This is a genomic window from Amycolatopsis xylanica, assembly GCF_900107045.1.
In the GTDB taxonomy this organism is placed as follows: Bacteria; Actinomycetota; Actinomycetes; order Mycobacteriales; family Pseudonocardiaceae; genus Amycolatopsis; species Amycolatopsis xylanica.
The window spans coordinates 57331-114384 of the sequence record NZ_FNON01000007.1 but is presented as its reverse complement, the minus strand read 5'-3'; the positions used below and the strand labels follow the sequence as shown (position 1 = coordinate 114384).

The window sequence follows — 57054 nt, the reverse complement described above, 5'->3', positions numbered from 1 at the left end:
TGCCTGACGAGCCCGAACACGACGACGGGCTGACCTTCGGGCCGGGCGCGCTCGACGGCATACTGAGTCATCACCTGGCCCGCAACCGGCTCGACGGCGCGTCCGGGCTGGCGGATCTGCTGGCCGAGGCGGCGCGCGGCGAACTCGTCCCGGCGATCGTGCCGGGCCTCGAACGCTGCCTCGAAGACGTCAATGTCGCGGAAATGTCCGATGAACTGTCCGGTCTGCTCGAACAACGCGCCATTTCCGACACGCGAGTCCGTGAATTGGCCCGATTGCTCGTCGAGGGCGGAACACTGCGTGAATCGGTCAAGATTGGATTGCTCTTGCTCTCGTTGAGCGGAGACGAGCGCGATCGCGAACTGCTGTTGCTGATGGGCGCGCTCGAGGAGCTGACGCTCTTCGCCGTGGGCGCGCTGTGGCGCACGCAGCCCGATCCGCACCGCGCGGTCTTCGACCTCGCGCGCCGCGTCCGCGGCTGGGGCCGGGTCCAGGCGGTCGAGCGGCTCGCGGACTCCCGCGACCCGGAGATCAAGTCGTGGCTGCTGCGTGACGGCTTCCGCAACGACGTGATGGACGAGTACCTCGCGCTGACCGCCGCGGTCACCGGCGGCCTGCGCGACGCGCTGTCCGCGGCCGTGGTCGACGACGACCTGCTCGACGGCGCCGGCGGCATCCTCACGGCGCTGGTCGCCGAGTACGGCCCCGGCGACGGCATCGAGTACTACCTCGACGCGGTGCCGGTGCTCTGGCGCTACGCCGAGCTGGTCGACGCGCGCGAGCCCTGCCTGCGCACCATCCGGCCGCTGGTCGCCATCCTGTCCTTTTTGGACAACCCGATCGACGGCCTGCCCTGGCGCTTCGACGTTCCCGCGCTGCGCGACCGCTACGCCGAGCTGCTCGGCCGCCCCGAGATCACGCAGACGGTGCTCGCGCACCTGGCCGACCCCGCGCGCGCCGACTTCCTGGACGCGCTGTGGCCAGCGAACGTGCTCGGCCTGCGCCCGCGCGACCAGATCGTCGCGTACCTGGAGCAGTCGCCGGTGAGCTTCTTCGCCTGGAGTCACCTCTGCAAGTACGTCGACCCGTGCGACGCGCACTGGCTCGCCGACCTCGCGCAGCGGCTGCTCCCGCCCGAGCAGCCCCCGGACACGGGCGTCCGCCGTCAGCTCAACGCCGACCTGGCCTGGCGCTCGGTCCGCGACCGCCTGCGCGAACTCTCCTCAAGCTCCACCGCGGATCCCGCGACCTCCTGACCGGGATAAAGCGGGCTTTATCCCGGACCGGAGTTAAGCCCGCTTTATCCCGTTGGAGAGCCCGCGAAGAGCCGGATGACGTCCGGCAGCACGTTCACCGGGATGCTCGGGTCGATCGCGCGCTGCACGCCCAGCCCGATGCCCAGGCTGAGCAGCGCGGTCGCCGCGTCGTCGGCCGACATCGGCAGCGTGATCGAGAACTGCTCGGCGTAGCCGGTGAGCAGCGCCGCGATCGAGTCGCGGATCGCCTTGTCCCTGATCGCCAGCTCGTGCCTGACCTCGGGATTGTGCCGGGCGTTGGTGGCGAACTCGACCTCGAGCGCCGTCCACGCCTCGTCGCCGATGCTGCGCTCCGCCCAGGTCTGAAACGCGGTGATCAGCCCGTTCATGTCGTCGGCGCCGACGAGCGCCTCGGTGATCATCGCGACCTGCTCTTCGTGGATGCGGTCGAGCACCGCGAGGCACAGCTCGTCCTTGTTGCGGAAGTTCGAGTAGACCGCGCCCTTCGAGTAGCCGGCCTCGTCGGCCACCTTCTCCAGCGAGGTCGCCGAGTAGCCATCGCGCAGGAAGAGGTCCTTCGCGGTGGCGGTCAGCTGTTCGCGGGTGCGTGCCTGGCTTTCGGCGCGGGTCAGTCGGGCCATAGGCGTCACTCTATGCGTTCGGCGTCCCGGATAGCGGAATACCCGAGCGGGCGCTCGGGAGCACGCCGGGGTCGATCTCGCAGAACGTGATGCCCTCCGCGGTGCCCGCTTCGGCGAGCACCTCGCCCCACGGGTCGACGACGCGGCTGTGCCCGGCCAGCCGCGCGCCGTCGTCCTGCTCGCCGACGCCGTTGCAGGCGATGAGGACGACCTGCTCCTCGACGGCGCGGCAGGTGGTGAACAGCCGCCAGTGCCCGAGCCGCGCGTCCGGCCACGCGGACGTCACGATGATCGACTCCGCGCCCTTGCCTGCCAGCGCCCGGTACAGCTCGGGAAAACGCAGGTCGTAACAGGTCGTGGTGCCCATCCGGCCGAGCGCGGTGTCGACCGTGTCGACGGTCCCTCCCGGCGTCAGTAACTCGGCTTCCCTGGACTGGTAACCGAAAACGTGGACCTTGCGGGAGGTGTGCAGCACCGAGCCGCCCGGCCCGATGAGCACCGAGGTGTTGTGCAGCCTGCCGTCCGCGCCGCGTTCGAGGAAGCTGCCGAGGTGCAGATGCGCGCCGAGCCGCCTGGCCCATTCCCTGGCGGCACAGACGGTTTCGCCGTGGATCGGCTCGGCGTCCTCGGAGTAGGCGTCGAACGCGAACGCGCCGGTGGTCCACAATTCGGGCAGCACCACCAGATCCGCGCCCGCCGCGTCGGCGAGCATGCCCGCGACCCTGTCCCGCCGAGCGGGCACGGTCTCCGTGCGCGGGCTCGCCACCTGAATCAGTGCTGTCCTCACATCTTTCAAAGGTAGCGGGGAAGTGGCTACCCGAAAGTCTCGAATCGGATGCCCGCCGAAATCAGCCGTTCCAGCAACGCGTCGCCCATCGCCACGGTGGTGGTGACCTGACCGGCGACCGGCGGCAGGTCGTCGTGTGCCAGGCACAGCGCGGATTCGGCGAGCATCTTGGCCGTCTCGTCGTAGCCGGGGTCACCGCCGGAAACCTCGGTGCTGACCCGCTGACCACCGCCTTCGCCGACGAAACGCACGGAGAACCAGGACTTCGCGCGCGTCGCCGCGTCCGGCCCGTCACCGGGTTTGCGCAGCTGCCCGAGCACCTTGCGGGCGGGCGGGATCTGCGCGGCGAGGAAGATCGCGGACAGCCCGGCGGCGCCGGCCACGATCGTCGGCAAGCGTTTGATGGCCGCGAAATGCCGATAGGTGAAATCTGGGCCATAGCCTTCGAGTGCGGCAGCGGATCGTCCGACGATCTGCGGATCGATTGTCGGCAATGGCACCGCCCAAAACGTGGAACCCGGCATCCGGTGGGGTTTTCCCTGTTCCACCCGCACCCGGCGCTTCTCGGGCTTAGGTTCGGTGCGCGCGCGCTCCTTCGCGGCCGCGACCATCTGCCGCATCCGCGAAAACGCCGTCAGCGCGGAGTGGAATGTGCCACCCGAAGGCATCCCGCCCGCGCGGACGTAACCGCTGATCGTGATCGGCACACCTTCGGGAAGCTGTTTGACGGTGTAATAAGCACCGAGATCGTGCGGGATCGAGTCGAATCCGCATGCGTGCACCAGCCGCGCGCCGGTTTCGACGGCACGGGCGTGATACTTGACGTACATCAGATCGGCGAACTCGGGTTCCCCGGTCAGGTCCACGTAATCGGTGCCCGCCTCGGCGCACGCCGCGACGAGCGGCTCGCCATATTCGATGTACGGGCCCACGGTGGTGATCACGACCTTCGCCGACTCCGCGACGGCACGCAGCGAGGCGGGATCGGTACTGTCGGCCTTGAGCAGCGGCAGATCGGCGAACTCGGCGTCGATCCGCGCGAGCCGTTCGCGGACCGCCTCCAGCTTCGCCTGGTTACGGCCGGCTAGCGCCCAGCGCGCGCCGACGGGACTGTGGCGCGCCAGGTACTCGGCGGTCAGCTCACCGGTGAAGCCGGTGGCGCCGAACAGGACGATGTCGTAGGTCCGCATGGCCGTGACGTTATCAGCTACCGCCGGTATCCGGATTTACCTGATCGCGATGTCATTCGGCCAAATGGTCAGTGTTGGTACCGAAAAGTCACGGAAATGGCGAAGATGGAAGCGGAGGGTACCGACCTGGAGGGGCCGCTGATGACGACGACCGCGCTGCCTTGGGACGCGCGGGCCCGGGATCTGGCCGATCGGCTCACCAAGGACGGCGTGCTGCGCGATCCGGCGTGGCGCACCGCTTTGGAGGCCACGCCACGGCACGTGTTCGTGCCCTCGTTCTACCGCAGGGAACCCGGATGCTGGGTCGCGGTCGCGGGCACCGAAGACTGGCTCGACACGGTGTATTCCGACTCCGCGGTGGTCACGGCCATCGCCCGGATGCCCAATGGCGAGCAGGTGCCGATCTCCTCGGCCTCCGAGCCCAGCCTGATGGTGCGCATGCTCGAGACTCTCGACATCCGCGACGGCCACCGCGTCCTCGAAGTGGGCACCGGCACCGGCTACAACACCGCCTTGCTCAGCCGCAGACTCGGCGGCGACCACGTCTACTCGATCGACATCGGCGCCGACCTGGTCGAATCCGCCAGGGAACGCCTCGCCACCCTCGGCCACCATCCGACGTTGACGGTCGGCCACGGCGCGCAAGGCGTTGTCGGCCAAGCGTTGTTCGACCGCATCCTGGTCACCTGCGCGGTACCGGCCATCCCCTGGGCCTGGGCCGACCAGCTGAAAATCAACGGCCTCGTGCTCGCCGACCTCGAAGCAGGCTCCGGCGCGGGCAGCCTCGTGCTGCTCAGGCGTTACCCCGACCGCCTCGAAGGCCGTTTTCTCCCCGACTGGGCCTCCTTCGTCCCGATGCGCGACGCCGACACCGCCCCCGAGCCACCCCCGCGCCCCTCCCGCGTCGACGAAGGCGCCATCTGCTGGACCGACATAGACCCCACCCTCCCCGAAGAGCGCGTCCCGTATTTCCTGGCCCACACCCTCATTCCCCCGGTACTGGCCATGGGCGAGCGCGACGAGTGGATCACCTTCACCGCCCGCGACGGCTCCTGGGTCGAAGTCCGCCGCGAACCCGAAGCCGACGGCCAGCGCATGGTCTGCCAAGGCGGCCCCGTCCGCGTCTGGGACCGCTTCCTCCGCACCCACCGCCTCTGGGCCGCCCTCGGCCGCCCCGGCTGGGACCGCTTCGGCCTCACGGTCACCGCCGACGGCTACCACCGCGTCTGGCTCGACGACCCCGACGGCGACTTCCGCTGGACCCTGCCGCCTCACTGACCGTAGGACCCGCTGGCCGGTTTCTCGATACCCTGGTGCCACTGGGGTTAGCGAGAGACACGTGAGTAGGAGCGGGTATGACCGACGATGTGGCCGGCCAAGTGATCAAGGCCGAGCAGGATCGGATCAACTGTCTCCTCGACGTGGATCCCGCCACCTTCGACCGCTTGCACGCCGACGAGTACCGGTTGTGCAACCCGACCGGCGCCGTGTGGACGAAGTCCGAGTACCTGGATCTCCTCACCAGTGGGCGGGTCGCCTACCGGGAACTGCGGCTGACCAGCGACGTGGATGCCATCGTCGGCACCGACGTCGTCGTCCTTCGCTACCAGTGCGTCATCGAACTCACCGTCGACGGCGCGGACATCCCGCGCCACGAGGCCTGGCACACCGACGTCTACACCAATGCCGACGGCACGTGGCGCTGTGTCTGGTCGCAAGCCACCGGCATCATGGACCTTCCGCCCGCCGCACCCTGACCCCGGCAGTCAGGCGGTGTCGGAGCTTACTCCGCGCATGCGTGGCGGCTAACCGCTGCGACGGGCTCCTCGCCCGTACTGTCGTGAGGTTGGTCTGCTTGCAGATTCAGGTTCGTGTGGTGTGGAGGGTGTTGCGGCGGGGTGTGCGTGCGGGGTCGATGAACGCCGGTGGGATGAACTCGGGGTATCCGTCGCTGGCGATGCGTACGTCCCAGTCGCTGTTGTGGATCAGCCGGTGATGCTTGCCGCAGAGCAGCACGAGATTGTCGATGCGGGTTTCCCCGTGATGAGCCCAGAAAACGATGTGGTGCGCTGTGCATTGCTGTGGCGGCGCATCGCAGCCGGGGAACGCGCAGCCGCCATCGCGGATCGCGAGGGCCCGCCGTTGCGCGGGTGTGGCGAGGCGTTGGGCCCGGCCGACATCGAGCGGTTCGCCGTGGGAGCCGAGGGTGACGGGGATGACTTTGCAGTCGCAGGCGAGGATGCGTGCGTCGGTGGCGCTGATGTCTCCGACCAAATCGAGACAGGCGCGTCCGATGCCGGTCTTGAGTTCGTCCAGGCCGACGGTGACGACGACGTGCACGCTGTCCCCGGCCTGACTTGGGATATCAGGGTTGCCCATGCCGATACGAACGAAGTTCGCGAACGCGTCCCCCAGCCGCTCCCACTGCGAGCGCGTGTCGCGGCCCTCTTCTTCGGTGGCGGGGCGGGGTTTGGCGAGTGGGTCGAGGGTGGCTTTGAGTCGGGCGATGGTGTCGGCGTCGGTTTTGATCTTTATGCCGTGGGTGCCGTCGCGGTGGGTCACGAACCCGAGTTCGTGGCGCGGCTCGGCTGGGTCGGGGTCTTTCGGTTCCCGTCCGTCGGGGTCGAGGCGGTCGCGCAGGTTCTTGGCGGCGTGGGTGATCTGGCGTGGTCCGGCGGTGCGGGCCAGGTTGACCAGGATCTGTTCGCCGGTCTCTCGGTCTTCGGCTGAGACTGTGGGTGGTAGTGCGCCGAGGGCGGCGATGATCGGATCCAGCTGCGCCGCGCCGAGATCACCATTCAACGCCGCTGCGGCGGCATGTGGTGCGAGTGCGGGGATCCGGGTGCCGCCGTCTTGGCGTGGGTTGAGTGCGCGGGCGCGGTCGACGCGGGCTTTGGCTTCGGAGTGCTTGATCTGGACCCAGTCGACCAGCATCCCCGGCACGGTGGCGTAGCCGGTCACCTCCTTCACGCCGCGGGATTCGATTTCGGCCAGGATTTGCCCTTGCTCGGCCTCCAGGCGCCGTTTCTCTCGTTCGCGGGCGACGTAGGCGAGCAGCAGCGTGTCTTTGTCGCAGCGCCACCACTCCGGTGGTGCTGCGGTGTCAGGACTTTCGGTGCTGATCATGCATTCCACACTACGCGAATCTAGAGTCATATGCCACTAGACACGCGGGGCTGGCCGACCCAGCGCTCAGGCGGGCAGCGAGTACCGGCCGGGGTTTCCGGTGAGCCACAACGAAAACTGGCCACCGTGCCCTCGGTCCGTATGGATATTTCCGCGGCGACCACAAACACCACCCGACCCCGGAGTGGAAATGTCCATACGGGATGTCTTTAGATCCGCCCCCGACAGACCCAAAACCCAGAGCAAGCCGCCCAGCCCGAGGCGGCTCACTCGAAGCCATTGAGCGAAAGTCCCGCAGCATCGCACGGTCGTGCACAGACGGACGACACGCGTACCCAGACGGACGACACGCGTGCATAGATGGACGACACGATGGCTGCCGCTCTCGCAGCCCCGCCCAGACCCCGAAAGCGAAGGTTTCCACTGCGAGTTACCCGCGAGTAGAGTCGCGCGAGACAGTCCGAGGAGGCATCGGTGACCGAGCGGTTCGGCAGCTACCAGAACGAGATCTACCTGCAGGGCTTCGGCGGCACACTGCCACTCTGCTCGACCGACGCCACCAAGCTCGAGGACTCGGCGAAGGAGTTGCTCGGCCCCGGTCCGTTCTCGTACGTCGCGGGCGCCGCCGGCTCCGGCGCGACCGCGCGCGCCAACCGGGCGGCCTTCGACAGCTGGCGCATCGTCCCGCGGATGCTCACCGGTGCGACCGAACGCGATCTCTCCACGACCGTGCTCGGCACGAAACTCCCAGGCCCGGTGCTCGTCGCGCCCGTCGGCGTCCAGTCGATCGTGCATCCCGAGGCGGAGAAAGCCACCGCGCGGGCTGCCGCGTCGCTCGGCCTGCCCTTCATTCTCTCGACTGCCTCGTCGACGAGCATCGAGGACGCCGCCGAGGCCAACGGTGACGGCCCGCGCTGGTTCCAGCTCTACTGGCCGAGTGATCACGACGTGTGCGCCAGCATCCTCACGCGCGCGAAGGCCGCTGGGTTCACCACGCTCGTGCTGACGCTCGACACCTGGACGCTGGCGTGGCGCCCGTCCGACCTCGATCAGGCGTACCTGCCGTTCCTGCAGGGCGAGGGCTGCGCGGTCGGGTTCAGCGACCCGGTGTTCCGCGGCCTGCTCGAGAAGACGCCGGAGGAGGACCAGCCGAGCGCGATCCTGCGCTGGATCGGCATGGTCACCGGCACCGACCACACCTGGGATCAGCTGTCGTTCCTGCGCGAGCACTGGGACGGCCCGATCGTCCTCAAGGGCATCCAGCACATCGACGACGCGCGCCGCGCCGCCGACGAGGGTGTCGACGGCATCGTCGTGTCCAATCACGGGGGACGTCAGGTCGACGGGGCGATCGCGTCGCTCGACGCGTTGCCGGAGATCGCGGCCGCCGTAGGGGATCAGCTCGATGTGCTGTTCGACTCGGGGATCCGCACCGGCGCCGATGTGCTCAAGGCGATCGCGCTCGGTGCGAAGGCCGTGCTCGTCGGCCGCCCGTGGGTGTACGGACTCGCGCACGGTGGTGAGGCCGGGGTTCGCCACGTGCTGCGCAGCCTGCTCGCCGACACCGACCTGACGCTGGGGCTCTCGGGGCACCGGAGCCTGGCCGAACTCACCCCTGATGACCTGCGCCGAGTGTGACCGCGCGCTGACCTTCGGTGAATTTCCTCAAATCGGATACGGAAACCTCCACCATGGGCTAATGTCCGTGCTTCCCCGCTGGGGGCCGCACGGGGACGGCCTGGGGAACTTTCGTCATTTACTTCAGTGAAGGTGTGTTCGTCATGCTCAGACTCGGTATCTTCCTCGCCGTGATCGGCTTCGGCTCGGTCGGTTTCCACTACTCGGACTACCAGTTCAAGATCCTGATGTGGGCCGAGGACTACCAGCCCGCCATCGGCTCGATCGTCGGCGTCGTCGGCGTGCTGTTCGTTGTCGCGGCCGTCGTCATGAACAACAAGAAGAAGGCCGCCGCCGCGCAGCAGGCTCCGCTGCCGCAGCAGCCCGCACAGCCGTAGTGACCAGGCGACAGCAAGGGATTATGAGTCCCCTGCTGTCGCCTCGGGCATATTCAGAGGCCGTGCCGGTCACGCACCGCTATCCTTGGCCCAAGTATGTCCACTCCATCCCCGCTCGGCGCGTTGCGCGCCCGCCTGCCCGAACTCATGTCGCGCGACCAGCACCGGTTGCGGCGGCGGCTCGACGGTGCCCGCGGCGCGCGTGACAAGGACAAGGTCGCCGCGCAGATCACCGCCGACATCGAGGCGGCCGAGCTGCGGGTGCGGAACCGGCGCGAGAGCGTGCCGACGATCAAATATCCCGAAGAACTGCCGGTCAGCCAGCGCAAGGACGACATCGCGGCGGCCATCAGGGACCACCAGGTCGTGATCGTCGCAGGGGAGACCGGCTCGGGCAAGACCACCCAGCTGCCCAAGATCTGCCTCGAACTCGGCCTCGGCATCCGCGGCCAGATCGGGCACACCCAGCCCCGCCGCCTCGCCGCCCGCACGGTGGCCGAGCGCATCGCGAGTGAGCTGGACACCGAACTCGGCCAGACAGTCGGCTACAAGGTGCGGTTCACGGACGAGTCCGGGCAGAACACGCTGGTCAAGCTGATGACCGACGGCATACTGCTGGCCGAGATCCAGACCGACCGGATGCTGCGCCAGTACGACACGCTGATCATCGACGAGGCGCACGAGCGCAGCCTCAACATCGACTTCATCCTCGGCTACCTCAAGCAGCTCCTGCCGAGGCGCCCCGACCTCAAGGTGATCATCACCTCGGCGACCATCGACCCGGAGCGCTTCTCGAAGCATTTCGGCGACGCGCCGATCGTCGAGGTGTCGGGCCGGACCTACCCGGTCGAGGTTCGCTACCGCCCGATCGTCGACCCGGACGATCCCGACGGCGACCCCGATCGCGACCAGACGCAGGCGATCTGCGACGCCGTCGACGAGCTGATGGTCGAAGGACCCGGCGACATCCTCGTTTTCCTTTCCGGGGAACGGGAAATCCGCGACACGGCCGACGCGCTGTCCAAACAGGACCTGCGCTCCACCGAGATCCTCCCGCTGTACGCGCGGCTCTCGTCCGCCGATCAGCACCGGGTGTTCCAGCGCCACAGCGGACGCCGCGTCGTGCTCGCCACCAACGTCGCCGAGACCTCGCTGACCGTGCCGGGCATCAAGTACGTCATCGACCCGGGCACCGCGCGGATCTCCCGCTACAGCCACCGGACCAAGGTGCAGCGCCTGCCGATCGAGGCCGTCTCACAGGCGTCCGCGAACCAGCGCAAAGGCCGATGTGGACGGACCTCGGACGGTATCTGCATCCGGCTGTACTCCGAGGACGACTTCGACGCGCGTCCCGAGTTCACCGATCCCGAGATCCTGCGCACCAACCTCGCTTCGGTCATCCTGCAGATGACTTCGCTCGGGCTCGGCGACATCGCCGCGTTCCCGTTCGTCGAGCCGCCGGACCGCCGCCAGGTGACCGACGGCATTCAGCTGCTGCAGGAACTCGGCGCGTTCGACCCCGAGGCGACCGACGACCGCAAGCGCCTCACCGAGATCGGCCGCAAGCTCGCGCTGCTCCCGGTCGACCCCCGCATGGCGCGGATGGTGCTGGAGGCCGCCAAGAACGGCTGCGTGCGCGAGGTCATGATCATCGCGGCCGCACTGTCCATTCAGGACCCGCGTGAGCGCCCGGCGGAGAAGCAGCAGGCCGCCGACGAGAAGCATGCCCGGTTCGTCGACAAGACCTCGGACTTCCTGGCCTACCTGAATCTTTGGGAGTACCTCAAAGAGCAGCAGAAAGCCTTGTCCAGCAACCAGTTCCGCCGGTTGTGCCGCAACGAGTACCTGAACTACCTGCGTGTGCGCGAGTGGCAGGACATCTACAGCCAGCTCCGCCAGCTCGCGAAGCCGCTCGGCATCACGCTCAACTCGGAGAACGCCGACCCGCAGCACGTGCACACCTCGCTCATCGCGGGGCTCCTGTCCCACATCGGCCTCAAGGACCCGGCCAAGGGCGACTACCTCGGCGCGCGGGGCGCGCGCTTCTCGGTGTTCCCCGGCTCGGCGTTGTTCAAGAAGCAGCCGCGCTGGGTCATGTCGGCGGAACTCGTCGAGACGTCGAAACTCTGGGGCCGCGTCAACGCCCGCGTCGAGCCGGAGTGGATCGAACCGCTGGCCGGGCACATCGTGAAACGGTCCTATTCGGAGCCGCACTGGGAACGCAGGCAGGGCGCGGTGATGGCCATCGAGAAGGTCACGCTCTACGGCGTCCCGCTGGTCGTCGACCGCCGCGTCAACTACGGCCGGATCGACCCGGAGCTGTCCCGCGAGCTGTTCATCCGCCACGCGCTCGTCGACGGCGATTGGACCACCCGCCACCACTTCTTCGCCGAAAACCGCGCACTGCTCGAAGAAGTAGAAGACCTCGAGAACCGCGCGCGCCGCCGCGACATCCTCGTCGACGACGAGACGCTGTTCGAGTTCTACGACCAGCGCGTGCCGGCCGACGTGGTGTCGGCGCGCCATTTCGACAGCTGGTGGAAGAAGGCCCGGCACGAGCAGCCCGATCAGCTCAGCTTCGAAAAGCACATGCTGATCAACTCGTCCGCGGGCGATGTCAGCGAGAACGACTACCCGGACATGTGGCGCCACGGCGGCCAGACGTTCAAGCTGACCTACCAGTTCGAGCCCGGCGCGGACGCCGACGGCGTCACCGTGCACATCCCGCTCGCGGTGCTGAACCAGGTCACCGCAGACGGTTTCGACTGGCAGGTACCAGGCCTGCGCGAGGAACTCGTCACCTCGCTGATCAAGTCGCTCCCGAAGCAGATCCGCCGCAACTTCGTCCCGGCGCCCGACCACGCGAAGCTCGTGCTCTCCCGCGTCGGCCCGGCCGACGGCCCGCTGCTCGACGTCGTCGCCGACGAGCTCGAAGCACTGCGCGGCGTCGCCATCCCGCACGACGCGTGGCAGCTTTCGGCCGTGCCGGAGCACCTGAAGATCACCTTCCGTGTGCTCGACAAGAACAAGAAGGTCGCCGAAGGCAAGGACATCGAGGCGCTCAAGCGCGACCTGAGCGGTGAGGTCCGCGCATCGATCTCGGCCGCCGCCAGCGACGTCGAACGCTCAGGCCTGACCAAACCGGCCTTCGGCGAGCTGCCCCGCGTCTTCGCTGGCAAGCAACGCGGCCACGACGTCAAGGCGTACCCGGCACTGGTCGACGAAGGCGAGACGGTCGCCGTCCGCCTGCTCGACACCCCGGCCCAGCAGGCGCACGCCATGTGGGCCGGCACCCGCAAGATGTTGCGGCTCAACGTGCCCTCGCCGGTCAAGTACGCCGTGCGCAACCTGAACAACCAGGCCAAGCTCGTCCTCAACCGCAACCCGCACGGCAGCGTCGCGGCGCTGCTGGAGGACTGCGTCGACACCGCGATCGACAAGCTCGTCGCCGACAACGGCGGCCCGGTCTGGGACGAGGCCGGTTTCGCCACGCTGCAAGAGAAAGTCCGCGCCGGGCTCAACGCCGGGACGCTGACGGTGCTCTTCGAGGCCGAGCGCATCCTGCGCGCGGCCAACGACGTCGAGACCCGCCTCGCCGACACCCGCGGCCCCGCGGAGTCGCTCGCCGACATCCGCGCTCAGCTGAAAGGCTTGGTACACCCGGGTTTCCTCGCCGAAACCGGCCAAGACCGGCTGGCGAACGTCACGCGCTACCTCCGAGGCATCGAGCGCCGCCTGGAGAAACTGCCGACCGACCCGACCCGCGACCTCCAGCGCATGGCCGACATCGCATGGCTGCGCGGCGAGTACCAGAAGGCGCTCGACGCCCAGCCGCCCGGCACCTCCTCGGCCGCGCTGCGCGACGTGCGCTGGATGATCGAGGAGCTGCGGGTCAGCTTCTTCGCGCAGACACTCGGCACCGCGTATCCGGTGTCGCTCAAACGCGTGATCCGCGCGCTCGACGACGCCACCCTTTAGGGAAGGATTCGCCGCCCGATCGGCGTGCCCTTCGCCGGTCTCCCGTGGCGTGCGGGCGTCGGATCATCGGTTGGCATGGGGCCGAACAACATCATCTGGGACGTCACGTACGCGTGCCCGTTGCGGTGCACGCATTGCTATTCGGAATCGGGCAGGCGCCCGTCGCGCCAGCTGCGCGGCGACGATCTGCTGCGTGTCGCCGACGCGATCATCGCGCTGCGGCCGGAGAACGTGGTGCTCGCCGGTGGGGAACCCCTGCTGGTCGATGGCATTTTCAAGGTCGCCGGACGGCTGAAGAACGCGGGCATCCACGTCATCGTCTACACCGGTGGCTGGTCGTTGCGGCCGTCGATGGTCGAGGACCTCGTCCGGGTCTGCGACGAGGTCACGGTGAGCGTCGACGGCGCCACCGCCGAGGTGCACGACCGCATCCGCGGCCGGAAGGGCTCCTTCGACCGCGCGCTCGCCGCGCTGCATCTGATCGACGCCGCGAGTCCGGGCGAGGGGTTTACCTTCGGCATCGACAGCGTGGTCGTCCGCAGCAACTTCGATGATCTGGACCTGTTGTGCAGCACCATCCCGCAGCGGTTCGGACGCCTGGGCTATCTGTCGATCGGCGCCGCCATCCCGTCCGGGCTGGCCAGCCGGATCGGCTTCGCCGAGCACGAACTGCCGACGGATGAGCAGGTCGCGGCGCTCGGCGGCGCCGAATTGCCACGGCGGCTGCAGGCACTCGCGCCGCCGTCGGTCCGGGTCAGCTGCCGCGACAACCTAGACCTGCAAATGAATCCTGCCCAGCTCGCCGCCGACCCCGACTACCGGCCGCTCGTGGTGGAACCGGACGGGGAAGTGCGTGGCATGCCGATCTACGAAGGCACGGTCGGGAATCTGCTGACCGAGCCGGGCGAAGTGCTGTGGGAACGCTCGATGGCCCGCTGGTCGGACCCGCTGGTCACCGAGATCCTCTCGGGGATCCGCACGATGCGCGAATGGTCCGAGGCGACCAGAAGGCTCGACTACCACTTCGCTTCCGAGCGTGACCGGCTCCGTATCGACCGGCGCCCGGCGTTTCGCTGAACCCGCTGACCTGTCCTGGTTGCACTGTCATTGAGGGGAGGTGTTCGACCATGGCGTTCTGGCCTCCGGCGAAGGGAACGCACGCGTGACCGCGTGCCACCGCGATGCCCCCGCCCCTCGCGGGGGCATCGCCCGCCAGTCCCGCCGAGCAAAGGATTCGATGCCATGATCAAGCGGTATCTGCTGGCCGCGTTGCTGCCGCTGGCCTGCGCCGTACCCGCCGAGGCACACCCCTCGCTCGCGGACACCCTGGCGAGGGAGGTCAGCGGCGCGCACGCGTGGCACCACCTCCAGGTGCTCTCCGCCGCCACGCTCGCCAACGGCGGCACCCGTGTTTCCGGTTCTCCCGGCTATCAGGCGAGTGCCGACTACGTGACGAAGACGCTCACGCGTGCCGGCTACCGGGTCCACCGCCAGGAATTCAGCTTCCCCGACTACGAGGTGGTCGCCGAGAAGGCGGTGCGGATCGGGCCGGAGATCCGCGAACTGCACCCGCTGATCTCGATCTCGTCAGTGTCCACTCCGGACGGTGGACTGACCGCTCAGCTCGCTGTGCCCACCGGAAAGTCCACCGGGTGCGTCGCCGAGGACTACGCGGGCGCCGACGTCACCGGCAAGATCGTGCTGGTCGACATCGGGGGCTGCCCGACCGGCGAGAAGCAGCTCGCGGCCTCGGGAGCGGGTGCCGTCGCCATGCTGATGAACGTGAACTCGCCGAACCCCGCGCTCAATCTGCGGTATCGGATCCTGCCTCCCGCGGACGCGCGGATTCCCACCGCGACGGTGTCCCGGGCCGAAGCGGAATACCTGCGTTCCGCCGCCTCTCCGGTGACCGTGCTGCTCGAGCTGCGTACTCGCGACAAGATCACCACGACGTTCAACCTGATCGCCGACACCGCCACCGGCGACGCGGAGCGCACGGTCGTCATGGGCGCGCACCTCGACAGTGTCGAAACCGGTCCCGGCGTCAACGACAACGCGGCCGCGTCCGCCATGGTGCTCGAAACCGCCGTCCGGCTGGCGCCGCACGCGAAATCGCTCGAGAACCGGGTGCGATTCGCCTGGTGGGCCGGCGAGGAAAAGGGCTTGCTCGGCTCTCAGTACTACGTCAACCAGCTGAGCCCCGAGCAGCGGCGGCAGACCGCGCTATACCTGAACCTGGAGATGATCGGTTCGCCGAACTTCGCCCGTCAGGTCTACGACGGACAGTCCGGACCGCCGGGCTCGACGCGCATTTCCGAGCTGCTCAAGGGCTACTTCGCCGCGCGGAAACTGCCGACGGTCGAGCTGGCGCTGGACGGGCGGTCCGACCATGCCCCGTTCGCGGCGGCCGGGATCCCGGCCGGTGGCGTCAATGGCGGTGCGGAGAAGCTCAAGCCCGCCGAGTGGGTGGCGTTGTTCGGCGGTACCGAGGGCGAGATGCTGGATCACTGCTATCACCAGCTCTGCGACACGCTGGACAACGTCAACAAGACCATCTTCGATCAGTTCGGCCGCGCCATGGCCTGGACACTCGGCCGGTTCGCGGGGAGCGCCCACGGCTTGTACCCGTGAGTAACATGCGCGTCATGGACCTTCGCGGAAAATCAGTGCTGATCACCGGCGCGACCGGCGGGCTCGGCCAGGCCATCGCACGCAGGCTGCGCGCCGAGGGCGCCGAGCTCATCCTCACCGGCCGCCGGGCCGAGGTGCTCGAGGGCTTGGCAGGCGAGATCGGCGGCCGGGTGATCGCGGCCGACCTCGCCGACGCCGCGGACGTCGAACGGCTCGCGAAGGAGACCGGCGACGTCGACATCGTGGTCGCCAACGCGGCACTGCCCGGCGGCGGCGTGCTCGAGTCGTACACCACCGGCGAGATCGACCGGGCGCTCGACATCAACCTGCGTGCGCCGATCGTGCTCAGCCGGGTCTTCGGCGAGCCGATGCTGGCGCGGGGGAGCGGGCACATCGTGTTCATCTCGTCGTTGTCCGGCAAGGTCGCCGGACCCGCGAGTTCGCTCTACAGCGCCACGAAGTTCGGCCTGCGCGGGTTCGCGCTGGGCCTGCGCGAAGACTGGAACCCGCGCGGTGTCGGCGTGAGCAGCGTGAACCCCGGCTTCATCCGCGACGCGGGCATGTTCGCCGACGGTGGCGCCCAGCTCCCGCCCGGGGTCGGCACCCGCACGCCGGAGGACGTCGCGGCCGCGGTCGTCCGCGCGATCCGGGACAACAAGGCCGAGATCGACGTGGCGCCGCCCGCGCTCAAGGCGTCGACGCTCTTCGCCACGATCGCCCCGCAGACCGCCGCGCGGGTGGCACGGCGCCTCGGCTCCGACCGCCTCGCGCATCAGATGGCCGAGGGACAGCGCCACAACCGTTAACCGAGTCGTGAGTGTTGCGGCCGGTTCTAACCGGCCGCAACACTCACGACCCTTTAGCTGACGAACTCCCAGGTGACCTTGACGCGGCCTTCGGCGCGGTTGGCGATCTTGTCGAAGGCGGCCGGTGAGAGGTCGATGTCGCCGAACTTGCCGGGTGGCTGTGGTGAGATGTCGCCGAACTTGGCCGGTGGCTGCGGTGAGTCGGACCGGTCCGCGACGGTGGCGATCACCGACTCCGAACCGTTGGTGATCCTGGCCTTGCGGCCGCACAGGCTGCTCGTGTTCGGGTTGCCGCCCGGCGCGGGATCGAACATCGACGCGGGCAGCGCGAAGATGAGATCGGTGTTCTTGGTCGGCTTGCCGCAGGCTCCTGTGCCGGTGAAGTCCGTGGCCGTGGCGTCGTCTTCGATCGGCACCTTGCCGAGTGCCACCGAGCCCTCGATCGGGTCGATGAGGAAGGTGTCGGCGTTGACGAAGGCGGTGTCGAGGATGTCGGCTTCGCCGTCGTCACAGGATCCGGTCCGCATCTGCAGTACCAGCGCGGGATCGATCGCCTCGAGTTCGAGGTTGTCGAAAACGCGGACGTACGGGCCGTGTGTGGTGGGCAGGTCGATGCAGTCGGCCAGGCCGAGCGTCACGTCCGCGTCGAGGATCTCGAGGGTGTGGCCGTCCGCGGTTTTCAGGCAGAGTGAACCGGGGACCAGTTTGCACAATGTGTAGGACGGCACCCAGTTCATGACCACGACGCCGGCTCGCGCGACGGTGGCGGTGGCCAGCGTGAGCGACATTGCCGCCAGTACACAAAGGAACTTCCTCATGTGCGCCTCCTTTGGCGAGCATGAGTTTAGGCTTGGCGAAGCGCCAATGGCGAAAAGTCTTCCGATCCGGTGAATGTCGCCAGCGGACGGTCGGAAATCGGTAATCGCGGGTTATTTGGCGTCGGCGTAGCTGTCCACTGTGGTGATGTGCAGCGGGAAGTGGACCGGGCACGACGGGCCGAACATCAGGCGGGCCGCTTCGGTGACGCTTTCTTCTATCTTGTGGGTGACTTCTTCCGCCAATTCCTCGGGTGCGTGGACCAAGACCTCGTCGTGTTGGAAGAACACCAAATGGGCGGGCGAAGGAAGATTTTGCCGCAGGATCGCCAGTACTACGGCCGTCATGTCCGCCGCGCTCGCCTGCACGACGAAGTTGCGGGTGAAACGGCCCCAGCCACGGGACGCGCGGCGGGCCTTGGTCTCGGTCGCGGTGTCCTCTGTGGCGCCGCCGGTGAGCGCGCGCCAGGCGTCCGACGGGGCGGGGGAGGTGCGGCCGAGACGGGAGCGGACGCGCTCACCGCGCTCGCCTGCCTGGGCCGCATGCTCCACATAGGACACCGCGTCCGGGAAACGCTGACGCAGCAAGGCGAGCAGCGGGCCCGCCTCGCCGGAGGTGCCGCCGTACATCGCCGAGAGCATGGCGATCTTCGCGCGAGACCGGTCGTCTGAGTCGTCTCGGGCGGGAGGGACGTAGCGGGCGCCGGAGAACATCGCCTTGGCGAGCGAGTCGTAGAGGTCGGTCGAGCCGGAGACTTCGGCCAGCCGTCTGTCGCCGGACAAGGCGGTGAGCACGCGGGGTTCGAGCTGGGCGGCGTCGGCGACGACCAGCTTCCAGCCCGGGTCGGCGCGGACACAGCCGCGCAGGGTCTTCGGGATCTGGAGCGCGCCGCCGCCCCGGCTCGCCCAGCGGCCGGAGACGACACCGCCGACCACGTACACCGGGCGGAAGCGGCCGTCGGAGACCCACTCGTCGAGCCAGGTCCAGCCGTGCGCGGCGTACAGGCGCGCGAGTTCCTTGTATTCCAGCAGCGGCGCGACGGCCGGGTGGTCGATGCCGCGCAGCAGATACGCCCGTGCCGACGGGACCTCGATGCCCGCGCGGGCGAGCGCGCGCACCACGCTGGGCGGGGAGTCCGGGTTGACCGGGCGGCCGCCGAACGCCTCGCTGATCTTCGCCGCCAGCTCGACGAGCCGCTTCGGCCGCTGTCCCGCGGGGAGCCGGGGACCGAAAGTCTCGGTGAGCAGGGTGGCGTGCACGTCCGCGCGCCAGGGCAGCCCGTCCAGTGACATCTCGGCGGCCGCCAGCGCGCTCGCCGACTCGGCCGCGAACAGCAGCCGCAAACGGTCGGGGTGCAGCGTGGTGCTCGTCCGCCGCTCCTGCTCGTCGAGCACCAGCGCCGCCGCCTCGACCACCCGGACACCCTCGGGCAGCGACGGCCCGCGAGTCTCGAACAGCGTGGGCTGCTTGTCCTCGCCGTGCGCCGGGCCCTCGGCGGGCGGCTCCTCACCACGAAGCCGCGCGAGCGCCGCGATCAGGCTGCGCGACTCCGCCTCCCTGCCCTCGTACATCAGCAGCAGGCCCTCGGTCAGCGCCAGGTCATGGCACCGCCGCACCCGGACCCCGGCCCGCAGCAGCACGGGATACGTCTGTTCCACCGAGGGGAACACCCAGCGCGGCGCCTTCTCGCGCTCGATCTCCGCCGCGACCGCCGCGAACTCCTCCGCCGAAAGATCCCGTCTGTCCAGTCCGGACCCGGCTAACGCGAATCGTCCATCCTCCTCCACTCCCGCGATCACCCGCACCTGAGCATTGTGCGCCCGCCCACCGACAGTTTCCGCGCATGATCACGACCTGACATTCAGCGAACGGCCTAATGCGTTCGTTCAGGCCGTCGGTTACTGTCGGAAGGAACCCCATACCGACGGTACGTCGAAACCGCGGGTATGGGGTGCGCGTTCGGTCCGCAGCAACGGAGGTGCCCGGATGAAGTACCCGCCCAGCGTGTCCGAGATCGCCGGCAAGGTGACGGAGACGCTCCGCAGCATCGAGGTGATGTGGCAGGCAGGGCTGGTCCCGTTTCCCCGGGTGGACGAGGGGTTGCGCTCGGTCGTCGCGATCCGCAAGTACGGCCCGTTCGCGGGCGCGAACCAGATCGCCGCGCGGCGTGACCCGAAGGCCGTCGGCATCGTCGACGAGCTCGGCCCGCTGACCTTCAAGCAGCTCGACCAGCGGTCCAACGCGCTCGCCAGGGCCTGGTCGGAGCGCGGGATCAAGCCGGGCTCAGTCATCGCGGCGCTCTGCCGCGACCACCGCGGGCTGGTCGTCACCATGCTCGCCGCCGGCAAGCTCGGCACCCGCCTGCTGCTGATGAACACCGGTTTCGCCAAGCCACAGCTCGCCGACGTCGCGAAGCGCGAGGGCGTCCAGGCGCTCGTCTACGACCAGGAGTTCACCGGCCTGCTCGACGCGGTGTCCCCGGACGTCGAACGCTATCTCGCGTGGGTCGAGGGCGACCGCCCCGACGAGGACATCCCGGTGCTCGAGGAGCTCATCGCCAGCACCGACGACCGCGCCTGGCCCGCGCCGGCGAAGCCCGGCGGTTTCGTGCTGCTGACCAGCGGAACCACCGGCACGCCGAAGGGCGCCCCGCGCGCGGAGACCTCGGTGCTGCACTCGGCCCAGTTCCTCGACCGCATCCCGCTGCGCTCCGGCGAGGCCATGTTCATGGGCGCGCCGCTGTTCCACGGCACGGGGCTGTCCCAGTTCATCCTGGCGTTCGCGCTGGGCTCGACCGTGGTAATGCGCCGCAAGTTCAATCCGGAAGAGACACTGCGCGGCATCGCCGAGCACCGGTGCACCTCGCTGGTCCTGGTGCCGACCATGCTGCAGCGCATCGTCGACCTGCCCGCCGAGGTGCTCGCGCGCTACGACACGTCGTCGCTGCGGATCGTCTTCGTCGCGGGCTCGGCGCTCTCACCGGATCTCGGCAACCGCACGACCGCCGCGTTCGGCGACGTCATCCACAACCTGTACGGCTCCACCGAGGTCGCGGTGGTCACCGTCGCGACCCCAGAGGACTGGCGCAAGGCGCCCGGCACGGTCGGCCGCGCGCCGGTCGGCTGCAAGGTCGCGCTGTTCGACAAGGACAACAAGCCGGTGACCGAGCCGCACACGGTCGGCCGGGTGTTCGCGGGCAGCGGCCTGTCGTTCGGCGGCTACACCGACGGCCGCACCAAGGAGGTCGTCGACGGCCTCATGTCGACCGGCGACGTCGGCCACTTCGACGAGGACGGCCTGCTCTTCATCGACGGCCGCGACGACGAGATGATCATTTCGGGCGGCGAGAACGTCTATCCGATCGAGGTAGAGCACCTGCTCGTCGAGCGCGAGGACGTACTGGAAGCGGCGGTCATCGGGGTCCCGGACGCGGACTTCGGCCAGCGGCTGAAGGCCTTCGTCGTCCGGACCGAAGACTCCACTTTGGACGTCGACGGCGTGCGCGAGTACGTCAAGTCCAACCTGGCCCGCTACAAGGTGCCGCGCGAGGTCGAGTTCCTGGAGGAACTGCCGCGCAACGCCACCGGCAAGGTCCTGCGCAGCAAGCTTTCTTAGTCCCACTCGATGCCGAAGACGCCGGGGCCGAAGTCGAGCGCGACCGCGTGCACGCCGCCCGCGGTGTCCAGCTGAAGCTCCCGGCGGTCTTCGGCGAGCCCGGTCCGTGAGTACTGCCAGCATTTGCGCGGGGTGTTGGCCTCGTCGAAGCGGATCTCCAGCAGGTACTCGCGCACCGGCCTGCGGAACTCGCGGTAGTGCGTGTTGCGGCATTCCGGATACGGCGGCCCGGTGTTGGCGAGCGAGTACTCGATGAGGTGGGTCTCGCCGCGATTGATCGCGCGCTCGAACAGCAGCTCGGCGACCAGCAGCCCGTGCTCGGACGCCGCCGTGCGCCCGACGCTGCAGTTGCGCAGCGCCTCCAGCGACGGTGGCTCGGCGTCGGGATCGCCCTGCGCGTAGACGAGCAGCCAGCGGTCCTGGCCGTCGGCGTCGGCCTGGAAGACCGCGCGGGCGGTGACGGCGCGCTGGCCGCCGTCGGGCGCGATGTCGCACTGGTCGTGCAAACCGACCAGTTTCAGCTGATGACGCAGGTCGAGCGCATCGGGCGCGCCGACCTGTTCCAGCAGCGCCTGGAGCTCTTCGCGGGGGAACGTCAGCGGCTGATCTGCGGTGCGCAGGTTTCTGCGGGAGGATGAGCCGCGGGGGCGTGGTGGCGGCAGTAGGCCGAGCAGCGCGCCCGCCGGGATCGACAGCAGCTCTTCGAGCACGCGGACGGCGGACAACGAACTCGCTCGTTCGGGTTGCCGCTTCCCTGACTGCCAGTAACTGAGCGCGGTCACGCTGACGGACACGCCGCGTGCCTGCAACCGGGCCTGGATCCGGTCGAGACTGAGTCCACTCGCCTCGATCGCGGACCGCAGAGCGGCGGCGAACGTGGTGATCCCGGAGCTCATGTGCTGGCCGACCGCCCCCCGCTCGATAACAACACGAAGAACATTATCAGTTTGAAGTAACGATCCGCCTACGCTCATCACCTGGACCCGTTACCCCGAAGAGTGGTCATTACCTACTCCGAATGGCCTAGTACTGGTAACTGTGAATCATTGCCCAGCCGCGAGAGTCACGATTGGCTGACTGCCAGCAACGTCATGACATTCCGGCAGAAAGGGACCCAATGGGCAACTCTCACAGGTACCGGCGCGCGGCGATCGGGATCACGGTCGCGGCCGTGGCGGTGGCCACCGCCGCACCGGCACTGGCGGCCCAGCCCGAAGGCCAGATCCGTGCGGCGGGCGGCGCCGACGCGGTGAGTGACAGCTACATCGTCGTCTTGAAGAACGCCGGTTTCGCCGCGCAGGCCCAGAACCTCGCGTCGAAGTTCGGCGCGAACGTCGGCCGGACCTTCGGCGCGGCGCTCAACGGCTTCTCGATCCACGCCAGTGAGACCGAGGCGAAGCGGCTCGCCGCCGACCCGGCCGTCGACTATGTGGTGCAGAACCGCCGCTTCCACATCTCCGACACCCAGCAGAACCCGCCTTCGTGGGGGCTCGACCGGGTCGACCAGCACGACCTGCCGCTGGACAGCAAGTACACCTACGCGACGAAGGCCGACAACGTCACCGCCTACGTCATCGACACCGGTGTCAAGGCGACTCACAAGACGTTCGGGGGCCGGGTCTCCGGCGGCAAGGACTTCATCGACAACGATGACGACCCGACGGACGAGCAGGGTCACGGCACGCACGTCGCCGGCACCATCGGCGGCACCGAGTACGGCCTGGCCAAGGGCGTCAAGATCGTCCCGGTCCGGGTGCTCGACGCCAACGGCAGCGGCACGACCGAGCAGGTCGTCGCGGGCATCGACTGGGTCGCGGCCAACGCCAAGGGCGCTTCGGTGGCCAACATGAGCCTCGGCGGCGGCGCCGACGACGCGCTCGACTCGGCGGTGAAGGGCGCCATCGCCAAGGGCGTCACCTTCGGCGTCGCGGCGGGCAACGAGTCGCAGGACGCCAGCAAGGTCTCGCCTGCCAGGGTCAAGGAGGCCATCACGGTCGCCGCCTCGGACAAGACCGACAAGCAGGCCAGCTTCTCGAACTTCGGCGCGACGGTGGACATCTACGCGCCGGGCGTCGGGATCACCTCCAGCTGGGGGATCGGTGGCGACGACGCCACCAACACCATCAGCGGGACCTCGATGGCCACGCCGCACGTGGTCGGCGCCGCGGCGCTGTACCTCTCGGCGCACCCGGACGCCACCCCCGCGCAGGTCGCGGAGGCGCTGACGGGTAGCGCGACCTCGGGCAAGATCACCAACCCGAGCTCGGGCACCCCGAACAAGCTGCTCTACGTCGGCAGCTAGTACCCAGTAGAAGCCCGAAAGCCACTTTCGTCAGATCGCATCTGACGGAAGTGGCTTTCGGGCTTTCTGTACGGGCGTGCATACCGACTGGTTGGTCAGGTTTGTTACCAGGCGGTAGGGTGCTGAACCATGCGGAAGAACATCGTCATCACGGGCGCGAGTTCCGGGCTGGGCGAGGGGATGGCCAGGCTGTACGCCGCGCAAGGCCGCAACCTGGCACTGTGCGCCCGCCGGACCGATCGGCTCGACGCGCTCGCCGGCGAGCTCAAGCCTGCCACCGTGGTCACCCGCGGGCTCGACGTGAACGACCACGACGACGTCTTCGCCGCGTTCAAGGAGTTCCGCGAGCGCCTCGGCGGGCTGGACCGGGTGATCGTCAACGCCGGGATCGGCAAGGGCCAGCCGGTCGGCACCGGCCGGTTCGACGCCAACAAGCAGACGCTGGAGACCAACTTCGTCTCCGCGCTCGCCCAGTGCGAGGCGGCGCTGGAGATCTTCCGCGAACAGAACCACGGGCACCTCGTCGTGGTGTCGTCGTTCGCCAAGCTCCGCGGCATGGCCGGGAACACCACCGCGTACGCCGCGTCCAAAGCCGGGTTGTCCTCGCTCGCCGACGGTATCCGCCTCGACCTGGCCAAGACACCGATCAAGGTCACCGCGCTGATGCCGGGCTTCATCGAGTCCGGGATGAACGTGCGCGACGGCAAGAACCCGCTCGTCGCCAAGGCGGAAACCGGGGCGAAAGCGCTGGTCAAGGCGATCGAGACCGAGAAGGCGAAGGCCTATGTGCCGACCTTCCCGTGGGCGCCGCTCAGTGTCGTCTTCCGGGTGCTGCCCGACGCGGTGATGCGGAAGCTCGTATGAGCGACAAGACCGTGGCCGTCCGCACCGAGGACGCGTTCGACGTCGAAGCCGTGCACGTCTGGCTCCAGTCCCGGGTCGACGGGGTCGACGGCAGGCCCGAGGTGCGCCAATTCCCAGGCGGCGCTTCGAATCTGACCTATCTGCTGTCCTATCCGGACCGCGACCTGATCCTGCGGCGGCCGCCCGCCGGGCACAAGGCGGCGTCCGCGCACGACATGCGCCGCGAATATCGGGTCCAAAAAGGACTCAAGCCGGTTTTCCCTTATGTCCCAGAGGTCAAGGCCTTCTGCGACGATCCTGAGGTCATCGGCGGCGACTTCTACGTCATGGACCGTCTCGACGGGCTCATCCTCCGGCGGGAGCTGCCGGACGGCTTCCAGCTGGACGAACAAGCGGCGCGGGCGTTGAGCGGCAAGGTCGTCGACCGGCTCGTCGACCTGCACTCCGTCGACATCGAGGCGGCCGGGCTCGCCGACCTCGGCAAGGGCGCCGGGTACGTCGAGCGCCAGATCCGCGGCTGGTCGGAGCGCCTGCGCAGGTCGCACACCGAGAACGTCCCCAAGTTCACCGAGGTGATGGCCTGGCTCGCGGCGAACCAGCCCGGTGAGGTCAAGATCTGCCTCATCCACAACGACTACCGCCTCGACAATCTCATTCTCGACGACGGGCTCGACATCATCGGCGTGCTCGACTGGGAGATGGCCACGCTCGGCGATCCGCTGATGGAACTCGGCAGCACGCTCGCGTACTGGGTGCAGGCCGATGACGACGACGGCATGAAGGCCAGCCGCCGCCAGCCGACCGACCTGCCCGGCATGTACACGCGCCAGGAGTTCGTCGAGCACTACGCGCGGCGTACCGGGCTCGACATCGGGGACTGGCGGTTCTACGAGGTCTACGGCCTGTTCCGGCTGGCCGTGGTCATCCAGCAGATCTACTACCGCTTCCACAACGGGGACACGCACAATCCCCGCTTCAAGGACTACTGGCAGTTCGTCGGCTATCTCGACTGGCGCTGCCGCGAGACCATCAGCAAGGGGCGTGCGTGAATGGGCGCGATCTACCTGGTCCGGCACGGGCAGGCCTCGTTCGGCGCCGCCGACTACGACCAGCTCTCCGAGCGCGGCTTCGAGCAGTCCATTGTGGTCGGAGCCGAACTCAGGCGGCGCGGCGTCGAGTTCGCGCAGGCGCGCTCCGGTTCGCTGGCCCGTCAGCGTGACACGGCCGCGACCGCGCTCAAGGAGCTCGGCAGCGACGTGAAGGTCGTCGAAGATCCGCGCTGGAACGAGTACGACCACGTCGAGATCGCGCGCTACCACGCGGGCGGCGCCGAGCAGGGCGACGATTCCCGCGCCTACCAGAAGGCGCTCGACGTCGCGCTGACCGCGTGGTGTGACGCGGGCGAAACCGGGCCGTGCGGGGAAACCTGGCCCGCGTTCCTGTCCAGGGTCACCGCCGCGGTGCACGAACTCGCCGCCGAGCTCGGCAAGGGCGAGAACGCGGTCGTCTTCACCTCCGGCGGCGTGATCGCGACGGTCTGTGGCGCGCTGATGGGCACGCCTGCCGCCGGGCTGGTGAAGCTGAACCGCGTCACGGTGAACGGGGGGATCACCAAGCTGATTTCCGGTCGTGGCGGTGTCACACTGCTGTCGTTCAACGAGCACCCGCACTTCGAAGCGGAGCAAGCGGCGATGCTCACTTACCGCTAGGAGGACCCGATGCGGTTCGGCGAGGTCAAGGTCATCCCGGTCGGCGGGCACGGGCCGGAGGACGTCGTGGTCGACGCCGAAGGCCAGGTCTACACCGGCCTCGCGGACGGCCGGATACTCCGGCTCAGTCCCGACGGCTCGCGCATCGAGAAGATCGCGCACACCGGTGGCCGACCGCTCGGTCTCGAACTGCACGGCGAGGACGAGCTGCTCGTCTGCGACGCGAACCTCGGCCTGCTGACCGTCGGCATCAACGGCGGCAAGGTCACCACGCTCGCCACCGAGGCGCTCGGGCTCAAGCTGGTCTTCTGCAACAACGCCGCGGTCGCGCAGGACGGCACCATCTACTTCACCGACTCCTCGCGCCGGTTCCCGATCACGCACTGGCGTGACGACCTCATCGAGCAGACCGCGGGCGGGCGGCTACTGCGCCGCGACACCGACGGCACGATCGACCTGGTCGCCGACGGCCTCCAGTTCGCCAACGGGGTCGCGCTGCCGCCGGACGAGTCGTTCGTCGCGGTCGCCGAGACCGGCTCGTTCAAGGTCACCAGGGTGTGGCTGACCGGCGAGAAGGCGGGCACCGTCGACACGCTGCTCGACGACCTGCCCGGCTTCCCCGACAACATCTCGACCGGCAGCGACGGCCTGATCTGGGTCACCCAGGCGAGCCCGAAGGTGCCGGCGCTGGACGTCGTCCGCAAGCTCCCGTCGCCGCTGCGCTCGCTGGTCCGCTCGCTGCCGCCGGGCCTGCAACCCGCGCCGAAACGCGAGGTCGGCGTGCTCGGCGTGGCGGCGGACGGCACCGTCGAACGCGAGCTCAGGGGCGAGATCGACGGCTGGCACATGCTCACCGGTGTCCGCGAGCACGGCGGCAAGCTCTACTTCGGTAGCCTGGACGAGCCCGCGATCGCCATGACCAGCGTGTAAGGGGAGCTACCCCCTAGGGGTATCATCCGTGTGGTGGCGAGTGAACAGATCGAGCTGGCCGTCGGCGGGATGACCTGCGCGTCGTGCGCGGCCAGGGTCGAGCGGAAGCTCAACAAGCTCGAAGGCGTGTCCGCGACGGTCAACTACGCGACCGAGAAGGCCATCGCCTCGGTGCCGCGCGGCACCGACCCGGCGCTGCTGATCGGCGCCGTTGAGAAGGCGGGCTACACCGCCGCCCTCGAGCAGCCCGACGACGAGATCTCCGAGCACGTGCTCGGGACCCGCCTGCTGGTCTCGGCGCAGCTCGCCTGGCCGGTGCTCGTGCTGGCCATGGTGCCCGCGCTGCAGTTCCCGTACTGGCAGTGGGCGTCGCTCCTGCTCGCCACGCCGGTGGTGCTGTGGGGCGCGTGGCCGTTCCACCGTGCCGCTTTCAAGAACGCACTGCACGGGACGTCCACAATGGACACCCTGGTCTCGATGGGCACGCTCGCCGCCTACGGCTGGACGCTCTACGCGCTGTTCTTCGGCGGCGCGGGCAAGATCGGCATGACACACGGCTTCTCGTTGTCCGCGGGCGGCGGCGCCGCGATCTACCTCGAAGTCGCCGCGGGTGTCACCACCTTCCTGCTCGCAGGCCGCTACTTCGAGGCACGTGCCAAGCGCCGCGCCGGATCGGCGCTGCGTGAGCTGCTTTCCTTGGGCGCCAAGGATGTCGCGGTCCTGCGTGACGGCGAAGAGCACCGCGTCCCGATCGCCGAGCTCGCCGTCGGCGCCGAGTTCGTCGTGCGGCCGGGCGAGACGGTCGCCACCGACGGCGTGATCGTGCGCGGCGTGTCCAGCGTCGACACGAGCATGGTCACCGGCGAGTCCGTGCCGGTCGAGGTCGGCGAGGACGACGCGGTCATCGGCGGCACGGTCAACCTCGGCGGCAGGCTCGTGGTGCGCGCGGCCAAGGTGGGCGCGGACACCCAGCTCGCGCGGATGGCCAAGCTCGTCGAGCAGGCGCAGACCGGGAAAGCCCAGGTCCAGCGCCTGGCGGACCGGGTGTCGGCGGTGTTCGTGCCGGTCGTGCTCGCGCTGTCGCTGCTCACGCTCGGCGGCTGGCTGGCGTTCGGCGACGGCATCGAGCCCGCGTTCGTCGCGGCCGTCGCCGTGCTGATCATCGCCTGCCCGTGCGCGCTCGGCCTCGCGACGCCGACCGCGCTGCTGGTCGGCACCGGCCGCGGCGCCCAGCTCGGCATCCTCATCAAGGGCCCGCAGGTGCTCGAATCCACCCGCCGCATCGACACGGTCGTGCTCGACAAGACCGGCACGGTCACCACCGGCAGGATGGCGCTGCGCGACGTCCACACCGCCGACGGCGCCGACCCGGCCGAGGTGCTCCGCCTCGCCGGAACGGTCGAGCACGCCTCGGAACACCCGGTCGCCCAGGCGATCGCGGCTGGCGCGCGCGAGAAGTTCGGCACGCTGGACGAGCCGTCGGACTTCACCTCGCTCGAGGGACTGGGCGCGCGCGGCGTCGTCGACGGCCTCGAGGTCATCGTCGGCCGCCCGCAGTTGTTCGGCGAGATCGCCCCCGACCTGGCGGACCTGCGAGCCCGCGCGGAGCAGGACGGTCACACGGCGGTGCTCGCCGGCTGGAACGGCCGCGCGTACGGCGTGCTCGCGGTCGGCGACACGGTCAAGCCGTCCGCCGCGGGCGCCGTCCGCGAATTCCAGGCGCTCGGCCTGCACCCGGTGCTGCTGACCGGCGACAACGAGACGGTCGCCAGGGCCGTCGCCGCCGAGGTCGGCATCGACGAGGTGATCGCGGGCGTGTTCCCCCAGGGCAAGGTCGACGTGATCAAGCGGCTGCGGGACGGCGGTCACGTCGTCGCGATGGTCGGCGACGGCGTCAACGACGCGCCCGCGCTGGCCACCGCCGACCTCGGCATCGCCATGGGCACCGGCACGGACGTCGCCATCCACGCCGGGGACCTGACGGTCGTCCGCAGCGACCTGGGCGCCGTCGCGGACGCGATCCGCTTGTCCCGCGCCACTTTCCGGACGATCAGGGCCAACCTCGGCTGGGCCTTCGGCTACAACGTCGCCGCGCTGCCACTGGCCGCGCTGGGCCTGCTGAACCCGATGATCGCGGGCGCCGCGATGGCGTTGTCCTCGGTGTTCGTGGTGTCGAACTCGTTGCGCCTGCGGCGGTTTCGCTAAAGCCTGAATCCGGGACCGTCAGGTACGCTCCGTGACCATGTCGACACTCGCGGAGCCCTCGGTTTCGGTCACCCGCGGATGGATCGCCCGGCTCTCACTGGCCAATCTGGGGTTCTGGGTCGCCGTGCTCACGCCGATCCAGGTGCTGCTGCCCACGCAGATCGAGCGGCTCGACCCGGCCGGCAAGGAAACGCGGCTGGCCATCGTCACCGCCTGCGCCGCGATCGTGTCGATCATCGCCGCCCCGGTCGCGGGCGCGCTGTCCGACCGGACGCTCTCGCGGTGGGGACGCCGCAGACCCTGGATCGCGGGCGGCGTCGCGCTGTGCGCCTTGTCGCTGGTCGCGCTGCCGTTCGCGGCGAGTGTCGCGGTGGTGGCGGTGTGCTGGTCGCTCGCGCAGGCCGGGCAGAACGCGCTGTTCGCCGGGATGAGCGCGACCGTGCCCGACCAGGTGCCGGTCCGCCAGCGCGGGGTCGTCTCGGCCTTCGTCGGCCTGCCCGCGCCGTTGGGCCTGGTGTTGGGTGTTTTCCTGGTGACCGCGGTGGTGCCGGACCTGACCGGCGGCTACCTCGTGGTCGCGCTGGCTCTGGTGCTGCTCACCGCGCCCTTTCTGCTGGGCACGGCGGATGACCGGCTCACACCGGCGGAGCGCCCGGTGTTCACGTTCCGCTCGTTCTGGATCAGCCCGCGCCGTCATCCCGACTTCGCGTGGGCGGCGATCTCCCGCCTGGCCATCCAGCTCGCGAACTCGATCGCGACGCTGTACCTGCTCTATTTTCTGCGTGACGTAGTCCATCTCGCCGACCCCGGCGGCGGCGTGTTCGTGCTGACGCTGCTGTACACCGGCGGGATCCTGCTGACCAGTGTGGTGGCGGGCAAGCTGTCGGACCGCAGTGGCAAGCGCAAGATCTTCGTCGTGGTCTCGTCCGTGGTGATCGCGATCGCGATGCTGATCCTCGCCGCCTGGCACACGTTCCCGGCGGCGATGGCCGCGGCTTTCGTGCTGGGTCTCGGTTATGGCGTGTACGTGGCCATCGACAACGCGCTGATCACCCAGGTCCTGCCCGGTGCGCGAGACCGCGCGAAGGACCTGGGTGTCATCAACATCGCCAACACCGCGCCGCAGGCGTTCGCCCCGCTGATCGCGGGCGGGGTGATCGCGTTTTCGGGCAGCTACACGGTGCTGTACCTGATCGCGGGCGCGGTCGCGCTGATCGGGGCGCTGCTCGTCCGCCCGATCCGCGGGGTGCGCTGAGTCAGCGTCCCGTCCACTGTGGACTACGGCCCGCCGACCACGCGGCGTAGAACTCCTTGTGGTCCTTGGCGGTCATCAGCAGGGCCTGGGTGATGGCCTCGAGTTCGATCGAGCTGCCGAGGTCCATGTCCAGCTCGCGCGTGAGCAGGACCTTGGTGGTCGAGTAGGCGAGCGCGGGGCCGTCGGCGAGCCTGCGGGCGAGCGCGGCAGCGGCGGCGGGGAGGTCCTCGTCGTCGACCACCTGGCTGGCGAGGCCGATCGCCTCGGCCCGCTCGGCGGGCAGTTTGTCGCCGAGCATCAGCAGCTCGGTCGCACGGCCGAGGCCGACCAGGCGCGGCAGCAGATAGGCCGAGCCCATGTCCGCGCCTGCCAGTCCGACCTTCGTGAACAGGAACGCGAACTTCGCCGAGCGGGCGAGCAGGCGGAAGTCACTGGCCAGCGCGATGACCGAGCCCGCGCCCGCGGCGACGCCGTTGACGGCCGCGATCACCGGCAGCGGGCACTCACGCAGTGCCTTGACGACCGCGCCGGTCATCCGGGTGAACTCGAGCAGCTCGGCGGTCTCCATCTTCTGCAGCTCGCCGATGATCTCTTCGACGTCGCCGCCGGAGCAGAAGCCGCGGCCCTCGCCGGTCAGCACGAGCACGCGGATGTCGTCGCGATGCGGCAGCTCGGCCAAGAGGTCGCGCAGGTCGGCGTAGACGTCGAAGGTGAGCGCGTTGAGCTTCTCCGGCCGGTTGAGCGTCACGGTGGCGACGCCGTCGGCGACTTCGAAGCCGAAGTGCGCCCAGCTTTCGGTGATCTTCGCGGACGCGCGGAACGGGCTCACTTCTGGATTCCTCCTCCGTCGAGGACAAGGGTCTGTCCGTTGATGGCGGCCGCTTCGGGCGCCGCCAGGAACGTCACCGCGAAGGCGACTTCCTCAGGCTCGAGCAATCGGCCGAGCGGTGACGCGGCGGCCAGCGCGGCCTCCGCGTCGGCCTCGGCGCGACCGGTGGTCTCGGTGATCCGCGAGATCGAGGTCGCGGTCATGTCCGTGCGCACGAACGCCGGGCACACCGCGTTGGCCGTGACCCCGGTGCCCGCGACCTCGGCCGCGACCGCGCGCATCAGCCCGACCGCGGCGTGCTTCGAGGCGGTGTAGCCGGAGGTGTAGCGGTAACCGGCGTGCGAAGCCGTCGACGCGACGGTGACGATCCGGCCCCGGTCGCGTTCCCGCATGCCGGCCAGCACCGCGCGGGTGCAGAGGAACGCGCCGGTGGCGTTGACGTCGAGCTGGGCGTGCCAGTCGGCGAGCTTCGTCTTGGCGAGCGGGGCGCTGGCGGAGATCCCGGCGTTGTTGACCAGCACGTCGACCTGGCCGAGCCCGGCGAAGAACTCGCGGACCGCGGTCTCGTCGGTGACGTCGCAGTCCCGGCGTCCTGGCGCGATGACCTCGTCGCCCGCGGCGCGGAACCGGTCCGCGATCGCCGCGCCGATGCCCCTGGTGCCGCCGGTGACGACGACGAGCCGGGTCATGGCCTGGTCCGGAGCGCGCGGCGGTCCAGCTTGCCGTTGGCGGTGCGGGGGAGTTCGGGCACGAAGCACACCTCTCGCGGGTATTTGTGGGCCGCGAGGTGTTCTCGCGCGTAGTCCTGCAGTTCGGTCTCGGTCACCGTGGCGCCGGCACCGACGACGACGTAAGCGCGGGAGAGCACCAGCCCGTCCTTCTCGTGGCCGACGACCGCGCAGTCGACGACCTCGGCATGCCCGAGCAGGCAGTCTTCGATCTCACCGGGCGCCACGAACACCCCGCCGACCTTGAGCAGGTCGTCGGCGCGGCCGTGGTGCGTGAAGAAGCCCGCTTCGTCCCGGCTGAAGAGGTCGCCGCTGCGCAGGGTGTCACCGTGGAAGGTGCGCCGCGACTTTTCGGCGTCGCCGCGGTATTCGCGGGCGATCGTCGGGCCGGTGACCTCGAGCGTGCCGATCTCACCGTCGGGCAGCTCCTGGTCGAGTTCGTCGATGACCCTGACCTGGTAGCCGGGCACGGCCTGGCCGAGACTGCCACGCCGCGCCTGGCCCGGCCGGTTCGACAGGTAGATGTGGTAGGCCTCCGACGAGCCGATCCCGTCGACGACTTCGACCCCGAAAGTGCTGTCCCACTTGCGATGCAGCTCCGACGGGAGCGCCTCGCCCGCCGAGGTGCACAGCCGGAGCGAGCTGAGGTCCTGCTTCGCCGCGTCCGGGTGCGCGACCATCGCGCTCATCATGGTCGGCACGTTGACCAGCACGGTCGGCCGATGCCGCGCGATCAGCTCGAACATCAGGTCGGCCGTCGACCGCTCCGGGAACGGGATCCCGGCCGCGCCGACCCCGAACGGGAACAACGCGACGAGATCACGGGCGTAGCCGAAGAACAGCTTGGGCACGGCGAGCACCCGGTCGTCCTCACGGAGGCCGAGCACACCCCGCGCGTAAAGCTCGAAGCTCTTGAGCGGGCTGCTGATCGGGTGGGTGCACGCCTTGGGCGAGCCGGTGCTGCCGGTGGTGAACTTCCAGATCACGATGTCGTCGGGCCCGCGCGGCACGGCCTCCAGCTCGGGCGAGGCCTGTGCGACGAGTGTCTCGAAAGGACGTTCGCCCGCCCGTAGTTCTTCTTCGGGGACACCGCGCACGAGCAGGTTCGTCGCGCCCGCCTCGCGGAGCGCGGGCAGCGTGACGGCGTCCGCGACGACGAGTTTCGCCTCGGTGTAGCCCAGGTAGTAGGCGTAATCCTTGGGCTGCAGGAACGGATAGACCTCGGCGGTCACCGCGCCGATCTTCTGCGCGGCGTACCAGGTCGCGACGAACTCGACGCCGTCGCTGAGCGCCAGCAGCACCATCTGTCCACTTCGGACACCCAGCTCGGTGAGCACGGTGCCGATGCGGTTGGTGAGCTCCGCGAGTTCGGCATAGGTGGTCTCGCCGTCGCCGGTGATCAGCGCGGGGTTGGCGCCCCGGCCTTCGGAGACGTTGCGGTCGACGAAGAAGGAAGCAAGGTTCACGCGTACTCCCGGATCGTCTCGACCAGCATGTCGGTGAGGATTTCGAAGGTCGCTTCGCCTTCGTCCGGCGTGGCTTCGGCCGGAGCGCCGCAGTACGCCTGGTGCATGCCCATCGCCTGGAAGTCATCGCGGCCTTCGCGCATCGCTGCCGGCATGTCGACAGGCAGATAGGGGAGCGCGCACATGGACTCGGCGTCGACCAGTTCGGGACGATCGGCCAGCACCAGCGAGGTCTCGTAGCGTCCCGCGTGGCATTCCCCGGCCTGGAACTCCGCGGTGAGCCGCTGCGCGTTCCGCCGCCTGACCAGGTCCAGATAGCCGATTTTCTTGCCGTGTAAGGCTTCTACGGTCTCGACGACCCGCCGCAGCGTCGCGACGTGCGCGGGTTCGAAGTGGTTGTTGACGATGACCACGCGCGGCAAGCCCTGCTCGATCAGCGCCGCGCAGACGTCGACGACCAGCGCGTGCAACGTCTCCGCGCCGATGTGGACACCACCCGCGAACCCCGCGGCGAACTTGGTCACCCCATAGGGAAGGGCGGGCAGCACGAGGACCCGGACGGCCGGATCGTCCGCCAGCCTGGCCGCCGCCCTGGCGCACATGCCCTGCGAGATGAGCGGGTCTGTGCCGAGTGGAGCGTGCGGCCCGTGCGGCTCGATCGCACCGACCGGCAGCAGCAGCACCGGCACGCGCGCGCCTTCGCGGATCGCCGCCACCTGGGGTGAAGTGAGATCCGCGAAGTTCGTCACAAGATTTAACCTACATCGCAGCGGGGTCATGTGTATAGAGTTGCCGTATGGACGACGGGTTCTCACCGCAAGAGCTGGTGATGACGCTGCTCGGCAGCCACGTCCAGCCACGGGAGACCCGCCGCGTCTGGTCGGGCGGCCTCGTCCTCCTGCTCGCCGAGCTGGGCTTTTCCGACGGCGCGGCCCGGATCGCGCTCGCCCGCCTCGCCCACCGTGACCTGCTCGCCAGGCACAAGGAGGGCAGGCACGTGCACTACTCACTGACTCGCCGCACGCTCGCCGTGCTCGAGGACGGTGACCGCCGCATCTTCTCCCTCGGCCGCGCGGAGCGCCCGTCCGGCGACTGGACGGTGCTCTGGCAGAGCATCCCCGAGACCCGCCGCCGCGCCCGCGAACGGCTCGTCCGCCGCCTGCGCTTCCTCGGCTTCGGGTCACTGCAGGACGGCACCTGGCTCGCCCCGCTCGACCGCGAGGCCGAGGTGCTGGCGCTGCTCGCCGAGCTGGACGTCACCGAGCACGCCGGCCTGATGCTCGGCAGGCCCTCGGCCGCGCTGGACCTGCGCGCCTTCGTCACCCGGGCATGGGACCTCGACGAACTCGACCGCCGCTACCGGAAGTTCGTCGCCGAGTTCGGCTCGGCAGGCGAACCCGCCACCGACCGCGACGCGTTCCGCCTGCGGACCCGGCTCGTGCACACCTTCCGCGAATTCCCCGCGCTCGACCCGGAACTACCCGGCGAACTCGTCCCCGTGCCGGGGAAACGAGCGGCCGCGGTGGCCCTGTTCCATGATCTGTACGCGGCGCTCGCACCCGCGGCGCAGCGCCACTTCGATGAGGTGACCCGAGTATGACCAGCACAGATACCCAGGCGGCGCTGAGCTACACGTCCTACCTGGCGCTCGACGACCTGCTAGCCGCACAGCACCCGCGCTCCGACGAGCACGACGAACTGCTGTTCATCGTGATCCACCAGGTCTACGAGCTGTGGTTCAAGCAGATCCTGCACGAGGTGCTGCACCTGCAGGAGTGCCTGGAGGCGGGCCGGACCCCGCACGCCATCCGCACCCTGCGCCGGGTGCTGACGATCCTCAAGGTGGTCGTCACGCAGATCGACGTGCTGGAGACCATGACCCCCAGCCAGTTCAACAGCTTCCGTGCCAGGCTCGACGCGTCCAGCGGCTTCCAGTCCGCGCAGTTCCGCGAGCTCGAGGCCGTGCTCGGGCGCCGGGACGAGCGCGTGTTCGCGCACTACCCCGAGGGCGGTGAGGCCCGCGCCCGTATCGCCGCCGCGATGTCGCGGCCCTCGTTGTACGACTCCTTCATCACCTACCTTTCGACTCAGGGCTACAAGGTCCCGGACGGCCGGGACGTCACATTGCCCGCCGAGCCCTCGCCCGAGATGCAGGAAGTGCTCCTCGACGTCTACCGCGACGACAAGGGCGCCTCGGTGCTCGCCGAGCACCTCGTCGACTTCGACGAGGGCATGCAGGAATGGCGCTACCGGCACGTCAAGATGGTCGAACGCACCATCGGCGACAAGACCGGCACCGGCGGTTCCTCGGGCGCCGCGTACCTGCGCTCGACCTTGTTCAAGCCGATGTTCGCCGACCTCTGGGCCGTCCGGAGCCACCTGTGACCACTGAGCCCACTAGCAACCAGCCCACGACCACCCTCGATTCGCTCCGCGGCGAGCCCAACGCGCTCGCCGCGCACTACACGCGGTTCCGGGTCGCCGATCGCCTCCTCCTTTCCGGTCACTCCCATCAGGCGTGGCCCGACGTCGCCGCCGAGGGCCTCACCGAAGCCTTCGCGGACGCCGCCGAGGGCGTGGACGGCAAGTGGGACGCCGCTTTCGCCAAAGCCGACGAGGTCCGCGCCGGCTTCCGCGAGGTGCTCGGCGACCCGCGCGCCCAGATCGCGCTCGGCGCCAGCACCCATGACCTGGTGGTCCGCCTGCTGTCCTCTTGGGATCTTCGCCGCCGCCCCCGCCTGGTGACGACGGACGGTGAGTTCCACACCCTCCGCCGCCAGCTGGCCAGGCTGGCCGAAGAGGGGGTCGAACTCGTCCGCGTGCCCGCGGCCCCGGTGGCGACCCTCGCCGAGCGGCTCGCCGCCGAGGTCGCGAAGGATCACGAGCGCACCTGCGCCGTGCTCGTCTCGGCCGTGTTGTTCGAGACTTCACGCCTCGTGCCCGGGCTCAGTTTCCTGGCCGAAGCCTGTCGCAACCGGTCCGTCGAGCTCGTCGTCGACGCCTACCACGCGCTCGGCGTGGTGCCGTTCTCCTTGCACGATCTGGGACTCACCAACGCGTGGGTGCTCGGTGGTGGGTACAAATACCTCCAGCTGGGTGAGGGCAACTGTTTCCTCAGGCTCCCCGCGCACGCGCAGGAACTACGGCCGGTCGTGACCGGGTGGTACGCCGAATTCGGGGCGCTCGCGGACGAGCGACGGCCCGGGCTCGTCGCCTACGCCGAGGGCGCCGACCGCTTCGCCGGTGCCACCTACGACCCGACCAGCCACTACCGCGGGGCCAGGGTCTTCCGCTTCTTCGCCGAGCAGGGGCTCACGCCGGAACTCCTGCGCGAGGTCTCCCAGCACCAGGTCGGGCTGCTGGCCGCCGCGTTCGACCGGCTCGACCTGCCGGAGCACGTGGCCACCCGCGACCGCGACACCCCGCTCGGCGCCATCGGCGGCTTTCTTTCCTTGCGCTGCAAGGATGCCTCCGGCCTGCAGGCGGCATTGGCGGAGCGCGGCGTGCGCACCGACAGCCGTGGTGAGTACCTGCGTTTCGGGCCGGCGCCGTATCTTCGCGACGCGCAGCTCGAAGCCGCGATGGCCGTGCTCGGCGAAGTGGCGGCCCGCTAAGGAAAAACCCTAAGGAAAACCCTCCAGCGGACGCCGGAGCTCGGCGATCCTTTCCCGCCATTGCCTGGCGTCCGCTGTGTCCGCCCACAGATCGGCGAGTTCGGAATCCTCGGCGATGACACGATCCAGCGCTTTCATCGCCAGCGCGCGCAGTTCGAGCGGGATCGGCGGGATCCTCAGTTCCGGTCCGTAGGCCGCGCTCACCGGCCTTCCGCCGGGCAGCTGCGCGACCACCACCGCGGCCGCGGCGACCGCCGAGGCGGCGGGATCCGTTTCCAGATAACCGGTTTCGCCCGCCACCTGGCTCAGCGTGCGCTGGATGGCGGTGACCCTGGACTCGGCATCGAGATCGTCGAGATGGTTGCTGAAATCGGCGGCGCTGTCGTTTTCGAACGGCCCGGTTCCCCAGGTGCCCATGTTCGTCCTCCTCGTTCGGGTTCTTCCGACACAGAGAACGCTAGACCCGGGGTACGACAGTTTTCGTCCGTCGTCAGGAAAAATGGCGCTTGAGCAGGGCGAGCACCGCGGCCGGGGCTTCGACGTGCGCGTTGTGGCCGAGGTTGGGCAGCACCGCGAAGTCGACACCGAAGTCACGCAGGTGCGTTTCCGGCGACATCAGGTCGTTTTGCCCCGCCGCCAAGAGAACCCGGGCCTTGCTCACCGAGATGAGGCCGTGCATGTCCGGCGCCCCGACGGCGAACGCGAGCGGGTCCAGCGCGGTGCGCCAGCCGTCCTCTCCGGACACCAGCCCGGCAGAGACGAGCGGGGATTCCTTGTCCCACAAGCCAAAGAGCCCGGCGACCTTGAGCCAGCGCTCGGCGGCCTCCTCGCGGGTGGCGAACACACGAGCCGGTTTCGCCGCCACCGCGGCGGCTTTCGCGAGATCGTCCGGCGTCCACTCCACCTTGATGCCGAGCCCGCACACCGCCCGCACCGGCACGCCGAACCAGCCGCTCGCCAGCGTCAGCCCGAGCACACCGCCCAGTGAATGCCCGAGCACGATCACTTCCGAGTCCGGCAGTTCCGCCGCGATCGCCGCGCCGAGCCCGCCGAAGGTGTAGCGCGACAGCGGCTCGGACCGGCCGTGACCAGGCAGGTCTGGAACGATCCAGCTGCCCTGCCACGACTCGCGCAGGTGCGTTTCGAAGCCGTTCCAGACCTCGCCGGTGGCGCCGAGGCCGTGGAGGAGCAGGAGCGTGGGACCGTCACCGGTGGTCTCGGTTCGCATGTGCACGAGCTGATCCTGGCAGGACTTGGAGCACTGGGCGAGGTCCGTTTGGCGTGTCGCGCACGGGCCATCTAGGTTGCTCATCGGAGCAGCCGGTCAGCGGAACGACCTTCCCGGTACCGGTGGATCCAGCAACCGGAAACCAAGCGCGTGCGCCACAAGCCACGCGCCGGTGTAGACAAAGGAGTCACCACCGTGACCGAAGGTGTGTTCGACCACGCCCACGAGCAGGTTGTTTTCTGCCACGACAGAGCTTCCGGGCTCAAGGCGATCATCGGCCTCTACTCCACCGCGCTGGGCCCAGGGCTCGGCGGCACCCGCTTCTACCCGTACGCCTCCGAGGCCGACGCGCTCGCCGACGTGCTCGCGCTGTCGAAGGGCATGGCCTACAAGAACGCGCTCGCCGGGCTCGACTTCGGCGGCGGCAAGGCCGTCATCATCGGTGATCCCGCCAAGATCAAGTCCGAGGCACTGCTGCGCGCGTTCGGCCGCTTCGTGCAGTCGCTCGGCGGTCGCTACATCACCGCCTGCGACGTCGGCACCTACGTCCAGGACATGGACATCGTCGCGCGCGAGTCGCGGTTCGTGACCGGCCGCTCGCCGGAGGACGGCGGCGCCGGCGACTCGTCCGTGCTCACCGCGTTCGGCGTCTACCAGGGCATGCGGGCCTCGGCCGAGCAGCTGTGGGGCACGCCCGAGCTGGGCGGACGCCGGGTCGGCGTCGCCGGGGTCGGCAAGGTCGGGCACATCCTCGTCGGGCACCTGGTCGAGGCAGGCGCCCGCGTGGTCATCACCGACGTCTCGCCGAAGGCCATCGAGCGCACGCTCGCCGAGTACCCGGGAGTCGAGGTCGTCGCCGACGCCGACGCGCTGATCCGCGAGGACATCGACGTGTTCGCGCCGTGCGCGCTCGGCGGCGCGCTGACCGACGAGACGGTCGCGGTGCTCCAGGCCAAGATCGTCTGCGGCGCGGCGAACAACCAGCTCGCGCACCCCGGCGTCGGCAAGCTCCTCGACGACCGCGGCATCCTGTTCGCGCCGGACTACCTGGTCAACTCCGGTGGCGTGATCCAGGTCAGCGACGAGCTGCACGGTTTCGACTTCGCCCGCGCGAAGCGCAAGACCGCCGAGATCTTCGACACCACGAAGGCCGTGTACGCGCTGGCCTTGGCCGACGGCGTGCCGCCCGCGACGGCCGCCGACCGGCTCGCGGAGCGGCGGATGTCCGAGGTCGGCAGGCTGCGGTCCATCCTTACCGTGTGATCGAATTCTTCGACAAGGCGGGCGTGCGGGGTTTCCTGCACGCCCGCCACCTCGGTTCCGCCGCCGAAGTCTCGCTCGACGCCGACGAGCCGGTCGTGCTCGCGTCCGTGGTCAAAGTGCCGCTGGTGCTGGAGTTCGCGCGCCAGGTCGCGGCCGGGCAGCTCGACCCCGCCGACCGGGTGCGTGCCCGCGCGGCCGACCGGCTCGGCGGCACCGGGATGGCGGGGTGCGCCGACGACGTCGAGATGAGCCTGCGCGACGCGGCGCTGGCCGCGCTGTCCGTCAGCGACAACACCGCGGCCGACCTGCTCTTCGACCGGGTCGGCGTCGGCAACGTCCGCTCGCTCATGACCGAGCTGGGGCTCACCTCGACCCGGATCATCGGCGCGCCGAAGGACGTTCTGCGCACCATCATCGAGGACGATGGGCGCGACGTCCGCGCGCTGGATCCCTTACGCACCACGGCGAGCACGCCACGCGAGATGACCAGGCTGCTCGAGCTGATCTGGCGTGACGAGGCCGGTCCGCCGGAAGCTTGCCGCCAGGTCAGGGACCTGCTCGGCTTCCAGATCAACTGGTACCGCGTCGCCGCCGCGTTCGACGACGAGGTCGCGTACGCGGGCAAGACGGGCACGCTTCCGCAGATCCGCAACGAGATCGGCGTCGCGACCTACCCGGATGGCGAGCAGTACGCGATCGCGGTGTTCACGACCGGCCGGTACACGGGACGGCGGCCGGACATCGACCAGGCGATCGGCGCCGCGGCGCGCTCCGCCGTCGATCAGCTACGTGCGTAGAACGCATCCCAAGGCCTGACACCGGATTCGGGCTCCGGCAGAACGTGGGAGACGCCGTCGCCCTCCAATACGCGAATGGCTATCGAAGCCAGCCGCGAGGCCTGTGGGTGCGCGCTCGAAGCGGGCCAGGCGAACGACATCCGCATGCTCAGCGAACCCTCCGCGAGTGGTCGCCAGACGACCCCGGGTTCCTTGCGTGCCACCGGTTCGAAGGCGATACCCTGCCCGGCGAGCACCAGGCCGAGCACGAACTCCGGGTTGCGCGCGTGGTGGATCCGCGACGGCCGGAAGCCGTGTTCCCAGCAGGTCCGCAGCAGGCTGTCGTAAAGACCCGGCGACGTGGCACGCGGGAAGATCACCAGGCCCTGCCCGGCGAGGTCGACGAGGTCGAGTTCGGCGCGCCTGGCGAGCGGGGAGTCGCGGGGGAGCACGACGCCGAGCGGGGTGTCGACGGCCGCGCCCAGCTCCAGACCGACGACGTCGATCGGATGCTGCAGGAGACCGGCGTCGAGCTGGCGGTCGCCGAGCAGGCGGACCTGCTCGGCGCTGCTGAGTTCCTGCAGGTCCAGGCGGACGCCGGGACACTGCTCGCCGAACGCGGTGAGAATCGCGGCCAGCGTCCGGCCGGGCAGTTCCGGCGGGACCCCGGCGCGCAGCGCGTCCGTCTCACCGCGATGGGCCTTGGCGACGAGCGTGGTCGCGCGGTCCCAGCGGGCGAGCAGATCGCGGGCTTCGGCGAGCAGGATCTGGCCTGCCTCGGTCAGTTCGACGTGCCTGCCGCGGTCGAACAGCCGCGCGTCCAGGTCGGCTTCGAGCCGCCGGATGCGCTGGCTCAGCGGCGGCTGGGCGATGCCGAGCCGGTCCGCGGCCCGGCCGAAATGCAGTTCTTCGGCGACCACGAGGAAGTAGCGCAGCGATCGCAGGGTGTCCACGCTGGGACGATAGCCGATCGGATATCGATATGCCGACTCGGTGATCTTGGACAGCGCCGTTGGCGTTGTGGTTCCTTCGCCGTCATGAACGAGAAAATCAGCAGGCGGGGACTCTTCGGCGTGAGCGCGGGCGCGGCGGCGGTGCTCGCCGGTGCGCAGGCCGCGACGGCCGCCCCGCGCAACACCGGGTTCTCCTTGCGCTGGTGGGGAAACAACAGCTGGGAGATCCGGCTGGGGGAGAAGCGCGTGCTCATCGACCCGTGGCTCACCCGCTTCAAGACCGGCACGTACAGCCCGCAGGGCGCTGACCCGGAAACCCCACTCGAGGTGAACAAGAAGCTGATCGACCGCTACGTCGACAGTGGCGAGCTGCGTGCCGATCACATCCTCGTCACGCACGGGCACTACGACCACCTGACCGATGTGCCTTATCTCGCCAAGAAAACCGGCGCGACGGTGTTGGGCACAGAGACCCACTTAAGCCTTATGAAGGCGCTCGGAGCGCCGGAAGACCAGCTCGCCGTCGCGAGTGGCGGCGAATACCTGGCGTTCGAGGGCTACACCATCCGGGTGCTGCGCTCATTACATTCGGCGGTCGGGCCGCGCGCGCAGGTGCCGTTCCCCGGTTCGCGGACGCTGTCGTGCCGCGACGTGCCGAGGCGGATCAAGGACCTGGTGGAGGGCGGCACGCTGTCCTACCAGGTCAGCGGCGGTGGGCTCAGCGTGCTGAACTTCGGCGGCTCGAACTACGTCGAGTCGGAGCTCGCGGGACTGCGGCCGGACGTGCTGCTCATGCCCGCCGGCGGCGCGAAGGTGGTCGGCTACGCGTCACGCCTGCTCACGACGCTGGGCAACCCGGCGTACGTGCTGCCGACGCATTGGGACGATTTCGACTACCCGCTCGACGAGCCCGGCAGGGACTACGGCGGCCTGACCCCGTTGCGGGAGGCCGTCGCCCAGGCGAGCCCGTCGAGCAGGTTCGTGGTCGTGGACCACTTGCAGACCTTTACTCCTTAGCCGCTCTTGCGCCGGAAGGTGCGCTTGTTCGCCGCGGGGCCATGGGCGTGCTGGTTCTTGCCGCCCCCGTTCTCGTGCGACGAGCCGGAGCGGGCCTTCGCGTGCTTGCGTTCGAGCGCTTCCTTGAACCTGCGCTTGACGTCGTCCTCTCCGTCGTTTTCCGACGGCGTTGGTTCAGACATGGCTACCTCCGAGGTGACGACGTGGATCAGGTCCAGCCTTCCAGTTGTGGCCATGGTTGGCGAGTCGATTTCGACACGTGTCACGTCAATACGTAGCTGTGCTATATGTAGTTGAGCTACTTATATGGCGAGCAGGGGAGCGCACGATGAGGAAACTGCTGGTGGGGATGGCCGTGCTGGTCGCGGCGACGGGGATCGTGACGGCCTCGGCGGCCGCGGAACCGGCCGGGCACGGCGACCAGGCGGCCTTCGACCGGGTCCGCGACGCCCAGATCACCGCGTGGGCGAAGGGGGACGGGGCGGCGTTCGCCGCGACCTTCACCGCCGACGCGGACCTGATCACCTTCAACGGGGACTACCTGAAGACCCGCGAGGGCATCGCGAAGGGGATGCAGTACTACTTCGACAACTTCATCAAGGGGTCGAAGATCAAGGCGATCACCGAGCACGTCCGCTACCTCGAACCGGACACGGTGATCATCGTCAGGGACACCTGCCTGATCAACGCGGGTGAGGCCGACTGCCGGGACGGCTCGCTGTCGAGGAACGCGAACGTGCTGGTCAAGCAGCGTGGACGCTGGCTGCAGGCGTCGTTCCAGAACACCCGCGTGGTGCCACTGGGGTCGTGAGCGTTGCGGGCGGTTAGAACCGCCCGCAACGCTCACGACTACTGGTACACCGTGACCGTCGAGAAGCCGTGCCGGGGCTTGAGCTTCACAGCCAGGCCGGGGAACTCGCCGGTGGTCATGGTCCAGCCGGTCGGCTTGGCTCGCAGCTGCTCGATGGTCGACTGCTCGGCGGGCCTGCCGTCGATCAGCACCCGTGCTCCCGCCGGGACGGACGGGATCAGCAGTTCCGTCTCGGCGGGCGCGCCGGTGACCGTCATGGTCAGCGTCCGGCCGAACCGCCAGGTGGTGAGCTTGCCGCCGGACGGGCTGTCCGCGCACACCGAGGCGTCCGGCGAGACCAGCCAGCCCGCGCGGTCCTTGCGGTCCTGGTCGTTGAGACCCCAGGCCTGCTCGAACAGCTCAGGGCTCCGGAAGTTGAACGCCACCGCCGAACCGGCACGCAGGTACAGCGGGAAGTCGTCCAAAGTGGAGTCGCGGACGACGTGCCTGCCGCCTTCGACCACCTTGCCCGCGTACAGGTCGATCCAGCGACCTGGCGGCAGGTAGACGTCGACCGGAGTCGGCAGGCCCGCCGCGCCGTCGGCCTCCGCGCGGTCGGCGGTGACCGGCGCGGCGAGGAGGTCAGAGCCGATCATGAACTGCTGGTCGGCTTTCCAAGCCTCCTCGTCGCCGGGGTACTGAAAGCCCATCGGTCGGTTGATAGGCGTGCCTGTCCGCGAAGCGCGTTTCGCCTCTTCGTAAAGGTAGGGGAACAGCTCGTAGTGCAGGATGGTCGACTTGCGGAAGCGGTCGACCGTGGCCGGGTCGTACACCCACGGTGTCGCGTTGCGGCCGGGGCCGCCGACCTCGAAGACCGGCGAGACCGCGGAAAGCTGCGCCCAGCGGGTGAACAGCGTCGGGCTCGGTGAGTCGCTCGCGACCTTGCGGTAGCCGCCGGTGTCGGAGCCCTGCACCGGATGCCCGGCGCCCCACGAGTTGATCGCGCGGCGGGTGGTCAGGCGCAGGCCGTCGAAGCTCATGTCGGCGTCCGCCTGCCAGAACCCACGCAGCACGGTCGACATGCCGGGGTAGCCGGACCGGAAGAGCATCGTGTAGTCGTCACCGTGGACGTTGTGCAGCGCGTTGGCCACCGTCTCGGCGTAGAGCTGGGGATACCTGTTGTGCACCAGCGTCCCCGGCCCGCCCTGGAAGGTGGCCAGCTCCAGGTCGTTCTCGTCGCCGCGGTCACCCTTGACGAAGTCGACGCCCATGCGGAACACGCTCTCCAGCTTGGCCTGGTAGTGCGCGCGGGCGACCGGGTTGGTCAGGTCGATGTCCCAGGTGTTCTTGTCCGACACCACGAACGAGCCCTCGGGATAGTCGTGCGGGCACGGCTTCCCGCCCGCGGTCTTCGCGAGGAACGGCGCGACCCACACTCCCAAGTGGACACCGTGCGCGTGCAGGGTGTCGATCATGCCCTGGGGATCGGGGAACTGACGGCTGTCGAACTTCAGCGCGCCGATGCACGCGGTGCCGACGGGGGTGCCTTCCGGGCCCTGCTCCCACGGGTTGTCGATCCAGATCGTGTCGAGCGGGACGCCCGCCTTCTGCAGCTCGACCATGTCCTCGATGACCTCGTTCTGGCTGAGGATCTTGTCCCGCCACTTGATCGAGGCGAACTGGCGTACCGGCGGCAGCACGGGCAGGCCGACCTTGGCGAAGTACTGCGCGCTCACGTGTTCGGGGCTGCCCGCGTAGATCTCGTACGCGAGTTTGTTGTCCTTGAAGCAAAGCTGAGTCCGGTCGGGGACGCCGAGCGTGACCGGGCAGAGCGGCGGGCTGGTGTCGCACGTCAGGAACGGTTCCGCCGCGCCGGGAAAGGCGATCCGGCCGGTCGCGGTGGTGTCCGGGTAGACGCCGTAGCCTTGCGAACTCAGGAAGAACGGGCTCGCCGCACCGCTCTGGTTGCATTTGCCGAGCGTCGACGCGCCGGTGAACATCGCCTTGTTGAAGACGACTTTGCCTTTGAGGTCAACGAAAAGCGAGGACGCGCCGCCGCCGAGGAAGTGCTCGGTCGTGTTTCCGGTCAACGCCTCGTAGACCTGGGTGACGCCGGTGTCGGGCGTGAGTGTCCAGGCGACACGCAGCCCGCGCGGCGTGCGGGTGACGTCGACCTGCGCGGTGCGGGCGGCTTCGTCCGTGGCGACCTGGTAGCGCGAGCCACCGGGAATCCGTTGCTCCGCAAGGAGATCCGTGACGCGGTGCGTGGAACCGTCGGCCAGCAGGTAGGACAGCCGGTTGCCGGGGCCGGTCGCGGTGCCGGCCGCCTGGCCGATGAGCGGCTGGTGATGCTGGGTGAAACTGAGCTGGAACGGGGCTTTCGCCGCGGACCACGCGAAGCCGCCGTGGGTGGCTTCCGGGGCCGCGGCCGAGGTCGTCGCGGTCAGCCCGCCGGCGGCGAGCAGTGCGACGAGCCCCGCGACCAGTGTTCTGTGCAGGCGCATTCGGAGTCCCTTCAGACGGGCTGGCCGTTGATGGTGCTGTTGCGGAACGTCAGGTCGTCGGTGTTCGTGATCGCGTTCGGGCTCGCGATGTTCGTGAACGTGCTGTTGGTGACGCGGACCTTCCCGATATGCGCGTCCGGCAGCCCGGTGAAGCTCGCGGCGATCTTGCCGCCGTCGATCTTCATGCCGTCGACGGTGATGTTGCGGATGGCCGGGTTGACGCCGGCGGTGCCGCCGCCGTTGTAGAGCATGCTGACGAACAGGACTTCCCGTTCGACGCCGGTGCCGTGGATGTTCCGCAGGTGGATGCCGTCGATGACACCACCGCGGTCGGTGTTCGTCTTGACGTAGAGCGCGTGCTTGATCGGGTAGCGGCCGGGGAAGTCGGGCGCGTTGATCTCGCAGTCGCGGGCGAAGATGTCGTACGCGCCACCGGACATCTCACTGCCGACCGTCACCCCGCCCCAGCGGCCCGAGAACTTGCAGCGCTCGACGACGACATCGCGCGTCGGGATGCCGACGCGGCGCCCGTCGGCGTCACGGCCCGACTTGATCACCACGCAGTCGTCGTTGGTGTCCATCCGGCAGCCGACGATATGCGCGTACCGCGTCGAGTCGAGGTCGACGCCGTCGCCCTGGCTGTTCGTGGTGCGGAAGGTGACGTTCTCGACGGTCACGTTGTGGCAGAACACCGGGTGCAGCGACCACATCGGCGGATTCTTGATCTCGATCCCGCTGATCAGGATGTTGCGTGAGTGGTAGAGCCCGATGAAACTCGGCCGGATCTTGTGGCCTTCGCCGAACACTCGCTGCTCGACGGGCACGCCGTCGTTGCCCATCTTGCGCAGCAACGCGGTGTCGGCGTTGTTGCTGCCGAAACTCGCCCAAGGGCCTTGCGGGCCACGGCCGTCGAGCGTGCCCTGGCCGGTGATCGCGATGTCGCAGGCGCCGTCGGCGTGGATGAACGGGCGGTAGTTGTAGCAGAGCGTGCCTTCGTAGCGGACCTGGACGACCGGGAGGTAGTCGGCGGGCTCGGTGCTGAACGTGACGGTCGCGCCCGCTTCGAGGTGCAGCTCGACGTTGCTGAGCAGTTCGATCGGCCCGGTGAGGAAGGTGCCGGCCGGCACGACCACCCGCCCGCCGCCCGCGCGGTGGCACGCGGTGATCGCTCTTCGGAAGGCTTCGGTGTTCTTGGTGACGCCGCCGTCGACCGCGCCGAACTCGGTGATGCCGAAGGTCCGGTGGGGGAACCGCGGTGGCCGGATCCTGGCCAGCAGCCATGGCACCTTGTGCCAGGGATCGAAGATCGAGGCTTCGGCGGTCTGACCGGCGAACGGAAGCGCCGCGAGCGCGGCGGTCCCGGCGAGGAAAGCCCGGCGTGAGGGATTCACGAGTCGCTCCCAACTGCGGTGGCGGAAGGACAACTCGGACATAGTATCTGGTATATGATGTGTGTCCAGAGGTCGTGAGTGATGCGGCCGGTTCTAACCGGCTAAAACACTCACGACCCCAGCGCGCGGTTGGGGTAGGGGACGGGGCCGGACCAGCGGACGGCGTCGCGGGCCAGTTCGTGGCCGCAGTGCTCGCAGATCAGGATCGGGCGCAGCCGCTCGTCGCATTCGACGTGGGTGAGGGTGATGTCCGGCTCCTGGCCGGGCACCTCGAACTCCCGCGACCACTCCGCGATGAACGCCAGCGCGGGGAAGAACGCGAGGCCCTTGGCCGTGAGGCGGTAGGCGCGGGCGTCGACGCGGGTGCTGGCGGTTTCCGTGCGCAGGACGTCGAGTTCGACCAGGCGGGTGAGGCGGTCGGACAGGACGCTTGGGCCGATGCCCAATTCGCGTTCGAACTCCGAGAAGTGGCGGGCGCCGAGCAGTGCGCAGACCACGATGCCGGTCGACCAGCGGTCGCCGAGCAGTTCCATGGTGTCGGGAAAGAACAGCAGCGGATCCGATGCCAGCGCCTCGGCGTCCTTGCGGCGGAAGCGCTTGGACGCGGTCGCGGCGGCCACGCCCGTCGAGTCGAGGCGGCGGGCGCGGACGTCGCGGGCGTCGACGCGGCGGACGCAGTGGCCGCAGCCGAGCGGGGCTGCTGTAGCCAGCCCGCAGTCCACGTGGATGAGCGTCGGCAGCACCTCGCGGCGGCCGTCGACCCACTGGCGTTCCCACGACCAGATCGACACCAGTAGCGGCCAGAGTGCGAGGCCGCGCTCGGTCAGCCGGTATTCGTGCCGGGTGCGGCGGGCGTCGCGGTACGGGGTGCGGACCAGCACTTCGGCTTCGACCAGGTCGCGCAGTCGGCCGGACAGGGCCGTGGGAGAGATGCCGAGCCGGAGACGCAGCTCTTCGTAACGCCGGAAGCGGAAGAAAAGACTCTGCAGGATGAGCAGCGTCCACTGGTCGCCGAGCAGTTCGAGTGCGCGGCGGAGCGGGTCGCCCGCAGGCCGGACGCGGCGCGCTGGTGCTTCTGTCACCGGGGTCCCCTCTGGTCGTAGCGCGTTCAGCCTACATCCTGGCTACAGCAAAAGAAGCCTATTGACTACTGGGTACAGAAATCATAGTGTCGGAGGACGCCACGTCGAGGGAGAGCCGCGATGACCAGCACCTCCGAACAGCCGATCATGGTGGCTCGGACGAGTGACGACGAAGCCAATCCGTATCTGCTCGGCGTCTACGCCCCGGTCGACACCGAGATCGACGCGGAGGATCTGCAGGTCATCGGCAAGATCCCGGCCGACCTCAACGGTGTCTACCTGCGCAACGGGCCGAACCCCCGCTTCCAGCCGGAGGGCCGCTATCACTGGTTCGACGGCGACGGCATGGTCCACGCCGTCCACCTCGAGAACGGCAAGGCCCGCTATCGCAACCGCTGGGTCCGCACGAAGGCCTTCGAAGCCGAGTCCGAGGCGGGCAAGGGCCTGTGGAAAGGCGTGATGGAGAGCCCGAAGGACAATCCGTTCGGCAACCATCACGGCCTCGGGCTCAAGGACAACGCCAACACCGACCTCGTCTTCCACCGCGGCAAGGTGCTCGCGACCTGGTACATGTGCGGCTCGCCGTATTCGATCGACCCGCTCTCGCTGGAAACCCTTGGCGCGGAAGACTTTCTCGGCACGCTCGTCGGCGACATGATGGCGCACCCCAAGGTGGACGAGCGCACCGGCGAGATGTTCTGGTTCGACTACGGGCCCCGCCCGCCTTACCTGCGCTACGGCGTCGTGAGCGCGGACGGCAAGGTCGCCAGCACGACCGACATCGAATTGCCCGGCCCGCGCCTGCCGCACGACATGGCGATCACCGAGAACTTCGCGATCCTGATGGACCTTCCGCTCGTCCAGGATCTCGAAGCCGCCAGGGCCGGGCGCCACAAGCTGAAGTTCGACCGCTCGATGCCGTCGCGCTTCGGCGTGCTCCCGCGTTACGGGACCGGCGACCAGATCCGCTGGTTCGAGGCCAGCCCCTGCTACATCTACCACGTGGTCAACGCCTGGGAGCAGGGCGAAGAGATAGTCATGGACGTCTGCCGCGTGTCACGCCCGCAGCCGCGCGCCGACGCGCACACCCCGCTCGCCAAGATGCTTTCCTACCTGCGGCTGGACGCCTCGCTCCACCGCTACCGCTTCAACCTGCGTACGGGTCTGTGCGCGGAGTCGCAGCTCGACGACGACAACACGGAGTTCCCGACCGTCGACGCCCGTGCCATCGGCCGCCGCAGCCGCTACGCCTACAACGTCCACATCTCGCCGGAGTCGACGCTGCTCTTCGACGGCCTGGTGCGGTACGACACCGTGGCCGGCTCCAAGACCGAGCACTTCTTCGGTCCGGGCCGGTGGGGCAGTGAGGCCCCGTTCGCGCCACGCGACGGGGCGGCCGAAGGCGACGACGCCGACGGTTATCTGGTGACGTTCGTGCAGGACGAGCGTGAGGGGTGCTCGGAACTGGACATCTTCGACGCCGCCGATCTCGCTGCCGGGCCCGTGGCCAGGGTCCTTCTGCCCCAGCGGGTTCCGCTCGGTTTTCACGCGACCTGGGTTCGCGCGGACCAGCTGGATAACCTCAAGAGATGAGATGCCATCCGGAAGGTCGGGTAACGGAGTACCGGGCGCGGGGATGGTGGAGCGCCGACACGGTCGACGGGTTGTTCAGGGCCAGGGTCGGCGAAGCCCCTGATCGGCTCGCGCTCGTCGATCCGCCGAACCTGGATGATCCGGTGCGGTGGACCTGGCGTGAACTAGATGACCAAGTGGACGCGCTGGCCGCGGCCCTGCTCGCCAGAGGGGTGCGAGCAGGGGACGTGGTGGCCGTCCAGCTGCCGAACTCCGCGGCGCTGGTGCGCGCGCTGCTCGCGATCATCCGGATCGGCGCGATCGTGACCCCGTTCCCGGTGTCGTACCGGGAACACGAGATCGGCCCGATGTGCCGCCGCACCGGCGCGGCCGGGCTGATCACCTCCGAGGCGCTGGCAGGCCAGGCGTCGCGGGCTTGTGCCGGGGTGCCGTCCGTTCGGTTCGTCCTCACCAGGGTGGAGGACGAACCGGCCGGGCCGGTGCCGGTCCACGAGGCGCACGTCAACGACTGCGTGACGATCTGCTGGACCTCCGGGACCGAGGCCGAGCCCAAGGCGGTGCCGCGCTGTCACGGCGACTGGCTCGCCATCGCGGAAGGAACCCGGTTCGCGGCGGGGCTTTCCGCTGACGACGTCCTGCTCTCGCCGTTCCCGCTGACGAACATGGCGGGCATCGGCGGCATGCTGCTGCCGTGGCTGATGGCCGGTGGCGTGTTCGTCCCGCATCAGCCGTTCGACCTCGCGGTGTTCCTGCAGCAGATCGCCGAGGAGCGCGCGACGTACACCGTCGCCCCGCCCGCGCTGCTGACCATGTTGCTCCACAACGAAAAGATCCTGTCCACAGTGGACATCTCGTCGCTGCGGCAGATCGGCTCCGGCTCGGCGCCGCTGAGCCCGTGGATGGTGCGGACCTGGTCGGAACGGCACGGGATCGACATCATCAACTTCTTCGGCTCCAACGAGGGCATCCCGCTGATCTCGGACCCGCGCGACATCCCCGATCCGGAGCAGCGCGCGTCGTACTTCCCGCACTACGCCTCGGAAGTGCGCTGGTCGACGCCGGTCGCCGACCGGACCTCGGTGCGCCTGCACGACGTCGTCACGGGGGAGCGGGTCACCGAGCCCGGCATTCCCGGCGAGCTCCGGCTGGCCGGTCCGACCGTGTTCGCCGGGTACCTCGCCGACGGTCCCGAACTCGACCAGTCCGCCTTCGACGAGGACGGCTACTACCGCACCGGCGACGTCTTCGAGATCGACGGCGAGCGCCACGAATTCCTCAAACACGTCGACCGGGTCAAGGATCTGGTGATCCGCGGCGGGATGAACATCTCCCCAGCCGAGGTCGAAGGACTGCTTGCCGCGCACCCGGACGTCGCCGACGTCGCGATCATCGGCGTGCCGGACGAGGTGCTCGGCGAACGCGCCTGCGCGGTCGTCGTGGCCGGACAACGCAAGCCAGATCTCGAAGAACTCGTGGAGTTCCTGCGTGCGAGTCGGATAGCGTCGTTCAAGCTGCCGGAACGGCTGGAGTTCGTCGACGAGCTTCCGCGCAATCCCGTCGGCAAGATCGTGAAACGCCTGCTGCGAGAGCGGTTCTCGCCAGAGGGAGTGACCTCATGACCGTCTTCGTGCTCGGTGGCGCGCAGACCGATTTCGCCCGGAACTTCGCGAAGGAGCGCCGGGGACTACTCGAAATGTTCAGCGAGGTGGTCCCGTCGGCGCTGATCGACGCGGACGTCGACCCGTCGCAGGTGGGCGTCGCGCATGTCGGCAACCTCGCGGCCGAGCTGTTCACCGGGCAGGCGCAGCTGGGCGGGCTGCTGGTCGCGGCGGTGCCCGGTCTCGACGGGGTCGCGAGCACGCGGCACGAGGCGGCCTGCGCGTCCGGCAGCACCGCTGTGCTCGCCGCCTGCGCCGATCTCGAATCCGGGCGGTACGACCTCGCACTCGTCGTCGGTGTCGAACTGATGCGCAACACCGACGGCCAGACCGCGGCCGAGCATCTCGGTTCCGCCGCATGGGCGGGACATGAGGCGCTGGAGGCCAAATTCCCCTGGCCTGCCCTGTTCGCCGACGTGGCCGAGACCTACGACAAACGCTACGGGCTCGACTACGCGCATCTCGGCGCGTTCGCGGAGAACGCGTTCCGCAACGCCGCGCGCAACCCGCTCGCCCAGTCACGCGAATGGTCGTTCCCCGCCGGTTCGTTCGGCCGGGACGACGCGCTGAACCCCGTCGTCGAGGGCATGCTGCGCAAGAACGACTGCGGCCGGATCACCGACGGAGCGGCCGCCGTCCTGCTGGCATCTCCGGCCTTCGCCGCCGAGTGGGCACGGCGGCATGGCCGGGACCTCGGCGACGTCGCGGTGATCAGCGGGTTCGGCCACCGCACCGCGCACCTTGGCCTGGCGGGGAAACTGGAGCGTGCCGCGGACGCCGACTACCTGTTCCCGCAACTGCGTGGCGCCGTGACCGACGCGTACAAGCGCGCGGGCATCGCCGGCCCCGAGGCGCTGGATCTCGTCGAGTTGCACGATTGCTTCACCATCACCGGGCTGGTCGCGCTGGAACACCTCGGCGCCGCGAAACCCGGCGAGGGCGGCCAGTACATCGCCGACGGCGGGCTGACCGGGGCGCTGCCGGTCAACCCGAGCGGCGGGCTGATCGGGCTCGGCCATCCGGTCGGCGCGACCGGTGTGCGCATGCTGCACGACGCCGCGCGGCAGGTCACCGGCACGGCGGGCGAGATCCAGGTCGACGGCGCGCGGACGGCGCTCACGCTCAACGTCGGCGGCTCGTTCACCACGGTCGTGACCCTGGTCGTCAGCCGATGACCGACGCGTACGTCCTGGCGACGGCGCGCTCACCGCGCGGCAAGGCGTCGAGCAACGGCGCGCTCGCCGGGATCACGCCGCTGGCCCTGGTCGAACAAGTCATGAACGCGCTCGTCGAGCGTGCGGGGGTCACGCCCGAGTCGGTCGACCAGGTCATCTTGGGCTGTGCGTCGCAGGCGGGCGAGCAGGGTGGCAACATCGCGCGGACCGCGGTGCTCGACGCGGGCTGGCCGCCGGGCGTGCCGGGCATGACGGTGAACCGGTTCTGCTCGTCGGGCTTGGACGCGATCGCGATTGGCGCCGGGATGATCCGGTCCGGCGAGGCCGACGTGGTGCTGGCGGGCGGGGTCGAGTCCGTCTCCAGGGTGCCGCTGTTCGCCGACGGTGGTCCACTGTGGACCGATCCGTCGGTGGTCGCGCGGATCGGGTCAGTCCACATGGGAATCGCGGCCGACACGATCGCCACCGAACTCGGCTACACCAGGGAAGAGCTGGACGCGTACGGCGTCCGCACACAGCAGCTCGCCGCCGCCGCGTGGAAGGACGGCCGATTCGACGCCTCACTCGTGCCGATCGCCGACGACGCGGGCGAGGTCGTGCTCGCGCACGACGAGCATGTCCGGCCGGGCACCACCGCCGAAGCGCTGGCCGCGCTCGCGCCGGCGTTCGCCGAACTCGGCGCCACCGGCCAGGACGGCTTGGTGCTGCGGCATTTGCGGGAACTCGACATGATCCGCCATCTGCACACCCGCGGCACGTCACCGTCGATGGCCGACGGCGCCGGCCTGGTGCTGCTCGGCTCGGCCGCCGCCGCGGAGCGGCTGGGGCTCGCGCCCCGCGCCCTGGTCAAGGGCTCGGTGAGCGCGGGCAGTGACCCGGTCCGGATGCTGCTGTCCGGGCAGGACGCGACCGCGCGGGTGCTGGACCGGTTCGGCCTCGCACCGTCCGATGTGGACGTGATGGAGTTCGCCGAGGCGTTCGCCGCGCTGTGCGTGAAGATCCAGCGGGAACTAGGGTTCCCCGAAGAAGTGTTCAACCCCAACGGCGGCACCATCGCGATGGGCCACGGATTCGGCGCGACCGGGGCGATCCTGCTCACCGGGTGCGTCGACGAGCTGGACCGGCGGCAAGGCCGGTACGGCGTGGTGGCGATCAGTGGCGCGGCCGGATCGGGGACGGCGATGCTGGTGGAGCGTGTGGCTTGAAGTACGCGGTGACCTTGGGACTGTGGCAGGACCGTCCCGCCGCCGAAGCGCTGGACACGGCGCGCGCCGCCGAAGCCGCTGGCTACGGCGAGCTGTGGATCGGCGAGATGGCGACCTGGGACGTCTTCGCGCTGGCGACCGCGATCGGCGCGGCGGCCCCGGGACTCGACCTGACGCTCGGGCCGTTGCCGGTGACCGTGCGGGACCCGACGATGATCGCGATGGGCGCCGCGTCCGTCGCCGCACTGACCGGCCGCCGGGTCGACGTCGCGCTGGGCACGTCCAGCGACGTGGTGGTCCGGAACTGGCACGGCCGCTCCCGCAAGGGCGCGGCCGCCGCGCTCGGCGAGTCGGCGCAGGTCGTGCGCGAGCTGCTGGACGGCAAGAAGGCGGCTTCGGGCTACCGGCTTCGCGTCGAACCACCCCGATCGAGCGTGACCATCGCGGCGTTCGGCCCCGCCGCCGTCGAAGCGGCCGCGGCGCACGCGGACCGTATGGTCGTGAACCTCGTCAGCCCGGCGACCGCGGGCAGGCTCGTCGAAGACCTCCGCGAAGCCGCCAAGCGCCTGGGCAAGCCGCCGCCGCGCGTGGCCGCTTGGGTGGTCGGCGCGCTGGACCCCAAGCCCGCCGCGCTGGACCAGCTGCGCCGAGGGATCGTCGGCTACCTCGCCGCGCCGGGGTACTCGGACATGTTCCGCGCCGAGGGGTTCGGCGCGCTCGTGGACTTCGCGCTGACGCGCCCGCACCCGCGCGAGCTGCTCGAGGTCATCGACGTCTCGCTGATCCAGGCGATCGGCCTGGTCGGCGATCTCGCCCGCGTCCGCGACCAGGCCGCCGCCTACGCCGACGCCGGCGTCGACGAGCTCGCCATCGTCCCGGCCTGCACCGACGACGACCCCGCCGGCGCGCTCACCCTCAGTGGTCTGCGCGACCTGGCATAGGAAAGCCCGAAAGTGGCTTTCGTCAGGTCTTATCTGACGAAAGCCACTTTCGGGCTTTCACGAGCGGGGTCAGGAGATGGCGGAGGCGACGTGGGCGCCGATGCCCGCCATGCCTTGCTTGTTCGGGTGCAGGGGTGCGGCGACGGCCGTCGGGATGATGCCCTCGAACCACTTCGCCGAGGGTGGCTGGCAGGTGTCGTGGCCCGCGCTGGGCGGCACGATGTCGACGAAGGTCGCGCCGTGCGCTTCGGCCTGGCGGGCGAGGGCCGCGTTGAGCCTGCCGATGGTGGCCTGGAGGTAGTTCGCGTCGCGGGCCCAGACCGGGACGGTGGGCCAGCAGCCGTTGCGGGGCAGGTAGGTGCCGTAGCCGACGACGTAGATCGCGGCGTTGGCCGACTTCGCGCGGATGCCGTCGAGCGCGGTGCCCCAGTTGGCCTCGAAGGCGGTGATCTTGTCGGCGAGCTGATCGTGGCCACCGGCGGTGAAGCGGGCCTCGCAGGATTGGCCGAGTGGCTCCGGGCCCAGGTTGAGACAGGTCAGCGCGGCACTGACGAGGCCGACGTCGTTGGCGCCGATGGTCAGCGTGACCAGTTTCGTCGACGGGCTCAGCGCGTCGAACTGCGGCGCGACCGGGCCGGTCGTGGTCGACTGCGAGGACGTCAGGTCTGCCGTGGTGGCGCTGGAGCAGGTCACGTCTTTCAGTGACGCGCCCAGTTTGGCGGCCGCGACGTGCGGATAGTCGACGAGGGTGCGGAGACAGCCGAATGAGCTCGGATCCTGGGGCGGGATGAGCGGCCCGGCCGCCGCCGAGTCGCCGAGAGCCACGTACTCGGGGCCCGCCGCGGCGGCGGGGGAGACCAGAGCCGCTGTCGCCAGCAAGCCGGTGAACAGCATTGTCCACGGTCGACTCGTCACGAATCCTCCTTGCGATCGTTGTATCTCGTGACATCATCGACTCGGATGTCAGGCGGCTTGACTGGGTTTTCCGGCAGAATCAGGACGGGGAATTTGTGACCGATCACAAGCCGGGCTCGCGGCTCCGCGTCGGCGGGGTGCCGATCCACGACCTGCTCGCCACGCGGCTGCCCGAGCTGGTCGGCCGGATCCTCGTGCGTATCCAGCGGGAGGTGGCCGCGTACCGGACCTTGCCGATCGAGGAGCTTCGCGGTGACATCGCGGCGATCGCACAGGATGTGCTGCGCGCGTTCGTCCGTGGCCTGCGTGAGGATCGCGGGCTCAACGCCGAGGAGCTGGAGCAGATCAGCCGGTCGGCCGCGCGTCGCGCGGAGGAGGGTTTTCCGCTTGAGGCGGTGCTTTCCGCCTATCACGTCGGGGTGCGCGAGATCCTCAGTACGGCGACCGCCGACGCGTGCCCTGACGATCTCCCGGACGTGCTCGCCTCCAACGAACTGGCGTTGCGGTTCCTCGAGGGCATCACGAGCGCGGTCACGTCCGGCTATCTCGACGAGGTGCGCACCAAGGTCGGCCAAGAGCACAATGCCCGCCGCACCCTGCTTTCCGCGTTGCTGGACGGCGATCCGATCGACGCCGTCTCCCGGTCCGCCGGCATCATGCCGCCGGCCCGGTATCTGGTGCTGAGCCTGGCCGTCGGGCCGCATCCCGATGAGGCGATGCCCGGCGTCGACGCGGCGATCGCCTTACGCCGCAAGGTAAGGCGGCTGCTGGGCGAACTCGACCACGCGACCGCCGGTAGCGCTTTGTCCTCTGTGGACGGTGTGGGCGGCATTGTGCTGGTGCCGACCGAGTTGTCCGAAGTGGACTGGGCGCGCTGGGTTTCGGTCATCGAGCGGGCGAGCCGGTCCGCGGGCGCGCCGATCACCGCGGCGATCGAACTCGCCGAGCCCGCCGCCGTCCCGTCGGCCGCGGCGAGGACGGCCGACGTGCTCGACGTCGTCCGCTGGTTCGACCGCCCGCCGGGGCTGTACCGGCTCGACGACATCCTCGTCGAATACCAGCTCACGCGGCCGGGCGTCGCCCGCGACCGGCTGGCCGCGTTGCTGGAACCGCTGGACGCGCATCCGGATCTGCTCGAAACCGCGCAGTGCTATCTCGCGCACGACCTCAACCGCCGCCGCACCGCGAGCCTGCTGCACGTCCACCCGAACACTGTCGACTACCGGCTTCGCCGCATCCACGAGCTGACCGGCATCGATCCCACGCATCCGGCCGGAATACCGCGGATCACGGCCGCGCTCGCGGCTCGTCGAGCGGCTGGTAGAGCGGCTACGTAGAACGGGATAAAGCCCGCTAAACTCCGGGAAAAGCGCCCGGAGTTTAGCGGGCTTTATCCCGGCAGGCTAAGAAACCGTGATGTCCGCGCGGACTATCCAGCCCCAGCAATCGAAAGCGGCCGAGTATCGGCCCGGTTTGGCGGTCGCCCGGCCGGTTCCGGCCAGTGCGATCCCGATCCCGCCGGTGCCGCCGTCGCCCGCGTAGTGCAGCGGGATCGGCGCGGCGAACCCGTCGGAGGTCAGTTCGGAGGCGAGCGGACCGGCGCCCGCCGGGCGCAGGCAATAGATGTCGGCGCTGAGTGCCCCGCCCGGCGCGACCGCGGCTGGCTTGAGCGTGAGTGAAGACGGCCGGGTGGCGCCTGCCGTTCCGGTGAGGGCGAGCGTCAATGCCCCGGCGATGGCCAGACCTGCGCGAATCCCCATGTTTTCCTCCCAGATTCCCCTTTCCACCACCGTACACAGC

Annotated in this window: 51 protein-coding genes (2 of these 51 cut by a window edge); 30 read left to right on the top strand and 21 right to left on the bottom strand. The window is 69.3% G+C overall.

What is annotated here, in order from left to right; all coding sequences use genetic code 11:
* Window positions 1–1256: the 3' portion of a hypothetical protein gene (locus BLV57_RS29995; RefSeq protein WP_091294454.1), read on the top strand. Its footprint begins 85 nt before the window's first position; the window shows 1256 of its 1341 coding nt (coding positions 86–1341); the start codon falls outside the window, past its left edge; it ends in the stop codon at window positions 1254–1256.
* A gap of 44 nt (window positions 1257–1300) precedes the next feature.
* Here the strand turns inward: BLV57_RS29995 and BLV57_RS29990 are convergent, their stop codons facing one another.
* From BLV57_RS29990 to BLV57_RS29980, 3 genes are read right to left on the bottom strand one after another with little or no spacing between them, the layout of a single operon-like run.
* On the bottom strand, window positions 1301–1897 hold the full coding sequence (locus tag BLV57_RS29990; protein WP_091294451.1) for a TetR/AcrR family transcriptional regulator: 597 nt from the start codon (window positions 1895–1897) through the stop codon (window positions 1301–1303).
* A gap of 10 nt (window positions 1898–1907) precedes the next feature.
* Window positions 1908–2684 (bottom strand): nitrilase-related carbon-nitrogen hydrolase, encoded by a 777-nt coding sequence (locus BLV57_RS29985; protein WP_091294449.1) that lies wholly within the window; start codon window positions 2682–2684, stop codon window positions 1908–1910.
* Window positions 2685–2710: 26 nt separating this feature from the next.
* Window positions 2711–3874 (bottom strand): saccharopine dehydrogenase family protein, encoded by a 1164-nt coding sequence (locus BLV57_RS29980; protein WP_091294448.1) that lies wholly within the window; start codon window positions 3872–3874, stop codon window positions 2711–2713.
* A 96-nt stretch (window positions 3875–3970) separates the two neighbouring features.
* On the opposite strand from BLV57_RS29980, the gene BLV57_RS29975 reads away from it, so the two are divergent.
* Both BLV57_RS29975 and BLV57_RS29970 read left to right on the top strand, forming a co-directional pair.
* Window positions 3971–5152, top strand: a complete 1182-nt coding sequence (locus tag BLV57_RS29975; protein WP_245757572.1) for a methyltransferase domain-containing protein — start codon at window positions 3971–3973, stop codon at window positions 5150–5152.
* Between the two features lie 77 nt (window positions 5153–5229).
* Window positions 5230–5631, top strand: coding sequence for a nuclear transport factor 2 family protein (locus BLV57_RS29970; protein ID WP_091294446.1), 402 nt, complete (start codon window positions 5230–5232; stop codon window positions 5629–5631).
* Window positions 5632–5737: 106 nt separating this feature from the next.
* Here BLV57_RS29970 and BLV57_RS29965 read toward each other — a convergent pair whose 3' ends face one another.
* A complete protein-coding gene (locus BLV57_RS29965) occupies window positions 5738–7000 on the bottom strand; it encodes an HNH endonuclease signature motif containing protein (protein WP_091294445.1) in 1263 nt (420 codons plus the stop codon).
* Between the two features lie 474 nt (window positions 7001–7474).
* Here BLV57_RS29965 and BLV57_RS29960 point away from each other — a divergent pair, with 474 nt between their 5' ends.
* From BLV57_RS29960 to BLV57_RS29935, 6 genes are all read left to right on the top strand, one after another.
* Complete coding sequence (locus BLV57_RS29960; protein ID WP_091294443.1) at window positions 7475–8638, top strand: lactate 2-monooxygenase; 1164 nt, start codon at window positions 7475–7477, stop codon at window positions 8636–8638.
* 143 nt (window positions 8639–8781) lie between these two features.
* Window positions 8782–9015, top strand: coding sequence for a hypothetical protein (locus BLV57_RS29955; protein WP_091295058.1), 234 nt, complete (start codon window positions 8782–8784; stop codon window positions 9013–9015).
* A gap of 96 nt (window positions 9016–9111) precedes the next feature.
* Window positions 9112–12993 carry an ATP-dependent RNA helicase HrpA gene (gene hrpA, locus BLV57_RS29950; protein WP_091294441.1) on the top strand — a complete coding sequence of 1294 codons (3882 nt, stop codon included), beginning with the start codon at window positions 9112–9114 and terminating at the stop codon, window positions 12991–12993.
* Between the two features lie 75 nt (window positions 12994–13068).
* The gene (locus BLV57_RS29945; RefSeq protein WP_091294438.1) at window positions 13069–14070 is read left to right on the top strand and encodes a radical SAM protein; all 1002 of its coding nucleotides are present in this window, start codon (window positions 13069–13071) and stop codon (window positions 14068–14070) included.
* A gap of 165 nt (window positions 14071–14235) precedes the next feature.
* Window positions 14236–15624, top strand: a complete 1389-nt coding sequence (locus tag BLV57_RS29940; RefSeq protein WP_091294436.1) for a M28 family peptidase — start codon at window positions 14236–14238, stop codon at window positions 15622–15624.
* Window positions 15625–15638: 14 nt separating this feature from the next.
* Complete coding sequence (locus BLV57_RS29935) at window positions 15639–16430, top strand: SDR family NAD(P)-dependent oxidoreductase (protein WP_091295055.1); 792 nt, start codon at window positions 15639–15641, stop codon at window positions 16428–16430.
* A 53-nt stretch (window positions 16431–16483) separates the two neighbouring features.
* Here BLV57_RS29935 and BLV57_RS29930 read toward each other — a convergent pair whose 3' ends face one another.
* The gene (locus BLV57_RS29930; protein WP_143047178.1) at window positions 16484–17248 is read right to left on the bottom strand and encodes an RlpA-like double-psi beta-barrel domain-containing protein; all 765 of its coding nucleotides are present in this window, start codon (window positions 17246–17248) and stop codon (window positions 16484–16486) included.
* 111 nt (window positions 17249–17359) lie between these two features.
* The gene (locus tag BLV57_RS29925; protein WP_091294432.1) at window positions 17360–19051 is read right to left on the bottom strand and encodes a bifunctional 3'-5' exonuclease/DNA polymerase; all 1692 of its coding nucleotides are present in this window, start codon (window positions 19049–19051) and stop codon (window positions 17360–17362) included.
* 181 nt (window positions 19052–19232) lie between these two features.
* Between BLV57_RS29925 and BLV57_RS29920 the strand changes: the two genes are divergently transcribed.
* Window positions 19233–20861 (top strand): acyl-CoA synthetase, encoded by a 1629-nt coding sequence (locus BLV57_RS29920; RefSeq protein WP_091294430.1) that lies wholly within the window; start codon window positions 19233–19235, stop codon window positions 20859–20861.
* Here BLV57_RS29920 and BLV57_RS29915 read toward each other — a convergent pair.
* The gene (locus BLV57_RS29915) at window positions 20858–21757 is read right to left on the bottom strand and encodes a hypothetical protein (RefSeq protein WP_091294428.1); all 900 of its coding nucleotides are present in this window, start codon (window positions 21755–21757) and stop codon (window positions 20858–20860) included. The two genes, BLV57_RS29920 and BLV57_RS29915, sit on opposite strands and share 4 nt — an antisense overlap.
* A gap of 221 nt (window positions 21758–21978) precedes the next feature.
* Between BLV57_RS29915 and BLV57_RS29910 the strand changes: the two genes are divergently transcribed.
* The 7 genes from BLV57_RS29910 to BLV57_RS29880 all read left to right on the top strand — a co-directional run bounded on the left by BLV57_RS29910 (window position 21979) and on the right by BLV57_RS29880 (window position 30126).
* Window positions 21979–23163 carry a S8 family peptidase gene (locus BLV57_RS29910; protein ID WP_091294427.1) on the top strand — a complete coding sequence of 395 codons (1185 nt, stop codon included), beginning with the start codon at window positions 21979–21981 and terminating at the stop codon, window positions 23161–23163.
* A gap of 129 nt (window positions 23164–23292) precedes the next feature.
* Window positions 23293–24027 (top strand): SDR family oxidoreductase, encoded by a 735-nt coding sequence (locus BLV57_RS29905; protein ID WP_091294425.1) that lies wholly within the window; start codon window positions 23293–23295, stop codon window positions 24025–24027.
* A complete protein-coding gene (locus BLV57_RS29900) occupies window positions 24024–25076 on the top strand; it encodes a phosphotransferase family protein (RefSeq protein WP_091294423.1) in 1053 nt (350 codons plus the stop codon). Before BLV57_RS29905 ends, BLV57_RS29900 begins: the two co-directional genes overlap by 4 nt.
* The gene (locus BLV57_RS29895; RefSeq protein ID WP_091294422.1) at window positions 25077–25736 is read left to right on the top strand and encodes a histidine phosphatase family protein; all 660 of its coding nucleotides are present in this window, start codon (window positions 25077–25079) and stop codon (window positions 25734–25736) included.
* Between the two features lie 9 nt (window positions 25737–25745).
* A complete protein-coding gene (locus BLV57_RS29890; protein WP_091294420.1) occupies window positions 25746–26666 on the top strand; it encodes an SMP-30/gluconolactonase/LRE family protein in 921 nt (306 codons plus the stop codon).
* Between the two features lie 33 nt (window positions 26667–26699).
* Window positions 26700–28871, top strand: coding sequence for a heavy metal translocating P-type ATPase (locus BLV57_RS29885; RefSeq protein ID WP_425426054.1), 2172 nt, complete (start codon window positions 26700–26702; stop codon window positions 28869–28871).
* Between the two features lie 37 nt (window positions 28872–28908).
* Window positions 28909–30126: an MFS transporter gene (locus BLV57_RS29880; RefSeq protein ID WP_091295051.1), complete on the top strand. Its 1218-nt coding sequence runs from the start codon at window positions 28909–28911 to the stop codon at window positions 30124–30126.
* 1 nt (window position 30127) lies between these two features.
* Here the strand turns inward: BLV57_RS29880 and BLV57_RS29875 are convergent, their stop codons facing one another.
* From BLV57_RS29875 to BLV57_RS29860, 4 genes are read right to left on the bottom strand one after another with little or no spacing between them, the layout of a single operon-like run.
* A complete protein-coding gene (locus tag BLV57_RS29875; RefSeq protein ID WP_091294418.1) occupies window positions 30128–30955 on the bottom strand; it encodes an enoyl-CoA hydratase family protein in 828 nt (275 codons plus the stop codon).
* Window positions 30952–31644 carry an SDR family NAD(P)-dependent oxidoreductase gene (locus BLV57_RS29870; protein WP_091294417.1) on the bottom strand — a complete coding sequence of 231 codons (693 nt, stop codon included), beginning with the start codon at window positions 31642–31644 and terminating at the stop codon, window positions 30952–30954. The genes BLV57_RS29875 and BLV57_RS29870 overlap by 4 nt, the downstream gene beginning before the upstream one ends.
* Window positions 31641–33149 (bottom strand): benzoate-CoA ligase family protein, encoded by a 1509-nt coding sequence (locus tag BLV57_RS29865; protein WP_091294415.1) that lies wholly within the window; start codon window positions 33147–33149, stop codon window positions 31641–31643. The genes BLV57_RS29870 and BLV57_RS29865 overlap by 4 nt, the downstream gene beginning before the upstream one ends.
* Window positions 33146–33898 (bottom strand): creatininase family protein, encoded by a 753-nt coding sequence (locus tag BLV57_RS29860; RefSeq protein WP_091294414.1) that lies wholly within the window; start codon window positions 33896–33898, stop codon window positions 33146–33148. The genes BLV57_RS29865 and BLV57_RS29860 overlap by 4 nt, the downstream gene beginning before the upstream one ends.
* 47 nt (window positions 33899–33945) lie before the next feature.
* Here BLV57_RS29860 and BLV57_RS29855 point away from each other — a divergent pair, with 47 nt between their 5' ends.
* From BLV57_RS29855 to BLV57_RS29845, 3 genes are read left to right on the top strand one after another with little or no spacing between them, the layout of a single operon-like run.
* Entirely contained in the window at window positions 33946–34749 is an 804-nt protein-coding gene (locus BLV57_RS29855; protein ID WP_245757571.1) for a PaaX family transcriptional regulator, read from the top strand.
* Window positions 34746–35534 (top strand): tryptophan 2,3-dioxygenase, encoded by a 789-nt coding sequence (locus BLV57_RS29850; RefSeq protein WP_091294412.1) that lies wholly within the window; start codon window positions 34746–34748, stop codon window positions 35532–35534. The genes BLV57_RS29855 and BLV57_RS29850 overlap by 4 nt, the downstream gene beginning before the upstream one ends.
* Complete coding sequence (locus BLV57_RS29845) at window positions 35531–36763, top strand: PLP-dependent aminotransferase family protein (protein ID WP_091294411.1); 1233 nt, start codon at window positions 35531–35533, stop codon at window positions 36761–36763. The genes BLV57_RS29850 and BLV57_RS29845 overlap by 4 nt, the downstream gene beginning before the upstream one ends.
* Before the next feature lie 9 nt (window positions 36764–36772).
* Here BLV57_RS29845 and BLV57_RS29840 read toward each other — a convergent pair whose 3' ends face one another.
* Together BLV57_RS29840 and BLV57_RS29835 are read right to left on the bottom strand one after the other, a co-directional pair.
* Complete coding sequence (locus BLV57_RS29840) at window positions 36773–37180, bottom strand: DUF4259 domain-containing protein (RefSeq protein ID WP_091294409.1); 408 nt, start codon at window positions 37178–37180, stop codon at window positions 36773–36775.
* A 73-nt stretch (window positions 37181–37253) separates the two neighbouring features.
* Window positions 37254–37991, bottom strand: coding sequence for an alpha/beta fold hydrolase (locus BLV57_RS29835; RefSeq protein WP_091294408.1), 738 nt, complete (start codon window positions 37989–37991; stop codon window positions 37254–37256).
* 195 nt (window positions 37992–38186) lie between these two features.
* Here BLV57_RS29835 and BLV57_RS29830 point away from each other — a divergent pair, with 195 nt between their 5' ends.
* Both BLV57_RS29830 and BLV57_RS29825 read left to right on the top strand, forming a co-directional pair.
* Window positions 38187–39254 (top strand): Glu/Leu/Phe/Val dehydrogenase dimerization domain-containing protein, encoded by a 1068-nt coding sequence (locus tag BLV57_RS29830; protein WP_091294405.1) that lies wholly within the window; start codon window positions 38187–38189, stop codon window positions 39252–39254.
* Window positions 39251–40051: a serine hydrolase gene (locus BLV57_RS29825; RefSeq protein ID WP_091294404.1), complete on the top strand. Its 801-nt coding sequence runs from the start codon at window positions 39251–39253 to the stop codon at window positions 40049–40051. Before BLV57_RS29830 ends, BLV57_RS29825 begins: the two co-directional genes overlap by 4 nt.
* On the opposite strand, the gene BLV57_RS29820 is transcribed toward BLV57_RS29825, so the two are convergent.
* Window positions 40036–40983 carry a LysR substrate-binding domain-containing protein gene (locus tag BLV57_RS29820; protein ID WP_091294402.1) on the bottom strand — a complete coding sequence of 316 codons (948 nt, stop codon included), beginning with the start codon at window positions 40981–40983 and terminating at the stop codon, window positions 40036–40038. The genes BLV57_RS29825 and BLV57_RS29820 overlap by 16 nt on opposite strands.
* An 84-nt stretch (window positions 40984–41067) precedes the next feature.
* Between BLV57_RS29820 and BLV57_RS29815 the strand changes: the two genes are divergently transcribed.
* Entirely contained in the window at window positions 41068–42000 is a 933-nt protein-coding gene (locus BLV57_RS29815; protein WP_091294401.1) for an MBL fold metallo-hydrolase, read from the top strand.
* On the opposite strand, the gene BLV57_RS29810 is transcribed toward BLV57_RS29815, so the two are convergent.
* Window positions 41997–42182, bottom strand: coding sequence for a DUF5302 domain-containing protein (locus BLV57_RS29810; RefSeq protein WP_091294399.1), 186 nt, complete (start codon window positions 42180–42182; stop codon window positions 41997–41999). The genes BLV57_RS29815 and BLV57_RS29810 overlap by 4 nt on opposite strands.
* 146 nt (window positions 42183–42328) lie before the next feature.
* Here BLV57_RS29810 and BLV57_RS29805 point away from each other — a divergent pair, with 146 nt between their 5' ends.
* Window positions 42329–42811 (top strand): SgcJ/EcaC family oxidoreductase, encoded by a 483-nt coding sequence (locus BLV57_RS29805; RefSeq protein WP_091294398.1) that lies wholly within the window; start codon window positions 42329–42331, stop codon window positions 42809–42811.
* Window positions 42812–42849: 38 nt separating this feature from the next.
* Here BLV57_RS29805 and BLV57_RS29800 read toward each other — a convergent pair whose 3' ends face one another.
* The 3 genes from BLV57_RS29800 to BLV57_RS29790 all read right to left on the bottom strand — a co-directional run bounded on the left by BLV57_RS29800 (window position 42850) and on the right by BLV57_RS29790 (window position 47767).
* Complete coding sequence (locus tag BLV57_RS29800; RefSeq protein ID WP_091294396.1) at window positions 42850–45294, bottom strand: TIM-barrel domain-containing protein; 2445 nt, start codon at window positions 45292–45294, stop codon at window positions 42850–42852.
* 11 nt (window positions 45295–45305) lie between these two features.
* Entirely contained in the window at window positions 45306–46685 is a 1380-nt protein-coding gene (locus tag BLV57_RS29795; protein ID WP_218134898.1) for a glycoside hydrolase family 28 protein, read from the bottom strand.
* 110 nt (window positions 46686–46795) lie between these two features.
* On the bottom strand, window positions 46796–47767 hold the full coding sequence (locus BLV57_RS29790; RefSeq protein ID WP_091294393.1) for a winged helix-turn-helix transcriptional regulator: 972 nt from the start codon (window positions 47765–47767) through the stop codon (window positions 46796–46798).
* Between the two features lie 120 nt (window positions 47768–47887).
* Here BLV57_RS29790 and BLV57_RS29785 point away from each other — a divergent pair, with 120 nt between their 5' ends.
* The 5 genes from BLV57_RS29785 to BLV57_RS29765 all read left to right on the top strand — a co-directional run bounded on the left by BLV57_RS29785 (window position 47888) and on the right by BLV57_RS29765 (window position 54339).
* Window positions 47888–49360 carry a carotenoid oxygenase family protein gene (locus BLV57_RS29785; protein ID WP_091294391.1) on the top strand — a complete coding sequence of 491 codons (1473 nt, stop codon included), beginning with the start codon at window positions 47888–47890 and terminating at the stop codon, window positions 49358–49360.
* Between the two features lie 71 nt (window positions 49361–49431).
* Entirely contained in the window at window positions 49432–50979 is a 1548-nt protein-coding gene (locus BLV57_RS29780) for a class I adenylate-forming enzyme family protein (protein WP_245757570.1), read from the top strand.
* Entirely contained in the window at window positions 50976–52193 is a 1218-nt protein-coding gene (locus tag BLV57_RS29775) for an acetyl-CoA acetyltransferase (RefSeq protein WP_091294388.1), read from the top strand. The genes BLV57_RS29780 and BLV57_RS29775 overlap by 4 nt, the downstream gene beginning before the upstream one ends.
* The gene (locus BLV57_RS29770) at window positions 52190–53398 is read left to right on the top strand and encodes an acetyl-CoA C-acyltransferase (RefSeq protein ID WP_091294386.1); all 1209 of its coding nucleotides are present in this window, start codon (window positions 52190–52192) and stop codon (window positions 53396–53398) included. The genes BLV57_RS29775 and BLV57_RS29770 overlap by 4 nt, the downstream gene beginning before the upstream one ends.
* A complete protein-coding gene (locus BLV57_RS29765) occupies window positions 53395–54339 on the top strand; it encodes an LLM class F420-dependent oxidoreductase (RefSeq protein WP_091294385.1) in 945 nt (314 codons plus the stop codon). Before BLV57_RS29770 ends, BLV57_RS29765 begins: the two co-directional genes overlap by 4 nt.
* A 69-nt stretch (window positions 54340–54408) precedes the next feature.
* Here the strand turns inward: BLV57_RS29765 and BLV57_RS29760 are convergent, their stop codons facing one another.
* Window positions 54409–55254, bottom strand: a complete 846-nt coding sequence (locus BLV57_RS29760) for an SGNH/GDSL hydrolase family protein (protein WP_245757569.1) — start codon at window positions 55252–55254, stop codon at window positions 54409–54411.
* 95 nt (window positions 55255–55349) lie between these two features.
* Between BLV57_RS29760 and BLV57_RS29755 the strand changes: the two genes are divergently transcribed.
* On the top strand, window positions 55350–56591 hold the full coding sequence (locus tag BLV57_RS29755; protein ID WP_091294381.1) for a PucR family transcriptional regulator: 1242 nt from the start codon (window positions 55350–55352) through the stop codon (window positions 56589–56591).
* Window positions 56592–56657: 66 nt separating this feature from the next.
* Here BLV57_RS29755 and BLV57_RS29750 read toward each other — a convergent pair whose 3' ends face one another.
* Both BLV57_RS29750 and BLV57_RS29745 read right to left on the bottom strand, forming a co-directional pair.
* Complete coding sequence (locus tag BLV57_RS29750) at window positions 56658–57014, bottom strand: hypothetical protein (RefSeq protein ID WP_091294380.1); 357 nt, start codon at window positions 57012–57014, stop codon at window positions 56658–56660.
* Window positions 56975–57054, bottom strand: partial view of a hypothetical protein gene (locus tag BLV57_RS29745; protein WP_091294378.1) — the 3' end only. 316 nt of this gene lie beyond the right edge of the window; only the last 80 of its 396 coding nucleotides appear in the window; the start codon falls outside the window, past its right edge; the stop codon is at window positions 56975–56977. Before BLV57_RS29745 ends, BLV57_RS29750 begins: the two co-directional genes overlap by 40 nt.

Bases quoted from the DNA above. Each gene is read 5' to 3' on its own strand.
- BLV57_RS29990 (WP_091294451.1), bottom strand. From the start codon at position 1,897: ATGGCCCGACTGACCCGCGCCGAAAGCCAGGCACGCACCCGCGAACAG.
- BLV57_RS29980 (WP_091294448.1), bottom strand. From the start codon at position 3,874: ATGCGGACCTACGACATCGTCCTGTTCGGCGCCACCGGCTTCACCGGT.
- BLV57_RS29975 (WP_245757572.1), top strand. From the start codon at position 3,971: ATGGCGAAGATGGAAGCGGAGGGTACCGACCTGGAGGGGCCGCTGATG.
- BLV57_RS29970 (WP_091294446.1), top strand. From the start codon at position 5,230: ATGACCGACGATGTGGCCGGCCAAGTGATCAAGGCCGAGCAGGATCGG.
- BLV57_RS29965 (WP_091294445.1), bottom strand. From the start codon at position 7,000: ATGATCAGCACCGAAAGTCCTGACACCGCAGCACCACCGGAGTGGTGG.
- BLV57_RS29955 (WP_091295058.1), top strand. From the start codon at position 8,782: ATGCTCAGACTCGGTATCTTCCTCGCCGTGATCGGCTTCGGCTCGGTC.
- hrpA (WP_091294441.1), top strand. From the start codon at position 9,112: ATGTCCACTCCATCCCCGCTCGGCGCGTTGCGCGCCCGCCTGCCCGAA.
- BLV57_RS29945 (WP_091294438.1), top strand. From the start codon at position 13,069: ATGGGGCCGAACAACATCATCTGGGACGTCACGTACGCGTGCCCGTTG.
- BLV57_RS29940 (WP_091294436.1), top strand. From the start codon at position 14,236: ATGATCAAGCGGTATCTGCTGGCCGCGTTGCTGCCGCTGGCCTGCGCC.
- BLV57_RS29935 (WP_091295055.1), top strand. From the start codon at position 15,639: ATGGACCTTCGCGGAAAATCAGTGCTGATCACCGGCGCGACCGGCGGG.
- BLV57_RS29930 (WP_143047178.1), bottom strand. From the start codon at position 17,248: ATGAGGAAGTTCCTTTGTGTACTGGCGGCAATGTCGCTCACGCTGGCC.
- BLV57_RS29920 (WP_091294430.1), top strand. From the start codon at position 19,233: ATGAAGTACCCGCCCAGCGTGTCCGAGATCGCCGGCAAGGTGACGGAG.
- BLV57_RS29915 (WP_091294428.1), bottom strand. From the start codon at position 21,757: ATGAGCTCCGGGATCACCACGTTCGCCGCCGCTCTGCGGTCCGCGATC.
- BLV57_RS29910 (WP_091294427.1), top strand. From the start codon at position 21,979: ATGGGCAACTCTCACAGGTACCGGCGCGCGGCGATCGGGATCACGGTC.
- BLV57_RS29905 (WP_091294425.1), top strand. From the start codon at position 23,293: ATGCGGAAGAACATCGTCATCACGGGCGCGAGTTCCGGGCTGGGCGAG.
- BLV57_RS29900 (WP_091294423.1), top strand. From the start codon at position 24,024: ATGAGCGACAAGACCGTGGCCGTCCGCACCGAGGACGCGTTCGACGTC.
- BLV57_RS29895 (WP_091294422.1), top strand. From the start codon at position 25,077: ATGGGCGCGATCTACCTGGTCCGGCACGGGCAGGCCTCGTTCGGCGCC.
- BLV57_RS29890 (WP_091294420.1), top strand. From the start codon at position 25,746: ATGCGGTTCGGCGAGGTCAAGGTCATCCCGGTCGGCGGGCACGGGCCG.
- BLV57_RS29880 (WP_091295051.1), top strand. From the start codon at position 28,909: ATGTCGACACTCGCGGAGCCCTCGGTTTCGGTCACCCGCGGATGGATC.
- BLV57_RS29870 (WP_091294417.1), bottom strand. From the start codon at position 31,644: ATGACCCGGCTCGTCGTCGTCACCGGCGGCACCAGGGGCATCGGCGCG.
- BLV57_RS29855 (WP_245757571.1), top strand. From the start codon at position 33,946: ATGGACGACGGGTTCTCACCGCAAGAGCTGGTGATGACGCTGCTCGGC.
- BLV57_RS29850 (WP_091294412.1), top strand. From the start codon at position 34,746: ATGACCAGCACAGATACCCAGGCGGCGCTGAGCTACACGTCCTACCTG.
- BLV57_RS29840 (WP_091294409.1), bottom strand. From the start codon at position 37,180: ATGGGCACCTGGGGAACCGGGCCGTTCGAAAACGACAGCGCCGCCGAT.
- BLV57_RS29835 (WP_091294408.1), bottom strand. From the start codon at position 37,991: ATGCGAACCGAGACCACCGGTGACGGTCCCACGCTCCTGCTCCTCCAC.
- BLV57_RS29815 (WP_091294401.1), top strand. From the start codon at position 41,068: ATGAACGAGAAAATCAGCAGGCGGGGACTCTTCGGCGTGAGCGCGGGC.
- BLV57_RS29810 (WP_091294399.1), bottom strand. From the start codon at position 42,182: ATGTCTGAACCAACGCCGTCGGAAAACGACGGAGAGGACGACGTCAAG.
- BLV57_RS29805 (WP_091294398.1), top strand. From the start codon at position 42,329: ATGAGGAAACTGCTGGTGGGGATGGCCGTGCTGGTCGCGGCGACGGGG.
- BLV57_RS29800 (WP_091294396.1), bottom strand. From the start codon at position 45,294: ATGCGCCTGCACAGAACACTGGTCGCGGGGCTCGTCGCACTGCTCGCC.
- BLV57_RS29785 (WP_091294391.1), top strand. From the start codon at position 47,888: ATGACCAGCACCTCCGAACAGCCGATCATGGTGGCTCGGACGAGTGAC.
- BLV57_RS29775 (WP_091294388.1), top strand. From the start codon at position 50,976: ATGACCGTCTTCGTGCTCGGTGGCGCGCAGACCGATTTCGCCCGGAAC.
- BLV57_RS29770 (WP_091294386.1), top strand. From the start codon at position 52,190: ATGACCGACGCGTACGTCCTGGCGACGGCGCGCTCACCGCGCGGCAAG.
- BLV57_RS29750 (WP_091294380.1), bottom strand. From the start codon at position 57,014: ATGGGGATTCGCGCAGGTCTGGCCATCGCCGGGGCATTGACGCTCGCC.